This is a genomic window from Lysinibacillus sp. C5.1, assembly GCF_016350185.1.
GTDB lineage: Bacteria > Bacillota > Bacilli > Bacillales_A > Planococcaceae > Lysinibacillus > Lysinibacillus sphaericus.
The window spans coordinates 646,886-704,556 of the sequence record NZ_CP066226.1 but is presented as its reverse complement, the minus strand read 5'-3'; the positions used below and the strand labels follow the sequence as shown (position 1 = coordinate 704,556).

Here is a 57,671-nt window from a genome sequence, read left to right as displayed (position 1 = left end):
TTAATAGTGAAGGCAGCAACACAGCCCTCCTTATTTTTTGTGCATTTTGCTCGCTAGCCAAAAGCCAAGCGTTAACGAAAAAGCATCAACAACAAAAATAATAGGTGGGGAAGTATAACCTGCATATACTGAAGCGGCAATAAGTGCAATAGCCAAACTTAACGCTACATAGCGGTTATACGTAATACGAGTAAACAATAACACGAGTAATGCTGGTAAAAATAATGCTAGCATCATTTTCCCATATAAATCGATCATAGTTCTTTCGGCTCCGCCAACAATAAACCAATTCGATAATGGTCATTGCTGTAAATAACATGCTGCGTTAGGCGAATTTCATTATTCCGATCCAATACCTCTAAACGGCAATGTGCAGCATTTAATTGTAAAGCTTCATATAATTCAACCTCTGTTGTAATCGTGCGTCCGTTTACTTTACGAATACATTCCCCTGCGAGTAAGCCCATTTTTTCTGCTGGTGAATCAGGCAGCACAGCAGCGATTACCGCACCCTTAGTGCTTGGTGCAACCGCATATGACTCTGTCTTATCTTGCCAAGCATAATAAACTGCCATAATAATCCGAATTAATACCCCTAACGCTAACGTTATAAAGCCAATTAACGGTTCAAAATATGATGCAAGTCCACCTACTACAATCAGCTGTCCTAATAATAAGACAGAGCGTCCTATTTTCGGCAACTGAACAACAGGCAGTTCTTTCCTTAACAATTTTGAAAATCCGATAACGACTGGGAATAATACGAGTGCAAAGTGACTATCGCCCAATGTAAATTGCGGCCAATAAGGCAATGCCGATGGAATACTATTACCTGGTATGATAAAAAATATAGGTAACACCCAAACATTTCTTGAGCGATATACGATAGCTTGCATTCCGCGCTTCGTATTTTCGATTCTAGGCGTTATCACTTGTTTCGCAGTACGACGAATTAACATACCTTCCACTACTACACTTAGACCTGTTAAAATCGTAATTGTCACAATAGCCCCTTCTAATAAATCGATGCCTTCCAACGAAATCTTCCACCAGGAGAACGACCAGTTGTACTGGTACATCGCCCATAATGCTAACGTTGCCATTGCCATTGTGTAGATGGGTGACAATACATTGATGAAAAACAACAAGAGACCAAGGAAAGATATAGCGCTTAAAATCAATAAGTATGCTTTGGGTACTGTCAGCCCGACACCAAGACTTATTAGTGAAATAACTAAGGCATAAGGCCATCCTCGTTTCCATTGCCCTATCAGCTCGGTCCAACCCCAAATAATACGTCTGTTAAAAAATTTACGCTCTTGCTTTACACGTCTATACCCTATAAAGATAGCAACTACTATTGCAATATAAACTACTGGGTTCAGTAAAAAGCGGCCAATCGCTGTTACAATTTCTATTAATATATTACTAACCATACGAACACCCGCCGTTTCTATCATGAATACTATGCATTCATTGTATCAAACGACTACTGTCTTGCGTAGTAGTAACTGGTAGAAAGCTTGGTATTTCCCATCATTTTTATTAGTTTGAGTATTTCTATTGTTCGATATTGTGCAGTAGGAAGCTCGTCGCCATTTGGAATTGTAAGTCATTTTGGCGATCTTCTTTATAAGCCTTTAACGTGCCATTTAAACTATTGAAAAAGGTAGAATCGACATACATATCATTATCAGGCTGCGCTAATTTTTGTTGTTCGCGATAGAGCTTTACTGCCTCTTGTGTAGTCTCATCTAAGTAACCATCTAATCGGTCAATCTGATAACCTAGCTTTTGCAAGGCTTTTTGCGTATAAGCAATTTCTTCGCTCATATCACCTACTTTGAATTGTCCTGTTAACGGATGCAATTGGAATGCAAATAATTCATTTTGTTCAATCACTAATCCAGCTTCAATTCCTTTCCCATGGATCCATTCACGTTTTGGCGTCAGCCATTTATTTGTTGATAGCTTCAGTTCTCCCCCATTGGCTAGAGACCAAGATTCCTGTACTGTGCCTTTACCAAAGCTTTTAACGCCGACAATGGAAGCACGATTCCAGCCCTTTAACGCACCACTCAGCACTTCACTAGCAGAAGCACTACCGCCATTTTGAATAATGACAATCGGAATTTTATTCATCGTACTTAAATAATTTTCATCAAAGCTTTTCGATTCAGTTTTTAATGGTTCCATGGCACCCTCTGCATTTTGCATATAGGCAAATACTTTGCCATTTTCCAATAGTGTACTTAGTAGCGCTGCGACGCTATGTAAATAGCCTCCAGGATTATCACGAACATCAACAACGAGCCCTTCTATATCTTTGCGTAGTAATTTACTCGTTTCTGTCACCCATTCATTTGCTGTCTTCTCTCCAAATAACGAGATTTGAATATAGCCTATTGGCGTATCCTCAATCTTTACTACCTCACTCGTTACTGTTTTATTGGAAATCGCAGCCCGTTCCATCGTCATTTTAATATGTTTATCCTCGCTAGGACGATAGACAACAATTGTAATCTTTGATCCTTTTTCTCCTTGAATCAAATGCATTAATTCACTCATTGTTTTGCCATCTACTTTTACCCCATCAACTTGTACAATTTCATCAAGAGAGCGCATCCCAGCCTTTTCTGCTGGCGACGAACGAACAGGTGATACGACAATGAACTTCCCTTTGTTTTCTGTCAGTTCAATACCAATACCAACACGTTCTTCTGCTAGCATTTGTCGATGTTGCTCGGCTTCTTCCTTCGTGTAATAAGTACTATACGGGTCCTTAATAGCATCAGCCATGCCGCGTAGAGCCCCTTCTACTAATTCTTCCTTTTTAGTACTATACACAGATTTTTTTTCGATTAATTGTAATGCTTCATTAATCGAATCAACCTCAGTCACTTGCACTTTTTTCTCTGCTCCATCTCCATCAAACCAGTCAAAATAAAATCCACTACCTATCAATAAACTGCTGACAAGTACGCCGACTCCTGCCGTAATTTTGCGCAAACCTTCCCTCCTCTGTCTCTTTACTGTATGAATTATATTTTTCAAACATACAAAATAATGTTTTGGTTTTCAGAATTGTTTAGGTGTCTGGCACTAATTGTTTGGGTGTCTGGCACCCAAACAATAAAAAAACACGAAGATTTCAACGGTCACAACGGAAGCCGCAGAATTCTTCGTGGATTTTACTTAGCTATTTTGAATAATCTTCTGACAAAATTCAGAATTGTTTGGGTATCTGGCACGCACATACTTAATCTAATGCATTTACAGTGTTTTTTAACATCTCTAAATTCATTGGACCCTCTATCGCTTGCTGAATGGTGCCTGTTGAATCAATAAAATACGTTGTAGGAATCGTAATGACTTGATATTCTGAACCAGCTGCATTTTCAGGGTCCAGTAAAATAGGAAATGTTAGTTCAAAGCCATCTCTAAATGTCATGACTGTATCAATTTTAGCATCGGCTGTGACATCTCGTTCAGCTGATGTTAAGTTGACAGCTAATATTTCAACATTATCTTCCTTGGCATATTGGTCGTAATAATTTTGCATATGCGGCATTTCAGCTTTACAAGGTGGACACCATGTTGCCCAAAAATTGAGTACAACTTTTTTTCCACGCAATTCACTTAACGTCACTTCTTCACCATCTAAGTTTGTTAATGTGAAATCTGGCGGTATATCACCTTTATTTAATCCGACTGTCCGTTCTTCTACTTCTTTACCGAGGGATGCAGATTCAATTTCACGTTCTTTATCAATTTGCTGTTTAACATATGTACCAATCATCGCAACTATTAACAACACGACAATAAGTAACCCAATATTTTTTTTCATTCTTTTCCTCCTATTCGTTGAATTCCTATACCTAATAGAAGTAGTAGGAAGCTTACCCCAACAGCCGTTTGCCAAAAACCAAGTGGCTGTAATGCAGCTACGATACAATAGCCAACGGTATACAGGAATAACGCTGTCTTCGTTGTTGGTACTTTCCATAATATGAAAATCGTTAGCACGCTTAGCACTACTAAAGTGATGAGTTCGCTTTGAAGTGGATTGTCATTCAATAATACCACGAACCATTGATAAATGGATTGCGTTAACATAATTGCCCAACCACACGCCATTATGCCCTCAGTGTCAAACTGTAGCTGTTGACGCTTCCGCCAAAATTGTAACAGTATAGCAGCTACCCCTAGTAACACTCCAACTGTTCCTCCATTAAAGTAAAGAAGCGCTAGCGGTTGATTAATGACCGATTGGAAGTCCGTAATAATAAGGCTAAATTTCCAAACGAGTATAAAAGTAAAGATGGCATCTCCATATACCCCTGACCATATTTTCGGGAATTGTATTCGCAAAACAAGCCATACGATGAAAAACGCTAGTAATAAAGCAACAGCTGTTGCTGGTAATGTTAATGCACGAATTGAAAACCACTCAGTATTAATCACCTAAACAAATCCTCCATCAATATAGATACTTTTAGCATAGCATAGATGCTTTTACGAAAACTGTTATTTCACACTGTGTTCAAAAAAACTACTAATGGATATATAGAATGCAATTTTATTAGTACTTTTTAAAATACCCCATATCGTATTTTATTGCAATGAACAGATGAAATTCCGTCCACTTTTTTCGAACAAGTTGACGCAAATAAAAAAAGAGAGCCGCCTTAAACATAAGACGACTCTGTAAATTCTTTATTATAATGGAATATATTTTAGTGGATTCACACTACCAACTGCTTGTCCTTGCCAAGAGCCGATATGAATTTCAAAATGCAAGTGCGGTCCAGTAGAACGACCTGTACTACCCATTGCTGCAATTTGCTGTCCTTGGTTCACTACATCCCCTACACTAACGTTAAAGGCACTAAGATGTGCATAAACCGTTGTATAAATTTGTCCATTGATAGAGTGTGTTAAAATAACAACATTTCCATAAGAACTTAGTGGTGCTGCATAGGATACAACTCCGTCAGCAGATGCCCAAATTGGTGTACCTGTTTTGTTGGCAAGGTCAACACCATAATGGAATTCTGGACCGGCTCCAAGGTTACGCCAGCCGTACGGTGATGTTAAACGACCATTTGTCGGCTTAATCCAAGTACCTTCTGATGCTGGTGCATTCACCGTAGAACCAGAGCTTGAACCCGAGTTCCCAGCCGCCGCAGCAGCTGCCGCTGCAGCTTTACGTTTTGCCTCTTGTTGACGGGCAATTTCCGCTAAACGGTTTTGCTCGGAAATGATTTTTTGCTGTAATTCTGCACTAATTTCCAGTGCCTCTGAATACTCTTTTTCAAGTAATACTTTTTCAGACTTTAGTTTCTCTTGTTCTTTTTCTAGCTGATCAACTAATGTGTTTTTCTCTTTTTTCTGTCCATCTAATGATGCTTTTAAACCTTCTAGCTTTGCTTTCTGTTCTTCAAGCTTTTGGCGTTTGCCTTCTAGAACTTGTTTTTGCTCTTCTAAAGTTTGCTTATCTTGTTTTTGATCGCGAATAATTTGACGATCTGCTTCAAGTAATGAATTGACAGCAGAGAAACGATCGATAAAGTCTACGAAACTATTTGAACCGAGTAGTACATCTAAGTAGCTAACTGAGCCCCCAGCTTGAATTGCTCGTGCACGATCTTGTAACAATAAATCACGCTCTTCAATTTTGCGAAGAAGTTCTTCGATAGTTCCTTCTAATGCTTTTATCTCATCATTTGTAGCATTTATTTCAGCCAATATATTTTTAATATCACTATTTGTTTTGTCAATTTCAGCATTTAACGCTTGAATTTGATCTAATAGTTTTTGTTGCTTTTCTTTATTTTCATTAATGGCGTTTTCTTTACCACTAATAGAAGAATTCAATTGATTTTTCTTTGTTTCTACTTGATTTTTCTCTTCTTTTAAATCCGATAAACTATTTGCATACGCTGATGGAGTTTGGATAAAAAGAAGTAGTGCAGTTGTTGCCGCAAATGCTTTTATAGAGTTTTTCGCTATACTTTTCATCTAATGGACTCCCCTTCGATATTTAATTCCCATAAACTTTGCCGTTTTAAAAGCCTTTAAATTGTGGTGCAAATTTAGCTAAGTTTACGCGTCGGCAGAATCTGCTTTTGAAATCTGTGACATTCTTTGGCACCGTTACTACCTGATTTGGCCCTACAAAACGAATGACTATTGCCACAAAGCAAGTTAAATTTTTAAAAACTTACGTACAGACATGAAACTTCCCCATATACCAATTAACACACCAATAAGAAGTATCAGAGCGCTCACTTGGTAAACAAGTGGTGAGAAATCTAATAGTTGCACGAGCTCACCTTGTAAACGAGGTGCAATAATTTTATAAACATTGTGGTAAAGTGTTGCGACAACCGCAATCGGAATAATAGAGCCTAAAATTCCAAGCCACATACCTTCTAAAAGGAATGGAATACGCACGAATGAATTTGTTGCCCCTACTAGTTTCATAATTTCTATTTCATCACGACGAGCGATAATCGTAATACGAATCGTATTAGAGATTAAGAAAATCGCAGTGAATAATAACCCTAAAATCAGCACAAGCCCCACATTACGACTAATATTTAGGAAGTTGAAAAGTTTTTCTACTTTACCTTCGCCGTACTTAACATCGTATGTATATTCATACTTATTAATTGTCTTTGCAACTTTTGCTGTTTGTTGTGGATCTGCCGCCTTTACATAAATGACATTTCGTAACGGGTTACTTTGCTCAAAAAGCTTAAAGTCATCCCCAAAATCTTTTACTAACTTTGTTAATTCATCCTCTTTTGTGGAATATGTCATTTCCGCAACATCTGGCAATTTTTTAATCTTTGCTAATAACGCTTTTTCAGCAGCTTCATCTGCCGTTTCGTCGATTAACACTTTTATTTCAACGTCGTTCTCTAAATCAGATGCAACTTTGTTTAAGTTCATCATAATGAGTGAGAATACACCTACTAATATTAAAGTCACCGTAACTGCGCTGACAGAAGCAATTGTCATCCAGCTATTACGTCCAAGTGATTTAATACTTTCTCGAAAATGGCGTTTTACCGTATTAAATTTCATAGCCGTAGTCACCTCCGTGCTCATCACGGACAATCATACCGCCTTCAATCGCTATAACCCGTCGACGAATAGTGTTCACTATTTCACGGTTATGGGTTGCCATTACGATTGTTGTACCCCGTGCATTAATCTCTTCAAATAAATTCATAATCTCCCAAGATGTCTCTGGATCTAGATTTCCTGTTGGTTCATCTGCAATCACAACTTTTGGTACATTGACGATGGAACGTGCAATGGAGACACGTTGCTGCTCACCACCAGAAAGTTCATTTGGGAACATTCTTGCTTTATGTTTTAAGCCAACAAGTTCTAAAACTTCCATAACCCGTCGACGAATTTCTACGGGCTCCTCTTCAATTACCTCTAGAGCAAATGCTACGTTCTCATAGACGTTCAACCTTGGTAATAATTTGAAATCTTGGAAAACAACACCAAGTTGACGACGCAAAAAAGGTACCTTTTTATTTTTCAAACTGCCCAAATCAATACCATTAACAGTAATTTCACCTGAAGTTGCTTTTTCCTCGCGGTACATTAACTTGATAAATGTCGATTTACCTGCACCACTTGGACCAACAACATAGACAAACTCACCTTGTTTTATATTAACCGAAATGCCATTTGTCGCAACTACACCATTCGGGTACTTCTTTGTCACATTTTTCATTTCTATCATAATTTTTTAAACCACCTAAACCTCTTATATATGTAAGATGTATTCCTTTTTCTATTATAGCACTCAATCTATGATTTTTTATTACAGTTTTATTTCATTCGTTGGAATATTCTCCTAGTTAATTAATATTTTTTGGAATATTTTATATAAATCTATCAAACACCAACAAAATAAAACAGGAATCGATGGAAAGTTCTAGTCGATTCCTGTTCATTGCTTCATTTGAAAATACAAAAGAGCATTCAAGCTGTTTCATCTCTTTGCTTGAATGCTCCTTATTTTACATTTCTTGCTCGTCAGTCGTTGTATAACGTACTAAAACTGCACCTGTTTTCGACTCGCCTTCAATAAATAGACGGTTGGCATCTTCCACTTCTTTATCAAAACGGACTACTTTAGATAAAAATTGATCTTGTGTCTCAATTTTCGACGCATCTTGAATACCGACATCTACTTTACCAAAATTCGTTACAATTTTACCGCTTAACGACATTGTACGTGGTACATATATTTCTACAGCACCTGCAACAGTATGTGCTTTAATTTTTGAAGATTTACTAGAGCATGTTGTCACTACAACATGTCCATTTATAGATTTTGCTTCTACTTCATCTAATGCACCATCTAAATATACGCGCCCATTCAAAGTTTCAGCTTCTAAATCTTTACCACGAACATCCGTTAGTTCGATGGAGCCATTCGATGAATCCACTTCCGCCTTCGTAAATACTAGCTTCGAGCCCTTAATTGCACCATTCAATGTTTTCAGCTTTAATTGCTCCAGCTCGATATTTTGTAAAGTTACGCCACCATTCATTAAACGGACAGATAATTTATCTAATTTTTCCTTTGGTGCAAGTACTTGTACATTTACTTGTACTAGCTTTAATTGACTTAAAATTCGTAGTGAGTCTTCTTCATTTTTCACAACAAATTGCTCCAAGAAATGATTACGTGTTTCTTCCTCACTATCATTCACTAGAGGTGCTTTGACCTTACAAATAATTTGGAAAGTATCACCTTCACACGGTTCTAATGAAAAATTACCATTCGGTAGCTCAACCATAATATTTTCTATATGCGCTGCTGCAAGTTCTTCGGTATGAGTAAATTCAAACTTATCTCCAAATGGTGAAGAAACATCGAATTCTTTTACTTTTTTTACTGCCGTATTCATCATATCCATAAAGAGTGAGCCAATTTGTGTTAAATCTTTACGAAAATCATGGATTTCATCTTGGAAATGCTTTGTGAAATCTGCCTCTTTCTTTTTTTGTTCTTCTTTAAAGATTGGTTCTTTTTCTGCTGAGGATTGCTGATCAGTATTCGACGTATCGTTCATACTGCTATCAGTGGACTTGCTAGGTTGCTCTAATGCTTCTAATAATGTAATCGCCTCTTGCGCTGAAATAGTTCCTTTTTCCACAAGTTCTAAAATTCGTTGACGTTCATTTTGCATAATGGTATAGCCTCCCACAGATTGTTATATTTATTTATACGTCTCCATATGTGAAAAGTTTCACTGAAAAAAGAAAAAGCATGCACTGTCATACAGTAAAAAAGTTTTCATGCATGCTATCTAGATGTTTTTTTGATACTGTCATTTAAAAAATCTGCTACATTTCCAGAGTGAAAATAAGACTTATGCTAGCTGTGCTAAATGCTTTAGCGTACGAGGTCTTAAATCTCACCCTCAGAAACAGAGCAGATTTTTATAATTTTTTTCTTTTTGCTGTTTGTAAAAAATTTATTTTGTTGCTTCTGTTAAAGCCATTTCCATACGTTGTCGATCACGTATTAAAATCGGTTTTAAATATTTACCCGTATAAGAGCCAGCCACTTCCATTACTTCTTCTGGTGTACCCGTTGCAACAATGGTACCTCCTTTGTCGCCACCTTCTGGTCCTAGGTCAATAATGTAATCCGCTGTTTTAATAACATCTAAATTATGCTCAATAACGAGCACCGAATCCCCATTTTCTACAAGTCGTTGTAAAACAATTAGTAAACGCGCAATATCATCTGCATGTAAGCCCGTCGTTGGCTCATCTAAAATATAAAATGACTTACCTGTTGAGCGACGATGTAATTCAGATGCCAATTTGACACGTTGCGCCTCACCACCAGACAGTGTTGTCGCAGGTTGACCTAATTTCATATACCCTAAGCCAACATCAACAATCGTTTGTAATTTACGTTGGATTTTAGGGATATTTTCGAAAAACACGACGGCATTTTCAATTGTCATATCTAAAATATCGGCAATACTTTTGTCTTTATATTTTACTTCAAGTGTTTCACGGTTGTAACGTTTTCCATGGCAAACCTCACATGGCACATATACATCTGGTAGGAAATGCATTTCAATTTTAATAATCCCGTCACCCCGACATGCTTCACAACGGCCACCTTTAACGTTAAAGCTAAAACGTCCTTTTTTATAGCCACGTACTTTCGCTTCATTTGTTGTGGCAAACACATCGCGAATATCGTCAAAGACACCCGTATACGTTGCAGGATTGGAGCGAGGAGTTCTTCCTATTGGCGATTGGTCAATATCGATAACCTTTTCCAATTCATCGATCCCGGATACTTCTTTATGTGCCCCTGGCTTTACCTTTGAACGGTTGAGCTTTTGGGCTAATGATTTATATAAAATTTCATTAATTAGTGTTGATTTACCTGATCCAGATACACCTGTTACTGCTACAAATAAACCTAATGGCACATCTACTTTGACGTTCTGTAGATTGTTTTCCTTTGCCCCCACTATAGACAATTTACGCCCATTTGGTTTACGACGCTCTACTGGTAGTGGTATAAACTTCTTGCCACTTAAATATTGGCCTGTTAACGACTGTGGATTATCCATGACTTCCTGTGGCGTACCTGCTGCTACAATTTGACCACCATGTACACCGGCGCCCGGTCCAACATCAATCAGATAATCTGCCGCTAGCATTGTGTCTTCATCATGCTCGACAACAATAAGTGTATTGCCGATATCTCGCATATTTTGTAGCGTACTAATAAGACGGTCATTGTCTCGCTGATGTAGTCCAATGGATGGTTCATCTAAAATATAGAGTACACCTGTTAAGCGAGAGCCAATTTGTGTTGCTAAACGAATTCGTTGTGCTTCTCCACCTGAAAGTGTTCCAGCTGCACGATTTAATGTTAAATAATCTAACCCTACATTCACTAGGAAGCCAAGTCTTTCCTCGATTTCACGCAATACGAGTCTCGCAATTTGCATATCCTTTTCAGATAAATCGAGCTCTTTGAAAAACGTATCTGCCTCCTGAATCGAATACTCTGTTACTTGTCCAATATGTTGATCGCCAATTTTCACAGCTAATGTTTCGGGCTTTAATCGGTAACCTTTACAAGATGGACAAGCTTGCTGTGCCATATATTTCTCCATTTGCTCTCGTACATAATCAGAAGTTGTTTCTTTAAAACGGCGCTCTACATTACGCACCACACCTTCAAATTCAATCATCTGATCTCGTACATTGCCAAATTCATTTTCATAATAGAAGCGAATTTTATCTTTACCAGAACCATATAAAATCTTATCCATCTTTTCTTTAGGTAAATCTTTGACAGGTACGTCCATCGGAATCGCGTAATGATCACATACTGCCTTTAATAGTTGTGGATAATATTGTGAGCTTGTAGGCTCCCATGGTGCAATGGCGTGCTCTAATAATGAACGTTCCCAATCTGGCACGATTAGTTCTAAATCAACCTCCTGCGTTGTTCCTAACCCGTCACAGCTTGTACATGCTCCAAACGGACTGTTAAATGAAAACATACGAGGCTCTAGCTCCCCTATTGAAAAACCACATAATGGGCAGGCATGATGTTCACTAAATAATAATTCTTCATGTTCCATGACATCAACAAGAACGCGTCCTTCAGCTAATCGAAGGGCTGTTTCTAACGAATCACTAAGACGAGCAGCAATCCCCTCTTTAACAACAACACGATCGACTACAACTTCTATCGAATGCTTTTTATTTTTATCAAGATCAATCGCATCATCTAAATCGCGTAATTCACCATCAATCCGTACGCGTACAAAGCCTTGCTTTTTCAAGTCTTCTAGTAACTTGACATGCGTTCCTTTACGACCTGAAATCATCGGTGCCAGTAATTGCATTTTCGTACGTTCTGGATAAACTAATAAACGATCCACCATTTGCTCAATCGTTTGCGATGTAATCTCTATACCATGATTTGGACATATTGGCTTCCCAATACGAGCGAATAGCAAACGTAAATAATCATAGATTTCCGTAACGGTTCCAACTGTGGAACGTGGATTACGGCTTGTCGTTTTCTGATCGATTGAAATGGCAGGCGATAGCCCCTCAATTGCATCTACATCTGGTTTATCCATTTGGCCGAGAAATTGGCGCGCATAGGCAGATAGCGATTCTACATAACGACGTTGCCCCTCGGCATAAATCGTATCAAACGCTAAGGAAGACTTCCCAGAACCCGATAAACCTGTTAACACGACTAATTGATCACGTGGAATTGTGACATTTATATTTTTTAAATTATGTGCTCGTGCGCCTTGCACGACGATTTCTGTATTTTTCACAAGCCAATCACCCTTCTGCTTTCAATTCAAATATTGTATCTCGTAGTTCAGCTGCTCGTTCGAAATCAAGCGCTTTAGCCGCTTCCTTCATCTCTACTTCAAGAGATGCCAACAATTTCTCTTTTTCTGCCTTCGTCAACTTCTTGCCTTTCGTTGCCTTTGTAACATACGATTCCTCTTCCTCTGCCACTTGTGTCGCACGAATAACATCCGGAATCTTTTTGACAATTGTTTTCGGTGTAATGCCATGTTCCTCATTGTAGGCCATTTGAATTGAACGACGACGTTTCGTTTCATCAATCGCCTTTTTCATCGAATCTGTCATATTATCTGCGTACATGATAACATGTCCATTTGCATTACGTGCCGCACGACCAATTGTTTGAATAAGCGAACGTTCCGAACGTAAAAAGCCTTCCTTATCCGCATCTAAAATCGCCACGAGCGATACTTCAGGAATATCTAAACCTTCACGCAATAAATTAATGCCGATTAGTACATCATATGTACCTTTACGAAGTTCACGAATAATTTCAATCCGCTCTAATGTCTTAATCTCTGAATGTAAGTATTCCACTTTTAAGCCCATTTCCTTCAAATAAGCAGATAAATCTTCCGACATTTTTTTCGTCAATGTTGTAACGAGGACACGTTCATTGCGCGCAATACGGTCATGAATCTCGTCAATTAGATCATCGATTTGCCCTTCAATCGGGCGCACGTCAATTAATGGATCAAGTAACCCTGTCGGACGAATAATTTGTTGCACCATTTCTGGCGTATGTTCAAGTTCATATGGACCAGGCGTTGCTGATACATAAATGGCTTGATGAATGTGTCGTTCAAACTCCTCGAAACGCAAAGGACGATTATCTAGTGCAGAAGGCAAACGGAATCCATGCTCCACTAGTACCCCTTTTCGTGCTTGGTCCCCGTTATACATACCCCGTACCTGTGGTAATGTCACGTGACTCTCATCGACAATAAGCAAAAAGTCTTCTGGGAAGTAATCGAGTAATGTGTATGGTGTTGCACCAGCTTCACGCAATGTTAAATGACGTGAGTAGTTTTCAATACCTGAACAAAAGCCCATTTCACGCATCATTTCTAAATCATAGCGCGTACGCTGCTCTAAACGCTGTGCTTCCAATAGCCTATCTTCTGCTCGCAATAACGCAAGACGTTGTTCTAATTCTTTTTCAATATTGTCAATCGCTTTCAGCATTTTTTCTTCGCGTGTAACGAAGTGGGAAGCTGGGAAAATTGCTACATGGTCGCGATCTGCCAATATTTCTCCTGTCAACGCATCGACTTCTCGAATGCGATCAATCTCATCTCCGAAAAATTCCACACGAACGCAATGTTCATCACGAGAGGCTGGGAAAATTTCGACAACGTCACCTCGCACACGGAACGTCCCGCGTGTAAAACTAATATCATTACGTTCATATTGCACGTCTACTAATTTCCGAAGCAATTGATTGCGTTCAATCTCCATACCTGTTCGAATCGATACAACCAATTCGCGATATTCTTCAGGAGAACCTAAACCATATATACAAGACACTGAAGCAATAATGATGACATCATCCCGTTCGAAAAGAGCCGATGTGGCTGAGTGACGCAGCTTGTCGATTTCATCATTAATACTTGAATCTTTTTCGATATACGTATCTGTTTGTGGAACATACGCTTCAGGCTGAAAGTAATCATAATAACTCACAAAGTATTCAACTGCATTATTTGGGAAGAACTCTTTGAACTCACTATATAATTGACCCGCTAGTGTTTTATTGTGGGCCATAATCAGCGTTGGTTTTTTTACTTGCTGAATAACATTAGAAATCGTAAATGTTTTGCCCGTTCCTGTTGCACCAAGCAAAGTTTGATGTCGTTTCCCTTCCCGTACACCCTCCACTAATTCCGCAATCGCCTGTGGCTGATCCCCGTTAGGCTGATATGGCGCCTGTAAATCAAATGTTTGCACGCATGTTCCCGTCCTTTCCTTCCAATTTGTACATTTATTTTAGCATAGCAGTACTAAAATATCGAACATTTAACGAACGAATGTTTGTTATTTTTCTCAATTTCGAATTTCTCACTTTATTACAACGCATTTATTATTTGTCATTACTCGTCACTAATTCTAACGCTATCATTCATTTTTCTAGAAGCTAAATACTTTAGCTCCTTGTATCCATGATTAGATATATACCCATTCTTTAATCATACAATTCTATAAATTTACAAATGACAAAGATAATTATCCTTATTGCCCTATTAATGCAATAAGGCACTTTCTATTTCGTTGCAGACAAAAAAATCCGCTCCCCGTTAACGGAGAGCGGTCTTATCGTATTATTCACTTGCTATTTTGTGTAATGCCTCTAGTTCAGCCGCGTATAGATGAAAAGCCTTTTCATCTCGTTCATCGAGTGTTCTATCTATCAGAACCATTAGCTGTTCTTCACGATGCATACGCTGGATATGATTTAAAAATAAATCTAAATAAATCTCGTTCAATAATTTCTCTGCCTCATCAACTTTTTTCGACTGACCAACGGCTTTTAGAAAATCTGTGTACGAATAATATTTATCCAACGATCTCCACCTCGATCCTTTTCTAAATTATAAGAAAATTCAGACCAAATTGCAACGCTAAACAAAATAAAATCAACTATCATTTATTAGAATTATAGCGTATTTTTAAGCAAATTTCTAAAGAAATAGTATCAATTTCTAGATAATTTCGTTTTTTATCTATATTTTTAGTATTCATCTTTGTCATTTACACTACAAATAAATATTCCCATAAGGAGGCGTTCCATATATATGTCCACAAATTATGTAAATGGTTATTTAATGTCTTTCAATACTTATTTATTACAACCTATTCAACATGAATCGAAAATTTTCACAAGGGTCATCGACAAGCATAATGAGTTAATTGTGACACGCAAGCCTTTGCATGTTTTACGAAAGTCATGCATTTCATTGGGCACAACGTATGAAGCAGCAAAATTTTCTGCGAAACGTTTTTTTGGCAATCAACATAAACTGCCAATTGTTGTTGCATATGATTATGGCTTTCCTTGCATTTTTTTACCAACCTATTCGCCAAACTCTATACATAATATTTGGATTGGACTTCATGCCATTTCAAATATTTCACCAAGCAACGATGGTTGTATTATTACGTTGAAAAATGATATGAAAATTGAGCTTCCTATTAAATACGGCTCGATTAGTAAACAATTTGTCAATGCCTCTATGCTCTATAAACATTATATGGAAGAGCGCAAGCAACTTAGCCATGATGCCCCCTATCACCCTCCATTTTGAGTGCCTGACACCTAGAAAATTCAGAATTGTTTGAGTGACAATTGTTTGAGTGACTGGCACCTTAAAAAACCTCAGAAGCTTATGCCTCTGAGGTTTTCATTCATTATCCGATTTTAGAACGTAAATAGGCATTGATGAATGGATCTATATCTCCGTCCATTACGGCTCCTACATTCCCTGTTTCTTCACTTGTACGATGATCTTTCACCATTGAGTATGGATGGAACACGTATGAACGAATTTGAGAGCCCCAGCCTATTTCCTTTTGCTCTCCACGAATTTCATCAAGTTGTGCTTGTTGCTTGTCAATTTCCAATTGGTATAACTTACCTTTTAACATCGTCATGGCTTTTTCACGGTTTTTAATTTGTGAACGCTCTGCTTGACATTGAACAACAGTACCTGTTGGAATATGTGTAATACGGACAGCTGAATCGGTTGTATTAATATGCTGACCACCTGCACCTGTTGCACGATACGTATCAATTTTTAAATCCTCGGTACGAATATCCACTTCAATATTGTCATCAAATTCAGGCATGACATCACATGATACGAATGATGTATGTCGACGACCTGATGAATCAAACGGTGAAATACGTACTAAACGGTGTACGCCTTTTTCAGCCTGTAAGTAACCGTAAGCATTATGTCCTTTAATAGATAATGTTACCGATTTAATACCTGCTTCATCACCTGGAAGATAATCGACTGTTTCTACTTTAAAGCCACGTTTTTCAGCCCAACGCGTGTACATACGAAGCAACATCGAACCCCAGTCTTGAGACTCAGTACCACCAGCACCAGGATGCAGCTCTAAAATCGCATTGTTATGATCGTAAGGTCCACTTAATAATAATTGCAGTTCAAAATCATTCATTTTTTGTTGGAATTCCGCTAGCTCATTGCCTAGCTCCTCCTGCAATTCTTCATCAGGCTCTTCACGTAATAACTCCAGTGTCATATCTAAGTTTTCATGTGTATCGACTAATTCTTTATATTCATTAACAATGGCCTTCAAGCCATTCCCTTCATTAATGACTACTTGTGCTCCTTGTTGATCGTCCCAGAAACCAGGCTCTAACATCATTTCATCTAATTCCTGAATACGTGCCTCCTTGTTTTCTAAGTCAAAGAGACCCCCTAAAGTCCGCCAATTTAGTGGCTGTAGTGTCTAACACATTACGTACATCTGCTAATTCAATCATTGTTAAATCCTCCGAACATTTTTAATGGATATTATAAGTAAAATCCGTATCTTTTTATTATAGCGTTTTTGAGGCGGAAAACATACTATTTTCAATATCTCCATAGGTTGCGCTTAAAAAAGAGAAAGCCTGAACAAAAAAATAGTAGTACAAACTAGCTTATCTTGTGCTACTACTTTCTTGTGTAATTTCACTAATTTAATTTTCCAAGTAAACTTTTACGCGCTTCCGCATGAATCTTTTGATCACAATGTTCGCAAGTCAAACGTCTATTACGATTCACCTTATAAAGTTGATATTTCCTTGTTCCTTCTAAAAGCTTAAATGGTTTCTTACAACAAATACAAGTCGTTTCGTAATAAATCATCCATTTCCACCCTTTCGTATAAACAAGTATTATTCATTTGTATCCAAATGTAGCCTTTGAACTAAAATAGTCCACTAGAAAATTGCCTGCAATTTTAATAGTTGTTAGCATTTAAAACAGCATGAAGAAAAATAAAGATGCAATCTTACTTCCGAGAGTTATCATGGGGTAATTATGCGTGGTTAATCTCTAGCTCTCATCTTGCTTTGGTTCATCCTCCAATTTAGAATGGATAGCCATTTGTTGAAAAACTTTGACTCGATCAAATTGTACAAGTAAATGCTTTGTACGCTTTTCAAGCTTATATTTTAATAAGAACGCCCTTTGAATACGGTATTCAAATGCTTTTGGGCTAACATCCACAATAATCTCTTGGCCGTTCATAAAGAGCACCTTTGTTTGCTTTTTATCAACTGCGATATAGTCGTCGATATGATGCACAGCAAACCAAATGCATTCAGGATGTAAGGGCGACTTACTAGGGAACCATAAAATATTAAAACGCTCATGGACAACAATAGGATTTTTATTCAGCTTACCTAATATCATCTTAGAGCCATCAAATGCCCCTCGTAGGCTAGATCCAAAATAACGAAGATTAAAATCCATTAATCTCGTAGGTGATAATTTAGAAATATATTGAAAGTCTCTTTCAATTACACGTGTACATAAATTTCCAAAGGCATCATACTCAGGCATATACAACATAGTTTCACTACTCATAATGTCTCCACAATTATAATGCAATGATTACTCCTCCTTAAATATCATGTCTATTAATGTACATGTATCTTGTTGTAACCTATGTACTTCCTCGAGCATACCCTCGAGAGTTTTGTCTACTGAAGATCTATTCACCTCCCTTTTAGCCAAAAAAAGAAAGTTCACGTGGACTTATTGAAATCATTCAGTAATTTGCTACACTATTTACTTTCATTGTACTAAATACCTATTGTTACAATTATTGTATACCCTTAATTATCTATTGTCTATTAATTCTGACTTTTAACTCCATATTTTCTAGGAATAGATAAAAAAAGATCAACTCAACTATCCGTTGAATTGATCTTTTACTATTATTTATTGTCCTGCACCATGACAGTTTTTAAATTTCTTTCCACTACCACATGGGCATAAATCATTTCGACCAATATTTTCTGCCTTACGTACAGGTTGTTTTTTCGGTGCTGGAGAACCGTCTTCTTTCGGATTCACAGCCTGACCTTTGGCAACCTCTTCACGTTCTAAGTTACTGCGGATTTCGGCTTTCATCGCATATTTCGCTACATCTTCACGAATGGAAGCGATCATATCCTCAAACATAGCAAAGCCTTCTTGTTGATATTCGCGTAATGGATCATTTTGACCATAAGCACGTAAGTGTATCCCTTGTCGTAATTGATCCATTGCGTCAATATGGTCAATCCACTTCGTATCAATCGAACGCAATAAGATAACTTTTTCAAACTCACGCATACGCTCTGGTGTAAGCTCTGCTTCTTTTTCATCATAGCGTTGATGCACAGCGTCAGAAATAAGTGCAATAATGTCTTCAGCAGATTTACCTTGGAAATCAGCTACTTTTAATGTACCCTCTTCTAATAGATTTGCGGACACATAATCCTCAATTGCTTTTAAGTTCCAATCGTTCTGCTGCTCTCCTTGTGTATAAAGGCCAACAACATTATCGATTGATTCCTGAATCATGGACTCTACAAGTACACGCATATTTTCTGTTTCTAAAACATCATAACGTTCTTTGTAAATAATCTCACGTTGCTGACGTAAAACATCATCATATTGTAATAAACGTTTACGTGCATCGAAGTTATTACCCTCAACACGTTTCTGTGCTGATTCTACAGCTCTTGATACAACTTTCGATTGTAATGGTTGAGAATCATCCATTCCTAATCGCATCATCATCGACTTCATATTGTCAGAGCCAAAACGACGCATTAAATCATCTTCCAACGACAGGTAGAATTGCGTAACCCCTGGATTCCCTTGACGTCCAGAACGACCACGTAGCTGATTATCGATACGACGTGATTCGTGACGTTCTGTACCGATGACTGCTAAACCACCAATTTCTAATACACCTTCACCAGGTTTAATATCAGTACCACGACCAGCCATATTCGTTGCAATCGTAACGGCACCTTTTAAACCAGCATTGGCGATAATTTCCGCTTCGCGTTCATGGTTTTTGGCATTCAATACGTTATGTGGAATTTTATGTTTATTTAGCAACTGCGAAATAATTTCCGATGTTTCAATTGCAACTGTACCGACAAGGACAGGTTGTCCTGCCTTATGACGTTCAGCAATGTCAGCCGCCACCGCTTTATATTTCCCTTCCATCGAAGCGAAAATTAAATCTGGACGGTCATCACGCGCGATAGGCTTATTCGTCGGAATCGCAATAACACTCATATTGTAAATATTACGGAACTCTTCTTCTTCTGTTTTCGCTGTACCTGTCATACCCGCAAGTTTCTGATACATACGGAAATAGTTTTGGAATGTAATTGTAGCCATTGTCATCGATTCATTTTGAATCTCAACGCCCTCTTTAGCTTCAATTGCTTGATGGAGGCCATCCGAATAGCGACGCCCTTTCATTAAACGTCCCGTAAAGCCGTCAACAATGACAATTTCGCCATCTTGGACTACATAGTCAACATCATTATGCATACTCACATGTGCCTTTAGTGATTGGTTAATAGCATGATTTAATCGGACATGTGTTAAATCAAATAAATTGTCGATACCAAATGCTTTTTCGGCTTTTTCTACACCAGCATCCGTTAACGTAACACCTTTTGTCGACTCTTCATATGTGTAATCTGTATCTGCACTTAACATGCGGACAAATGCATTCGACTGCTTGTACAATTGTGCTGATTTCCCAGCCTGACCCGAGATAATTAATGGCGTACGTGCTTCATCAATTAAAATCGAGTCAACCTCATCGATAACAGCATAGTGTAACGGACGTTGCACACGTTCTTCTTTATAGAGCACCATATTATCACGTAAATAGTCAAACCCTAACTCATTGTTTGTACTATACGTAATATCCGCTTCATATGCAGCGCGCTTCTCTTCTTTTGACAAACTGTTTAAATTTAAACCTACAGTAAGGCCTAAGAAATTATACAGTTGGCCCATCTCAGCAGCGTCACGACTAGCCAAATATTCATTGACTGTCACAACATGCACGCCTTTGCCAGTAATAGCATTTAAATAAACTGCCATCGTCGCAGTTAACGTTTTACCTTCACCGGTTTTCATCTCTGAAATATTACCTTCATCAAGTGAAGCAGCACCCATGATTTGAACGCGGAAAGGATACATGCCTAATACACGTTTCGACGCCTCACGACTCACCGCAAAAGCTTCAGCACGAATAGAATCTAATTTTTCGCCATCTGCATAACGCTTTTTAAATTCTTCTGTCTTCGCTTGTAGTTGGTCATCTGAAAGCTGTTCCATTTGAGAAGCGAATCCCTCAACTTGGTCAGCGATTTTTTCTAATTTTTTTAACTCACGTTTATTGAAATCAAATAATTTATTTAATAGGTTTGCCATGAATATTTTTCACTTCCTATACGAGTCTCAAATTTCATTTTACCATTGTGTAACAGTTTCATGCAAACAGTGTCCTTAAAGCACTAACTGAAATGGGATAAAGTAAGTTTAATTCATTAAATTACAATTATCACCATTTGAGATAATTGTACAGCATATTTCATAAAAAACCTCCCGCTATAGCGAGAGGTTAACAACAGGTAAAAATAAATATTTCTTTTTGTTACTAACTTTTTAATAAAACAATCATATGAGCCATCGTTGAATAACCGCTCTCGTTAAGCATTTCGCGAACATTTTGTAAATAAGCTAAATCATGTTCAATTGTTTTAGCATAGGATTGAATTAGTTTAATGACCAACTCAGTAGTCAATCCTTTATGATGCCCTGCCATTCCAATTAAATGAAGCTTAATGATTGAAATATTTACCGATAACATAACAAAACTCTCAAATAAATTAGGCTGATCAAATGGGAATAAATTTTTAAATACATAATTTACAGCATAATTTTCAAGTATATATTCGTACTCTCTCATAAATGGAACATAATATTCGGTATAAAATCTCTTATACAATAAAATAGAATCATTAATATCTGTTTCATCATTTAGCTGTAAGGAATTTATCATATCATTCACACAGTCCAAATAACGTTGGCTCGAAATGCCACCCATTAAACGATAACTCAAAAGTTCTTTTGCCATATTCATTTGAAATGATAGATTTTCTGGTAAATTCAATAATAATTGAATTTGCTCTTCATCATTTATAATATTTTTATATCGAGTCATTACAGGTTCTAATTGTATTGCCCAATCCTTTATTGGTATTTCACCTATTTTTTGGAAAAACATGCCAATCACTATTAATCGCACATCTAAAGATTGCTTACGATTTTGTAACATTTCGATTGTAAACATTCTTAATTCCCAAAAATGTGGTTTTTCTTCGGAATCTAGTTTCGCATCAACTAATATATTTTTTTTTGTTTGCTCTTCATCAATGATAAAATTAATGCCTGCCTCATTAAGTAACAATAAACGTACTGCCTCTGGACAGGAAGGTGTCAAACTTTTCTCAAGACGATTATCAACTTCCTTTATAATTCTTGGATATACCGAACATGTATGACACAAAAACTCTTCACCAAGTTCTGCCTGTATTTTGCACCAACCATCTTCAGTCAGCATAGTACATACATTATTTTCAGTCATTTTAATTTTCCCATAAGAAAAATCTGATGGATTTGAACGCTCTCTAGTTATGTATTTTTTTAATTCTTCTTTAATCCCTGGCTTACTAATATTACGATATTTTTGAAAGGTTGTTTTATCAACAGCGACTTTCCAACCTGCACAACAAGTATCTTCACATGAAGCACCTATACATGAAAACTTCGTTAAATATTCAGGTATTAATATTTCTCTATGCATACATCACACATCCTTAGTTATTATTAATTTTATCTTAATAAAAAAACTCCCGCCAATGCGAGAGTTCTTTTTACTATTTTAATGTTTAAGTTGTTTCGATTAAGCCGTACTTGCCATCTTTACGTTTATAAACAATGTTTGTACCATTTGATTCAGCATCAGTGAAAATATAGAAATCATGTCCTAACATATTCATCTGTAACACCGCTTCTTCTTGGTCCATCGGTTTTAAATCAAATTGTTTTGTACGTACAATAGAATACTCGTCATCCTCTGTTACTGTATCAGCTACAGCTTGTGTTGTAGCAAAATAAAGTCCTGCACCTTCACGCTCACGGAATTTACGGTTTACTTTAGTTTTATGTTTGCGAATTTGTCGTTCTAATTTATCGACAATTAAATCGATCGCAGCATACATATCGTTATGACGTTCTTCTGCACGAAGTGTTAAGTTTTTCATTGGAATTGTAACTTCCACTTTTGTTTGTTTGTCATTGTAAACCTTTAAATTTACGTTAGCATTGGCGTTAACATCTTCGTTAAAATAACGTTCAACTTTTTCGATTTTATTTTCAACATACTCTCGAATAGCTGGAGTTACCTCAATATTTTCACCGCGAATGTTAAAGTTTAACATGTAAACTCCTCCTTTATAACTGCTATACTTTATATTTCTACACAAGTGTGTGAAATTCCTCTAAAATAATTCTTTTTTTCACAAGAAATTTTAAGAATTGATTTTTTTCATCTTGGCTTCTGCTGCCTCTTTTTTACGGCGGGCTTTTAGCTCATCAACAATCAAATCCTCAACAGCACCCTGATTATTGAAAAACACACCATATTGTTTCCCATTGCCAAAAGGACGACTCCAAATGACCTCTCCGTATACACGAATTTCTCTTGTATCCAAAACAAAACGCAAATCAAGCGGAGACGGACGGAAACCTAAATCTACCTCAGTAAACATTTTTAATCCCCTCGGACTAATATCTAATAAATCGGCCATAGCCGTTTGTGCATGGTCCACTTTGCCATTCTCATATATCGCAAAAGTCATATTAACAGGCTCTTCAAACTTAAAACGGAAGCCTTCTTGACGTTTAAATTTCATTTTCCCCACTCCAATACTTTTCAAACATTTCGATAGCTTGATTATGACACGAATGCACGATTTCCATCCAGAGGGAATTAGTAACATATTTTACCGTTTGATAGCATAATTTATGACTATATCGTTTCATGCCGTCAATCTTTTAATGATTCTGTTTCATTGTTTATAACATACCATTTAAATATTACATAATTTTAAAATACATTAATCGGAAAAAGTGCTGAATTTAAAATATTTGAATACTATTATTGAAAAGTAAATGGAAAGATTATCCGAACAAATTGTAATAAAATTAAAAAGTATGAGTTCGGTACAATTCCGAACCCATACTAAATATTACAAATGAAATGATTCCTATATTATTCAATTTTAAAAAGGCATACAGGAAATAACTTAAGGGATCATTCAAAAATAAGCGATTAGATCATTTCTTGCCATCATAGTATCTACCATCTATGGAACTTACATTACTATATGGATTTAAATAGACTTGTTCAGACTTTTTGGACTGTTGCAAGTTTCTCATATCTGTTTTAATTGTATCCATTACTTTTTTTAGTCTCCCCTGAATACCTGCATCCAATTTAATTAAATGTGGTGTTAACTGATGTCCATCTAGTGACACACTATTAGAAGACATCACTTCCTCAAGAAGTTGGCCACGTTTTTCTAGAAATTCATCAATTTTTTCAATGTATTGATCACGTTCATCGCCATCTGGTATAACAGTTAAATGTTCATAAAGCTGCGCTGATGTCGCAAGTAATTTTTCAACTGGCCCCATCATCACACTTGGTTTCCATTTCCATACTGTTGTTGACGATTGATACGTAGAACTTCCTTCCACGTATCTCGGAATTCAGTAACTAAACCTTCAACTTCTTCAATAATAGCAATATCATTTTTTATGTTTGCTTCAACCAAGCGTCTATTCATATATTCATATAGTGCTAACATATTTTTTGAAATTTCGACATTCATATTCAAGGTTGTTATAAATTCGCTTATAATAGCTTGTGCCTTTAATAAATTCGTGTTTTTTTCTTGAATTTTCTTTTCTTGAATAGCCTGTTTAGCCTTTGCTAAGAACTTTAAACAACCATTGTAAAGCATTAATGTTAGCTCGCCTGGCGATGCTGTAGTAACACTATTTTGTTTATAAATATTATGGGCTGATGTTTGTGCTGCCATTCAAAGACAACTCCTTTTTATTACCTTTTAACTAAATTATACTAAAACTATTACTACTGTCCACTAAATTGTGAGAACATACCGGATTGTGAATTTGCTTTGTTAATTGCTTTCTCCATTGCACTAAATTGTTTCCAATAGCGACTCTCAATATTTTCTAATTTCGTCTTCCAAATATCAATTCGTTTTTCCATATCAACGAGATTTTTCCCGATTGTATAAGAATTATCTACGCTTGAAGCAAGTCCGGCTTTTTTCTCAATATCATTAGAAAAAGTCTTCATGGAACTACGTAATTTTAGTAAAAATCCTTGTGTATTAGCTGTTACCTCTTGCCCATTTACTGTTACTTTTTCTTTTACATCACCTTTATTTGTAAATAACGCAGTTACTGCATCCGGATCTTCTTCAATTGCCTTACGTAATTTCAATTCGTCAATTTCTAACGTACCACCGTCATTGTATGATTTAGAAGATGTAATACCGATTTTATATAACGTATTAAAATTTGGATTTGATACAGCAGGATTCGCTTCATAGACCAACCCACGCATATCGGATAATCCACCTCGCAACATTGAATCACTACGTAAAAGGCCACTCTTTGCTTTTTCTTCCCAAAGCTTAATTTCATTTTCTGACATTTCTTTTCGTTGCTCATCTGTTAAAGGAGCATACGAACGATATCTCTTCTCTTTTGTTTGCTCGTTAATATCTTTAACTAGTCCATTATAAGTCGTAACAAATTCTTTAATCTTAGTCATCATATCATCAACATCTGTAGATGATGTCATTGTTACAGGAGGTATATATGGTGCAGTAGAAGGCTTACTAGCTTCTGCATCTGCAGCAGCTTGAGCAGCAATTAAATTTGCTTCAGCTTGTTTTAAACGCTCATCGCCAGCATTAAAATTATTTTGTGCTTGTACTTTCAATGCTAATTTTTCGTCATAAGGAATTTGCACTACTGCAACTTCTTGATATTTCTGAAGATCTACATCACTTATATCTTTTAAAGATTGCTTTTGAGCATCACTTAACTTTGATAAATTTGTTTTCAATGTTCCATCTGGAAGACTATCTATTGAAGCATTTAAAGTTTCTTTACTAGAAAAATCAAAACCTTTAATTGTAGTAATATCAGAAGCTGACAAGCCACTTAGAAATTCCTTATTTAATGAATTATAAGTCTTCAAAGATAAATCTTTAATAGCAGCATCTTGGAATTTACCTAGCTGTGTCTCATCTAATGTTTCCACAAGTAATAAATCATCTTTGCTTAGATTTCCAAGTTTCGTTTTCAATTCTGGTGAAAAATCAGGGCTGTTATTGATTGTCGCTTTAATCGTTGCCTCATCAGCGTTTTGATCAATCGTTAGATTTTGTAATTGCGTCATTTCAGCAGCAGTAAGTGATTTAAAAAATTCGCTGTTATTGATTTGATTAAATGCTTCTTGTTCAGTAGAATTTAAGCTATTTTTAAATACTTCATCAAATTTATCTAAATATGGTTGTTTTACTGCATCAAAATTAGCGATAGCTGTATTTAATAGATTCTGTAACTGATTTTTACTAATCTGAGCATTATCGCGTTCTTCTTTAGCTGCCTTTAAATTTTCAGCAATAGTAGTAGATGCGTTAAATGTTTCTTTTAATGTTACAGAGTAACCAGCAATAGAAAATGTATTAGAATTTTTTTCAGTTGCAATACCGTTCACTTGTAAAACAGCATTTTGACCATTATTAGCTAAATCCCCTGAAGTTGCACCTACTAGAGAACTAAAACCAAGTTTACCGAAAACATCCGCACCAGCTTCTACTGTTATTTCAGCTCCTGTGCCAAGTTTATTATCTCCAGTATTTTTTGCTGTTATTGAAAGTTTACCGTTTTCAAATAAAGCATTAACTCCCGCATTACTACTATTAATTTTTTCAACAAGCTTAGAAACCGTTGTTGTATTTGGGTCAAATTCAATTGTTGTCGCTTGCTCTGCTAATTTCCCATTAGCTTGAATTGCCTTTAACTCAATTTTGCCATCTGTAATGCCTAGTTCTTGTAATGTTGTATTACCTGTAGCATTCACTTGTTTATCGCTAACACCACGAGCAGCCGAAGCCAATTGTGATACACCTTCAATAGATAATGAACCAGATGCTTGCGAAGTGGCAGTAGCAGACACATAGTTAGAATTTGATGACGTTGCAGTTTTTTTGTTGAAGCCTTTTAGTAATAAATTATCAGCTATATAAGTATCAAATGTTTTTAACTTTGCATTAATGCTACGATATGCATCTCGTGTCCATTCAGTTGTTTGCTTTTTTTGTTGTAATTTAGTGAGTGGAATTTTTTCTGCCGCCATTAATTTTGATACTAATGAATCAATATCCATTCCTGAAGCTAATCCACCAATTCGGTTTACCATTATATATTCCTCCTAAAAATCCCTATATTTTTTCATCTACAATCATCCCTAAAAGCTTTTGCATTTCATAAAATGCATCTAATAACTTTTTCGGTGGTATTTCCTTAACGACCTCTTCCGTTTGAGTATCTACTAATTGTACAAAATAACGATCTAATCCATCATGCAATACAAACTTTGATGAACTGTGACTGATATGTAAAAATTCATTCACGGTATCTATCGCTTGTTCCAGCTTTTCTTTTGGTATATCTTGCTCGTCGCTTGCAATAATTGATTTTTCTGCAACTGGCTGTGAAGCTACTTTATTTGATACAGTAGGCTTTGTTACCATTTCTGAGCTTTTCACCTTTGTACTGTCTGAAGTAGCTATAGCCTCGATTGATTGTCCTTGCGCTACAATACGCATATATGCCAACCTCCTAAGCTTTTTAGATAACTTGTACTTAATATCGGATGTTTTTTAGAAAGATTCACTTTTATAACAAAATGATTGGTAACATTTTCATTAATTCGTAAAAAACGACCTTACGTTTAAATTCAAACGAAAAGTCGCATTTGCTTTATCAAGTTTATATATATTGGTTTGGTGAGCATTGAAATTATAAGAAAGCGAATTCTAGATTTTTTTAATTTCGTTATGTATTTCAGTACGTATACAAGTAAAAGCTAGTTTTAAATATGATTAGAAAGTTTAACATCATTAAAAATATCAACAATCATCTTTGCTCGCTCTTCAAAAGTATGCGAACCTTTAACTGCTTGCCATGCTGCTTCAGAAATTTTTTTTCTACGCCCATCATCTTGTAAAATGGCCTGAATAGATTCAACCATTCCCTCTAGATAATTGAAGTTATAAAAAATTATTTCTTCATCTGCTAAAAATAATTCTCTTAAGTATGGCGTTTCATTTGTTACTACTACAGATCTCGCCGCCATTCCGGCAAAGATTCTTTCATGTGTACCGTCACGCAGCAATGCTTGAAAATTCATCACTATTTTTGACTTTCTCATTAATTCCTGCATCTGCCAATAATTTACCGGCTCATGAAGACGGACATTTGGGTAATTTCCTACGGGAGAAGAAGCCCAGTTATTACCATAAATATCCACATTAAAACCGGCATCAGCTAAAGCCATAATTACTTTTAAACGATTGACAGAATACACATAACGACCAATTTCATGAACCATCTTCACAAATTCAGGTGTTTCATTTAATCGTAATTCAATCGTAATATCACGCTTTTTAAACGCCTCAATAAACTCTTCTATATAGTATTTATTTGTATCAGCCAAACAATTTTCTATAACTTCTTCACAAATAGCTCGTATTGCAGGGGATTGTCCACTAATATAACCTTTATAATTTGCCATTTCTGAATATGAACCACTGATTAAAATATCAATTGTCTTATCACACTGTTCAATAGATAATTCGATTGCTGCATGTGGAAGCAAATACGTATTTTTTACATTTAGTCCGAACGTTTCTAAATTATTCACGTCATGCCGGTCCATTAAAGTTAGGATATCGATATCACGTAAATTTTGGATACGTCCTAGATGATCAATAGGGTGGTCGATAAGTAAAAGGATATAGGGCGCTTTGACTACCTGATTCAAAACTTCTTGCTGGTCTGTAAATATACCATTAAACGAAATAACAGCATCAACATCCATTTGCAAACTTGTAATAATTTGTTCATTACTAGAATAAATCGTATCCAGTATTATTGTCTCTACACCTATTTTTTCAAACCCTCTTGCAAGTGAATCTATCCAATATCTTAGAACATTATAATTAGAACTACCTTTTAAAAGGAGGACTTTTTTCAAATTACTCACCTCAATTAGGACTTCCCTATTAAATATTCACTGATTTCAAAATCTAATACAGTGTCAATATCCAACGAATTTTCATTTGACATAATAAAAGATGTTGTCTCCTCTGTTAAAAAGGTTTCTTTCTCTACTATGTCTTCTACTCTCGCTACATAAATAGCTCCATTTAAAACGTATACATTCGGTAAATCCTGCCTTCTTGTAGCTAACTTATCCTGTTCAATAATGGGCTTCATCTTGCCATTTTCTATTGTATACATCCAATAAGGTGATTGCTCTGCCTCCGTTACTGAAACGCAGAACTTAGCTTGTTGGTTTATGGTATATTCAATACAATTGTCTATATCTTCTACAGTACGGAACGGTGAAGTTGGTTGCAATAATACTACATACTCATACCCTTCACATTGCTCTAGTGCATGGAGAACAGCAGTAATACCTGGTGTATCATCTTGTGCTAGCTCTGTTGGTCTTACAAAAGGCACATCACACCCATATTCTTTTGCTATCTGAATGATTTCTTCATTATCTGATGATAGTATCGTTCGCGTAATGTATTTGGATTTTTTTGCTTCTTCAATTGTCCATGCAATTAATGGTTTTCCTGCTAACACTTTAATATTTTTTCGCGGTACACCTTTTGAACCTCCGCGTGCAGGGATAATCGCTAAAACTTTAGGCTTCATTTAAAAGCTCCTTAAACTCATGATTTGCTTTATTGAAATCATCCATTTGTCCAATATCTAGCCAATATTCTCTAATTGGAAAAACAGATGTTTTACTATTTTCTTCTATTAATTTTTCAAACAAAGATGGCATATCATAAAACTCATCCTGTGGAATATAGTCCAGTACATCAGGATTTAATACATAAATTCCCGCGTTTACAAAACTACGATGAATTGGCTTTTCTTTTATTGTTACCAAATCTGTACCATCCGTTTCAATTACACCGTATGGAATTTGATATTCAAACTCTCTTACACACATCGTGGCAACAGAGTCATGCTCCATATGGAATTGCATCAGTTGATCGAAATTAATTTGTGTAAGCAAATCTCCATTCATCACAAAAAACGGTTTCGTCGGTCTACTTTTTAGTAACGAAAGTGCTCCAGCAGTTCCCATTTTTTTGTCTTCCTCGATATACTCAATCTTTACATCAAATGCTTCCCCATTTTGAAAATAGTCCTGGATTACCTCTTTTTTATAATTGACAGAAAAAATAAAATTAGTATAGCCATACTGCTTGAAACCTTCTATTATTGTTTCTAAAATTGGCTTATTTCCAACTCTAAGCATTGGTTTTGGTGTATCGTTCGTTAATGGTCGCAACCTTGTACCTAATCCGCCAAGCATTAATACAACCGTGTTTTTATTTAAAGTCGTTTCAATATTGTCCGCAAAAAGTATATTTATAATTCTATTATTCTCATCTACTATAGGTAACTGCTTAAGCATTTTCGACTTCATTAATTGCTTATATTTGTGATATTTTTGACCGCTTCTTGCAGTTATTGGATTTGGGTTCATAATGGATGTTATAGTTACATCCAGACCTTCACCTCGCAAAATACCACGGCGAATATCCCCATCTGTTACAGTTCCAAGCAAATGTTGTTCTTCATCTACAACTACTGCAAATTGCAAAGAAGAATCATCAATAATTTTCATTGTATCTAGTAAAGTATGATTTTGATTAACTAGTGTTTTTTGCCATTGTTTCATATAGTTACACTTCCTTTGCAGGTACGCCAACTGCTTTTATGTCATTTGCAAAATTACTAACCACAACTGCCCCTGCACCAATTAAACAATTTGAGCCTATATGAATGCCTTGGATAATTGTTGCACCTGTTCCGACATGTGTGCCTTTTTCTATATGGACACTGCCTGATATTTTTGTGCCTGGCGCAATATGTATATGGGAACCTATTTGACAATCATGATCAATCAGCGCACCAGTGTTTATAATACTATTATCGGCAACTGTTGTATTCGTTTGAATAATAGTACCAGCCATTATTTGAACACCTTGTCCTAATTGGACGGAAGGAGCAATAATGGCTGAGGGGTGGATGACAGATTTAAAATGATACGTTTTTTGCGTAAATTTATTAAAGATTTTTTCTCGTAATAGGGACGGTTTAATTGTCCCTATGGCAAGTACTAGTTCAATGTCAGATGGATTATAATCTTCTATTACCTTATCAGTTCCTAAATAAGACAAAGCAAAAGCATTCTTTTCTAATGTAGGTGCAGTAAATCCAATAATCGCTTGCTTCTGTTCAAGTAAAATTTCTGTTAATACTGAAGCATGTCCCCCATTCCCAATTATAATAATCCCTTTATTCATCTATTAGTTCATCCTCTTCGTATGATTTTGAAGCCATTTTACCGATGAGAGACCAGTAATTAGAAGGTTGAAGACCATCTCCAGGTCTTTTAACAGTCAAGTTGCTAATAGACAATACTTCACCAGCTTGTATATTTTTTTTAGCAACTAAGCTTTTCCGTGCAGGAATACGATTTTGTAATTCTATAGATGTTGGTTTTTTTATGCCATCTCCTAATGCCTGTTCTACTTCTCTAATTCCTTTTATCATTGCAGTTAGCTCTTCAGGGTTTAAAGAGGCTATATGATCCGGCCCTTCTAACGTTTTATCTAATGTAAAATGCTTCTCTATTACGGCTGCACCCATCCCTACTGCTACAAGCGGAATATTGATTCCTTCTGAATGGTCTGATAAGCCAATAGGTAAGTGAAAGATTCTTTCCATTTCAAACATTGCTTTTAAATTAATGGAATCCATAGGCGCTGGATATTGTGTTGTGCAATGTAACAGCGTTACATATTTTTTCAACACTGCTTTCGCCTCTTCTGTAACATAAAACTGATTCACACGCTCTATCGTAACGGGTTCATTAGATTTCGCTAAACCATAAGAAATAAATGCTAATGCCTCATGTATTTCTTCGATAGTGGCCATTCCGGTAGATAAAATAATTGGCCTTTGTTTTGTTGCAATATAATGAATAAATGGAGCATTCGTTAATTCTCCTGATGGAATTTTAGCCGTTGTAATTGCAATTTCATCTAGCAAAAAATCGACACTTTCGAAGTCAAAAGGTGTCGATAGAAATTCTATTTGCTCCGTTTGACAAAATGTCTGCAATTCAATAAATTCCTCAAAAGTTAATTCTAACTTTTTCAACATCGCAAATTGAGATGAAGCCTCACCTAAATTTTCAACTTGATATGCTGCTTGCTGTGCATTCTTTGTAACTAGATTTTCAGCTTTAAAAGTTTGAAATTTTACCGCGTCTGCCCCAGCTTTTTTTGCAACCCTCACAAGCTCTTTTGCCATTTTCAATGACCCATTATGATTGACACCTGCTTCAGCTATGATATATGTTTTATTTTTCATAAATCATAAAACCCCTTTTGAATAGAAAATGAAGGTAAACTTCGTAATACTGACATTATTTTTTCAGATACTATTCCATCGCCAAATATATGTTCATACTTATCGCTAAACGTTCTTGCCTTTTCAATGGAAATAAGAATATCTTCAGCATCCATATTTGTATTAAATACTGAATTGGGATGCTCACGCCCTTCCTGACGACTTCCACAATTAACAGTAGGTGTTTCTAAATAAGGTACTTCAATTAATCCACTTGAAGAATTCCCAATGACAACATTAGCATGCTTCACTGCACTTAAATACTTTAACTGACCGAGTGAATCAAATATTTTCGCATTGCTGTGTTTTAAAGTAAATTGTTGAATTGCCTCATTAATAAACCTTCCACCATTATCAGCATTGGATTTTGTAAACACTAAATTAATATCAGAGTAATTTTCCAGTGTCTTTAATAATTCGTATATCCCATTAATATGACCATTCGTTTCAGGATGATAGGTTATTAAAAACATAGGTCGTTGCTCATCTAGTTGCAGTGTTTGAAATAGTTCCTGACGTGTCAGTAGAGTTAAATTCACAATATTTTCTATACCAAGAGCACCGACATTATAAACACGTTCTGGAGATTCACCTAATTGAATCACACGGTTGCGATGGGATTCTGTACTTGTAAAGTGCCATGTTGCCATTTTTGTAATGGAGTGACGAATAGCATCATCATACGCACCAAACGTACATTCACCCCCATGTATATGAGCAATAGGTATTTGCATTATAAGTGCTGTTTGAGCTACTGCTAACATTTCAAATCGATCACCTAAAATGATGAGTAAATCTGGTTCTAAACGGTTAAATGCATCTGCAAAACTAATTGTAGCGAGTCCAATCGACTTCACAATTCCAGTAGCAGAATCAGCAGATAAAAGTATTTCAACTTTTTCATCAATCATAAATCCATCATTTTCAATTTCTTGATAAGTGCATCCAAACTCAGGAGATAAATGCATTCCTGTTACAACCATTTGTAAATCAAATTCTTTATCTTCTTGAAGTTTTTTAGCAAGATTTGATAATAAACCGTACTCCGCTCTCGTACCCGTCACAATACAAATTTTACGTTTCATCCTTATCCCTCACTTTTGGGTGTGCTAGGAATATTAACAACACTTTTATTTAACTGTTCTGTTACACGTAAGTCTGATTTCGGACAGTTTTGATAGATTGCTAAGTGGTGCATCGGTGTCCAAATAGGTCGACTCATTACACCTTGCTCATTTAAAAACGCCAACACCTCATCTCGATTAAACTGCTCATCGAGTAGAATAGTTTGTAGCCAATAATTACTTCGAGTATTTGCTGGCTCTTTAAATAATTGGACCCCATCTAATTGAACTAACCATTGCTCATAGTGTTTCGTTAATTCGCGTTTTTGTTGGATAAACATTGGCACTTTTTCTAATTGCGCACAGCCTAACGCTGCATTTATATTCGGCATACGGTAATTAAATCCGATTTCATCGTGCTCATAAGCCCAACGATGTGGTATTTTAGCAGTCGTTGTTAAATGTTTTGCATAGTCAGCTAGTGCATCGTCATCTGTCACAATTGCACCGCCACCGCCAGTTGTCATTATTTTATTGCCGTTAAAGCTCAATGCGCTAACTTTTCCAAAGCTACCTGTATGTTTTCCTTTATAATAAGTACCCAATGATTCTGCTGCATCTTCAACAAGCGTCACATTATACATATCACATACTTTAAGTAAACCTTCTATATCAATCGCATGACCGAATGTGTGCATTGGTACAAGCGCAGAAATACGTCTTCCTGTTTCTCTATTATAAAGCTGGTTGTTTTTTGTTATTCCAATTTGCTCTAGATAGATTTTTAATTTATCCGCATCAACACCTAAAGTATGAAAGGAAACATCTATAAAGTGAGGTACTGCGCCCAAATATGACACAGCATTGGCTGTTGCAATAAAAGTAAGAGAAGGCATTAATACTTCGTCTTCCGCATTTACGCCTGCAACTTTTAATGCAATATGTAATGCAGCTGTACCATTTACAACAGCAACTGCACGTTTAACACCGACAAATTTTGCTAAATCCTCCTCAAACCGATTTACATAGGCTCCAACTGAGGATACCCAGCCTGTTTTGACACAATCTGTCACATATTCAACTTCTTTATCATTGAATGTAGGCTCATGTAAAGGTACAAACTCTTTTCCATAAAATCGTTTTACATTATCTGCAAATTCCAACCATTGATTATTCATATATTATAAACATCTGCCTTATATTGAGATAAATTTTTAGGATTTGTAAACCATTCTATCGTTTCTTCAAGACCTCTACGGAAACCTTCCTTGCCACCAAATTGTGGTTCCCATCCAAGTAGTTCCTTTGCCTTTTTGTTCTCAGCCCAAAGACGTTCAACTTCACTTTTTTCAGGACGTAAACGTTGTTCATCCGTTTCAATTGTTAAATCTACATCCATTATATCTGCAATCATTTGCGCAGTCTCACCAATCGATACCTCATAGTTCGATCCAATATTAATGACTTCACCAATTGAATTAGCAGAATCCATTACAGAAATAAAACCGTTAACTGTATCTTTTACATAGTTAAAATCACGTGTAGGGCTTATAGCTCCTAGCTTAATATTTGTTTTACCACTTGCCAGTTGACTAATAATTGTCGGGATAACAGCACGAGCTGATTGGCGAGGCCCATATGTATTAAACGGACGGATAACCGATACAGGCGTATCAAATGAGCGGTAAAATGACAATGCCATCTGATCAGCACCTATTTTTGAAGCAGAGTAAGGTGATTGTCCTTGTAATGGATGTTCTTCATCAATTGGTACATACAACGCTGTTCCATATACTTCACTTGTAGAAGTATGAACTACCTTTTCTACACCTAATTCTTTCGCGGCTTGAACAACATTTAAAGTCCCTGTCACATTTGTATCAACATAAGTTGCTGGAGAATGATAGGAATAAGGAATTGCAATTAAAGCTGCTAAATTAAGGACATGTGTGCAACCCTTCATCGCTTCTTTTACACCATAAGGATCACGAATATCTCCTGAAAATACATCTATTGTTGATTTGATTTCCGCCGAAGACTGATCTAACCAGCCCCATGAATTAAATGAATTATAATAAACAAATGCACGAACATCATAACCTTGTCGTACTAATGTTTCTGTTAAATGTGAGCCTATGAAGCCATCTGCTCCGGTTACTAAAATTTTACTTTTCATGTTCCATACACCTTTTTATGTTTTTTCATTTCGTTTTTGTAAAAATTTATGTCTAATTTACAAGACTTATAATTTATAATAGCGCCGTACTTACTTACTATATTCAATAATATTTAATTTTTCAAAGTATGGACCTATTTCATATTCAAATAAATCTGCCACTAATAAAAAGTCTTTTATTTCTAAGCCTTCATTTAATTCTATATATGTGCGCTTTAATACATTTTCATCTAAATTTAAATCATAGCCATTTGCCATTAAATGAGCATTTACTTGACTTAACCATTGTATTCCTTCACTAAATTCCAATATTAGAGATAGTGCATCTCCAATATTATCATCTCTTAAATTTTCAATAATTTGGTTTATGCCATTTGGAATTCTTTTTAAATATTCATTGTAACTAATAATAATATCTTCAATTAGATTACTCATTTATTTCCCTCACTATTGGTTTATTTTTTCTAACAATATATTAGCATAGTCAATTATATTATCTACCGCTTTATTCATTTCTCTATAAAGAGTTAGGCTTTGCAGTTTGACTCTCTTATAAGAATCTTCAGCACTTTCATTAGCTTCCGGTTTAAAGTTTTTAAGAACAGAAATTTTTATAGGATCTAAACTTAATGTTAAAGCTGTTTTTTTAGCCAAGTCTTCAAATTCATTATCATTTTCATCTAATTTTTTCAAAATTGATTTAGAAAAAGCAATTTTCGAAGTATTTTTTAAAATTAACTTTTCATTTGCTTCCAATAATTTTTTTAACGTTTTATATGCTTCTATCTCATCTTGTATTTGCTCTTTAAGGATAAGTATTTTTTCTTCGTTATTCTCTTTTTTTATTGGTGTGGAAGTAGAAACTATTATCTCATTACAATACTTTTCGCAAAATTCTTTAAATGGTAATTGGCTAAAACCTTTAATCTTTGCTCCACCCTCAGTGCTATTAAAAACTCTATCTTTATCCTCAGAAACAGAGATAATACGTTCAAATGTTTCTTTCATACCCAAGAAAGGATAGTCTGTTAATACTTTACCACCATTATATCCATCTACAAGAATCCCACCCGTATTGAGCATTTCTTCTCTATTAATTTCCTGCACCCTAACATTATTGTCGGCATGAGATTTATTATTTGTATAAGCCAAATCTTGACCAATTAAGGTGATGGGTCCACTTGTTAAATATAGTGCAAGCGTTAAGGCATAATGAGCACAAGACCCTCCTCCTGCCAAAATAATAGACTCTTGGTTAGTTATTTTACTTAAGTGTTCTTGCAAAGTTCGGTCTGTCGGAGATAGAGCAAAAAAGCATTCGGTATCAAAACATTCTCTGATTTTCGGGAAACTTGACATTGTATAAACAAAACTTGTATTTTTAAATGTTATTTTTTTATAATGCTCATAGTTTATCGCTGCACCGTCAATGGAAATAACATAATCTGGTTCAATTCCCTCACTGACTAAAGAATTAATGGTAGATCCTGCTGCTATCAAAACTATATTTTTTCTATATGTTTTTAATGTAGCTAATTGTTTTGAAAGCGATGGTCCGCCAGAAGCAACGATAACAGGGCAACTAAATTTATCTTTTAATTTTAAAATGGAGCTGTCTTGTACTGCATATTCTAAATTCAGAATATAATTTTTTTGCCACTGCTCTCCATAATACATAATTGTATTTTCATTAACTTTCGCTACTGTTAAATTATCTTTCAGTAATTTTAAAAAGTCTTTATAAAATTGAGGGAATACTTTGTCATAATTTGGTGAACAAATAATATGGAATTTATCAACTATTGAAATCGCACTATACAATGGTTGCTTTAAGTCCTCAATATTTTGAATATTCGATAGAACAATTACATTATCGTGCTCAAGCTCCACATCAAATAACGGTTCTATAATTACTAATTTATCGTCGCCTTCCATCTTTTCTAAAAAAGATTGCACAATATAGCCTAAACCATAGCCAAAAATCACATGAACATATCCCGGCTTATAATTTTTTTCTATAATTTTTTCGCTTTCTTTTAAAGGATCAAACTTACTATGTAATAAATATCCATTAACTTTTAAAGTATCTAAGCCCGAGCTTGTAGAAATCGTTTCAACTTTATAATCTTCTAAAATCATGCATTTCACCTCTATATACTATATCGACAAAAGAAATCAATTTTAAAGAAAACAATGTTATCTACACTCTCGCCTCCATAAATTTAATTTTTCTGCTCACTTAATTTTCTCAAGAAAATATTAAAAATATTCATTACTTTATGTCCAAAAGCTAACTTCGACTCTCCTATACTCTTGCGTTAATAGTTACTATTTGCTAGTGATAGTCTTACTCTAATGTCTAACTTCGATGTCTAGCCCCTCCTTCAGTTCAAGTAAATGCCAAAATAAAAAAACCCGTGTTTCAAAGAAACACGGGTTTACTGTATCAATTATTGTAATAATTGAAGAACGCCTTGTGGTTGTTGGTTAGCTTGAGCTAACATAGATTGTGCAGCTTGAGTTAAGATATTGTTCTTAGTGAACGCCATCATTTCTGCAGCCATATCTGTATCACGAATACGAGATTCAGCAGCTGTTAAGTTTTCAGAAGCAGCACCTAAGTTGTTGATTGTGTGCTCTAAACGGTTTTGAACAGCACCTAATGCAGAACGTTGAGTAGAAACTTTTTTGATTGCGTCATCAATTGTGTTGATTGCATAACTTGCTTTAGAACCAGTAGAAACTGATGCATCTGTTAAGCTTACAGATAAAGATTTAACTTGCATGTTTCCAATTTGTAATTTCATAGTTTGGCCTTCGTTAGCACCAATTTGGAATGTTAAAGAGTTAGTACCACCAGAGAATTTACCGCTTAATAGTTTCTTTTCGTTGAACTCTGTAGTGTTAGCAATACGATTGATTTCGTCTTTTAATTGTTTAACTTCATCTTGTAAGAACGCACGGTCAGTGTTTTCGTTTGTATCGTTACGAGATTGTACTGCTAATTCACGCATACGTTGTAGAATTGCGTGTGTTTCGTTAAGAGCACCCTCAGCAGTTTGGATTAAAGAGATAGAGTCTTGAGAGTTTTTTGAAGCCATGTCAAGACCTTTGATTTGAGCGCGCATTTTTTCAGAGATTGCTAAACCAGCAGCGTCATCACCAGCACGGTTGATTTTGTAACCTGAAGATAATTTCTCAAGGTTTTTAGCTGATTGAGAGTTGTTGAAAGCTAAATTACGGTGTGTGTTTAATGCTGAAATGTTGTGTTGAATTCTCATTTGGAATTCCTCCTTGAATGTTTGTTTTTTGTTATCCCACATCCGTGTGGAATATTGTCGGTTTAGGTAGTATGTATGTACTTCCCGCGCCTTACAATCTATATATCGTATCTAGTTGGAAATGTTTAATAGTTTTTACGAAAGTTTTTTTATTTTTTTATGTAATAAATTATAAGATTGGGTTTCTTATAGAATAGAAGGTTTTTTATTTTTTCTTTAGTTGTTCCAAAAAACTAGTTGAAGCAGTTAGAGCTTCTTTGTTTTGAGCTTGAATGGCTTCAAAAACTTCAGAACGATGTACCTTAACTGTTTTAGGTGCAACGATACCTAACTTTATTTGTTCACCTTCAACTGCTAAAATCTTTATTTCAATTTGGTCGCCAATCATAATGGATTCATCTTTTTTACGTGAAAGTACTAGCATTATTCAGCACTTCCTTCCAATGCTTGCAGGGGATAACGTAATGGATAGGATTTATTATCTTGCAGAACTATTTGCTTACCACATTTTCCTTTTAAATTAATTACTAATGGAGCAAGTAAATTAATGGTAGAATCCTTTAATGTTTCCTTCATTGTGACAACAGCATAAGTTAGAACGTCTTGTTCATTTTCAATTTGTAGTTGGTCAATATCCTCTTCACTTAAATCAAAGCTATAGTCTTTTTTAAAAGCGAATGGATATGCAACAACAAAGCCTATTTCTTTATGTTCAACTGATTGCAACAATACTAATGGATGTTCTTCTGAGATAGGTATAAGTATAAATTTCTTATAGTCTTCTAATCCGAGCAACCCTTGTTTAAAAGTAAGTATGTCTTGCTCATCAATTTCGACTTCACCTAAAAATTTTGTAGTAATTATCATTGTTTCCACGCACTCCTTTAAATGATGACATCAATGTCAACATCTGGTCTTTGTATCATTGTACCAGTTACTTTACCTGGTGTGTATTCAAGGATTGGTTTATTCACTTGTGCATCAATTATTGGTTCTCTACGTTGGATATCGATGTCGGTTATGCCTGGTGTATAGTTAATTTTAACAGAGCCTATTGAAGGCACAAATTTTATATTAAATTGCACACGGTGGGGTCCATGATTTTGTTTGGCGATATTTTGGATGGTTGCTCTACCTTGATCTTTACCTGCACTCTCCATCATTTGTCGACCTTCTCTAGCTCTACGTGCCATTCCCTTCAATGCTTCTTGCTTGCCCTTTTGTGCGTAATTAGCAATTGATTCCAATGGTCCAATTAGCCCTAAATCACGTCTTGCTTGAGACGAATCAATTTTCAATACACTGCGTGTTGTATGAATCTCAAGTGTTGCAGCTGGCTGTTCAATATGCTGGGTAGCTCTTGGCTGTTTAATATATTGTTGTGGCTTAGCAATATGAAGATCAATTTGTGCGTCAGTTGTACGGATTTGGATTTGTGGGAGTTTCATCTATGTCTCTCCTTTCAAGAAAAGCGTCTGAACAAAATGTTCAAACGCTTAGATTTTATAGCGGAAAACTAGTATTAAAATTATCTAATAAAATCAACTAAAGTTTGCTGAATAATTTTAGAGCCAACAGACAATGATGCCTGATGAATTGCTTCTGATGTTACCATTTGTGTAATAGCTTTTGCATAATCGACATCTTCGTTATTCGATAATTGCTTCGTCACGCTAACTTCACGAATTGATAAGCGATTTTCCATTAATTCTACACGATTTTGGCGTGCCCCCACATCGGCTTGTGCTTCGAGAATTTTACTATGCATCATTGTAATATCATCATTTGTACTTGTACCAGTCAAGCCACCTAATGTTGAACTTATTTCATCACCTGTAGCGAGTGGAACTCTATTTGGATCTAAAAGCCCAGAAATTTCCCCCATCATGTCATCAACACTTTTAAATAAATCTTTGCCAGCTGTATTTACGGTCATTTGAATGCCATCATATACTTCAATTTTCACATCTTCCGTATTGACGTTCGCTGTGTTAATTGCCCCATTTAAAAATAGTGGTTGGCCTGTCTTTGTACCGCTAAAGATATAACGATCACCCACTTTAGTGTTACCAATATCTTGAATTTGGTTGCGAATTTGATCAATTTTAGCTTTAATTTTTGCTCTTTCATCAGCTGAATTTGTATCATTCGCCGCTTGAATAACAAGTTCTCGCACTCGTTTCATCTGTTCGCCTACTTGATTTAACGATTCGTCAGATGTATCTAGCCAGTTATTTACTTCATTCATATTTCGCGAATATTGTTCAACTTGTCCTAAATCACGTCGATAGCCCATACCTTTTACTGCTACAACAGGGTCATCCGATGGTCTTGTAATTTTAGAGCCTGAGTTTATTTGATTTTGTAGCTTCGACAGTTTCCCGTAGTTATTATTTAAGTTCAGAAGCATGTTATTTGATAACATAGATTGTGTTACGCGCATGTTTGTAAAAGCTCCTTTCTTTTTGTCAAACTAGATTCGTTTAGATTCCTACACGACCCATGCCGTTAATAATTTTGTCTAATGTTTCATCAACGACAGTAATCATTCGAGCATTGGCGTTATACGCTTGTTGAAATGTAATCATATTGGTCATTTCTTCATCCAGCGATACGGAAGTAATTGCAGCACGATTATTACCGATTGTCACAAGCAATGTTTCAGAAGTTCCGTTTAAACGTGCTGCTTCTTCTCCATCAACACCTAGCTTCCCAATAATTCCTTGATAGAATGACTTAAATGTTGCGCCGTCTAAATTCGCTTGAACCTTTGATTGGATATTCGACAGTTCGAGTGCCCATTTACCATTTCCTTCTTCATTTGCCCCTGTAGAAGCTGCTAATTTGGATGAATCTTTTATCAGCTCATCATTTACTTTAATATTGCCTGCTGACAATGGTTTTGTATTATCAATCGGTTCAAAGAAATCCAGTGTGCTTTGAGCACCAGTGAAATCAAATCCTTGCTTATGCATTGCATTAAAGACATTGGCAAATTCCGAAGCTAATTTGTCAATGTTAGCCATCGTTTCAGGATAATAGCCTTTCGGACCTGTTGCACTTTCATAACCGTATGAATCAATTACAGATAATAATTTACCTTTGCCAGGCTCAAGCTGGTCATATGTAATCGTGCCTGAATCTGCTGTACCTGTGCCGTTTACTTTAATGTTTGTAAAAAGATTCGCTAAATTTGTACCATCAATTTGTGTAGTACCACTGTTGACTTCCATATTCGCAGCATCTTTACCATTAACTAATTTAATTTCTGTATTTGTGCCATATGGCTTAAAAATAACCGTCACACTACCTTCGGCTACACTAGAAGCAAGCCCTCCTGAAGGAACACGTTCAACTGAAACTGGGATATAACTATTTAATTCATCGATTAATACATCGCGTGCATCATATAAATCATTCGGTACATGACCATTTGGTTCAACCTCTTGCACTTGCTTATTAATGGAAGCAATTTGCTTTAGTAATGAGTTGATGCGATTTGTCGACACACTAATTTCGTTACCTATGTTGCCTTGAATCGTCTTTAGTTGCGTATCCATATAGTTAAAGGATTGAGCTAAGTGATTGGCACGCTCAATTGCCACTTTACGTGATGCCGCGTTTTCTGGAGCCGTACTTACATCTTGTAGACCTTTCCAAAACTGTTCCAATGCTGCATTTAAACCAAATTTAGATGGTTCATCCATAATATCTTCCATTTGAGAAATAGCATTTGAACGTGATTCCCAGTAACCTAATTTATTCGTTTCTTGACGGAATTGTCGATCGATAAACTCATCGCGAATGCGTTGAATGGAGCCAGTTTCTACCCCTGTTCCCATATGACCAGGGTAATTTGGTGTATTTAAACCTGCTGTTGGAAATCCTGGTGTAGCTTGCATGTTTACTCGTTGACGTGAGTAGCCAAGTGTATTGGCGTTCGAAATATTATGACCTGTTGTATATAGAGCTGATTGCTGTGTAAATAAACCGCTTCTACTTGTTTCTAAGCCCATAAATGTTGAGCGCATTCTTGTTCCTCCCTTAAATAACGTTTTAATAAAATTATGCTTGAGAATCGAAGTACGATTTTTTTGCCATTGTATTCGTACCGCGCACTTCACGCCCCGAATAATTCACTTGCTCAGGACGCGGACGTAATGCATCTAAAGTCAGATTGACGAATTGCAATGATTGAAATACTAATTTTTGATTGAGTTCATTTTGTTTGCGTAAATCATTAATAATTGACATGAGTCGATCGCGAACAGCTGATAGTGTGTCTTTTTCAGCATCTTGTTCAGCAGCTTCGATGACATCAGCGACAGTCATTTTGTCAGTGGACGCAACTCCTTTTGCTCCCAGGTATTGTGTTACCTGTATCTGACGCTGTTGCTCGAGCTTATCGATAGCCGCTACATGCGCCTGCTCATCCTTGAGCATTTGGTCAAGTGCTTTCATATCGCCAGTTTTTATGATTTCTGTTTTTTTATAGGCTAGTTCGAGCAAGCTTTTATGCATTCTTTCTAGCTTTGTTAATGTAGAACAAATCGTCTCTACAGACATTTTGCTAAACACCCTTTCTGTTATTTCCTAGAAACGATAGAATTTCAGCATATCTTCAGCAACTTTACGAGCATTGACCTTATATTCTCCAGAATCAATATCTGCCTTTAACTGTTGCACACGCTCTGCACGTTCTGCACTGTAAGTAGTAACACCTTGCATGTTCTGAGCGGCTTTTGAAATTTCAATTTTATCAGCAAATGACGCTTTATTTGTGTCAGATTTCACATTGCGTACTTGATTTTTATAGGCATTTACTGCATTAACACCATAAGATGTGATTTTCATGTTCATCCCCCTATCTTAAAAGCTTATCTTACTATTATTTCGGATTGTCTCCAACAATGTTAAGTTTTCAAATATAAAAAAGTGTGCTAATTTTGTTTAAAATTAACACACTTTCGCTTATCAACCATCTTGCAAGGTGCATAATTTACCTTCGATGCGTTTTTTAAATTGGCATGATGTCAACATTATTTTTTGCGGTCAGCATGATAAGTTACTTTATCACGTTGTTCCACACTTTCACGAAACTCCTTCGCTGCCTCAAATGTGCGAAGTTCTGCCTTTAATTCATCTTGGCATTTTGTACATAATTTTCCCGTTGTCGTTAAATGGCCGCAGTTATCACATGGATAGCCTAAGTTTGGAAACATTGCAGGCTGTAAACGACCTTTGCGCACCCATTTATATAATAAATCTTCTTCAGCACCAGTTGCCTCAACAATTCGTTCTACTGTCGCAGCGCGATTTTCACGCTTGCGTAAAAATCGATAAACAATTTGATATAATTCCTCTTCAGATTGTGCACATTTATGACATACTTCTCTGACCCCTGTATAATTAAAAAACTCATTACACTTTGGACAATTTCGAACCTCAGCCATCTTTTCTTCCTCCTCTTGCCATGATCACTATCTAATTGTACGAATCCTAAATTCGTAATCTATTATACATGATGTGTTAGCATTTTCATCCATTAATTAAAGTGAAGGTTCGAACATTTCGGGCCCCCGCTTCTAGTAAAACTTGTTTGGCATGCCGTAGTGTTGTCCCTGTAGTTTTAATATCGTCAAAAAGAAGGTAATCTTTATGCATAACTTGGGCTTCTGGTATTAGACGAAAAAGCGGAGCTGATTGTATACGCTGCTCTCTATTTTTTGAACTTTGTGTTTCTACTGTTACTTTTTCTAGAAGTTGAGTAAATGAGGTATTAGCTGCTTTTAAGAGCTCCTCCGTATGGGAGAAGGTACGCTCCTTTTGCTTCATAGGATGCATAGGAATCGGTATAATTATCGCCTTTTCCTGTTTGAATCGTGCATATAACTCCTGGCGAAATACTTTAGCAAGTGCAACATCTTGTAGAAATTTATATTGATGTAAATATACTTTCATTGCATCATTATATTGATAAAGTGCCGTTGCTGAAGTGGAACGTACAAATTGCCCTTTACACTTTTCACAAATACATGGTGGAAAGCATCTTAATAAAAGCGTTTGCCAAGAAGGCACAAAATGCAATGGCTGTGCACATAATAAACAAAACTTATCTATTTTATTCATTGTTTGAACCCTCTTTATTGTTAGCTAAAATCTTCTGTCGAGCTTCATCCATTGCCAAAGTCACTCCATGATGAAATAAAACAACTTCCCCATTCGTATAAGAAGTATGTCTTCCTACACGTCCCGCAATTTGAATAAGTGCGCTCGCTGTAAAGATTGCAGACTCTGCCCCAACAACAGCAACTTGTACATTTTTTATCGTAATACCTCGTTCTAAAATGGTTGTCGTTAGTAATCCAGAAATTTTTTCATCGCGTAACTGTAGTACTTTGTGTTTCCTCTCTGGATCTTTAGCATGTACTGCTAATATATTTGCATGTATCCTCTGAAACAATGGTATTGCCAGATTTAGCAGTTCTACTGTCGGGAAAAATATAAGAAATGGCTCATTTTTTGCAAGTCGTTCTTCAGTCCATGCTTTGAGTTTTCGAGGAAGTTTTCCTCGCTTTATACTTTTTTCATAGCCCCATAGTGAACAATAATATGGCACTGGCAATGGCTTATGATGGTATCGTTTTGGGATAAAAGAATAACTGTTTTTAAATTGATTAATTAATGATTGAGAAGGTGTAGCTGTAATAAAATATATTGGTGCATCACTTGTTTTAGCTTTTTGCACTGCTCTTTCTAATGTTGCATCATATGCATAAGGAAATGCATCCGCTTCATCAACAATCATGACATCAAACGCTCGTTCGAAACGATACAGTTGATGAGTCGTTGCTAGAATTAGCTGTGCAAAACCAAGCTGCTTTGGCGCTCCACTATAGTATGCATGGACAATAGTTTGTGGAAAAGCTTTTTGAAAGCGAGGGAATAACTCCAATACTACATCTGTACGCGGTGCGGCAATGCACACTCGTAACCCTTTTTCTAACGCATAATGTACAGACTGAAAGAGCAACTCTGTCTTTCCAGCCCCACATACTGCATTCAATAAATGAGATTTTCCTGCTATTACACTTTCTAGTAGTTCATCGGCTGCTCGTTGTTGTTGTGCTGTCAATTGCCCTGTCCATTGAAGGGGATGCTGCTTAATTCGACATGCCTTCGGTCCTTTCCATATAAGCAATGGTGTGCAACTGCTTACTCTGCCCATCTTCAGGCAATGCCTGCAATAAACGCACCGTTGTAGACATTTCGAGCAATCATACTCAACAAAGTCATGTGGATTGTCAGTATAGCAACGATTACATCTTAAGCGAGGTATTTTTTGAATACCTTCTATTATAAAAAAGTATTTTCTATTAATAGCCTGCTCCATATCATATTTAGCAAATGGTGTATGCTCCTTTAACCAAATTCGTCCCTCATGGAAGTCTCGTAATGCGGGAGGCAACAGCCATCCTTTGTAGTTCATGTATCTAGCTCCTTTCTTTTTGTAATGTTGGTTTATTAGTGATTCTGCCTAATGACTGGCAATCGGTATGATTTTAATGGCGATTCTTCCACTGCGCCTATTAAGCAAATAAAAAAGCCCCTACAACAAGTTGTAGAGACTTTTACTTATTATTTTTTTGTCCAACCAAGACCCATTGCACCTTCACCTAAGTGCGTGCCAATAACAGGTCCGAAATAGCTTAATTTAAAGTTTACGTTCGGGTAAGTCGTAGCAAGTTGTGCTAACCATTCCTCGGCTTCTTTTTGGCAATTACCGTGAATAACTACAGCATCCATCTTGTCATACTTGTTTGCATCTTCAGCCAATAACTCTTCTGCGCGCTTTAGTGCTTTCTTACGTGTACGAATTTTTTCAAACGGTACAATGACCTTGTCCACAAAATGTAAGACAGGCTTTACTTGTAATAAGCCCCCGATTAATGCAGCTGCTGAAGACAAACGCCCTCCCCGTTGTAAGTGCGCTAAGTCATCTACAATGAAGTAAGCACGAATATACTGCTGCATGTCCGCTAATGCTGCTAGTATTTCCTGTGCTGAACAACCTTCCGCAGCCATTTCAGCCGCGCGTAGCACATAAAATCCTTGAACAGCGCAAGAAATCTCGCTGTCAAATGGATACACATCAATACCTTCCACCATTTCTCCTGCTTGGACCGCACCTTGATATGTACCACTTATACCACTCGATAAATGAATGGAAATTACTTCGTCATAATCATTTGCCAACTCTTCAAAGAGTGAGGCAAACTCACCAATCGGTGGTTGAGTTGTTTTGGGGAATTCTTTTGCACCCCGTACTTTATCATAAAACTCAGATGCAGTAATATCTACTTCCTCTGCGAATAACTCACCTGAAATGTTTACACTTAACGGAATCATACGAATGTTTAAGCGCGCGCGTTCTTCTGGCGTAATGTATGCAGTACTGTCTGTTACGATTGCCGTCCTCATTCATTTCCACTCTCCTATGTTCCAAGTTTACCTCAAAAAGAAATGAATGTGAATTGAATTACGAAATCTCGTAATGACGTCAGGAATTGACTTTATCACTACAAGTTCAGTCCGTAACATACACTAGATTTCAACTTTACTTTGCCATAAGACTCAAATCTAGCGTTCATTTCACATTCATCTTCTATGTATAGTAAAGGGAATAATTTCCCCTTATTGATTGCCCGTGCTAGATTTAGTATCATCTCCAATATAAAAGACGCTCGTTACCTTCCACTTTCCATCTTCTTTGACAAATACCGTTACTTGGCGTCCAGCGCTTTCATGTTCGACGTTAGTTTGAACTTGAAGTGAGTGCGTTGTCATATTGGCAAATACTTGCGCTTCATCCTCATTATACTTCGCAATGGTCACATTTGTTACATCACGTTTCGTATCAAATTGAGCAAATACTTCATCTGCGAATACTTTCTCTTCATCATAATTAAAGCCTTTTGGATCCTTAGATATCGTGTCCATATAACGATCAATTTCTTCATCATTGAATGCGGCAATATATTCATCAAACGCCGCTAAAATTGCTTTTTCCTCATCAGCCGGCACATTTGAAGCTTTTTTAACCTCTTCGCCCATCATTTCAAAGCCTACCGTACCGTCTTCAATTACCTTTTCACGCTCTTTTGCCGTTAAATCTTCATCTTTATTGCCACAGGCAGTTAACACTAATAAGGTTAAAACTGCTAGAATACTTTTCTTTAACATCATAAAACCTCCCGCGCAATATTGTAGCATATAAATGCTTAAGTAGGAATTTTGTTGCGCATTTTCAACTTTTAGGTGCTTATTTCATTAAAAGACGTCTTTCCAATAAAAATGTTGCATAATAAAAAAACTGTCTTAAAAACTACTTTATCTTTTAAAGTAGCTTTTAAAAACAGCCTTCATCACTACTATGCAATTATCGTACTTCAACCCAACCATTTTTAATAGCTGTTACAACAGCTTGTGTACGGTCGTTTACGTTCATTTTTTGTAAAATGCTTGAAACGTGGTTTTTTACCGTTTTTTCAGAAATAAACAGTGTCTCACCAATAGTACGGTTAGATTGTCCATCTGTAAGTAGTTGTAAAACTTCGCATTCACGTTTTGTTAATAAATGGAATGGACGGCGAATTTCTGTTTGATGGAAGTTGCCTTTGTTTTCATGCTCAGACAGACGACGGAATTCTGCTACTAAATTTTTAGTTACTTTAGGATGTAAGTAAGAACCGCCATTTGCCACTACTTTAATCGCTTCCACGATTTCGTCTGCATCCATCTCTTTTAGCATATAGCCAAGCGCGCCTGATTTTAGTGCATGAGTTACGTATGTTTCATCATCATGAATCGATAACATGATGACTTTTGCATCTGGAAATTCTGTAATTAAATCTGCTGTTGCCTCTACACCATTTTTACCTGGCATATTTATATCCATTAAAACAACATCTGGTTGATTTTCCGCATATAAATTTACTACATCTGTGCCATCGTCACCTTCTGCAATTACATCAAACGTATCTTCAAAATCTAAGATACGTTTCACTCCTTCTCGGAATAGCTGGTGATCGTCTACAATAATAATCTTCGTCATTAGTCTTTACCCCCTAAAATTCTGCAACACATTTCTTTACTTTACTTCTAACGGAATTTTAAATAATACCGTAGTGCCTCGATTTATCTCACTTTCAATTGAGATTGTACCATTTAATATTTCAATTCGTTCTCGCATTCCTAAAATACCAAAGGAATGATCTTTCACAACTTTTTGATCGAACCCTACGCCATCATCTTTCACGACAACATTTACCGCATCGTTCAACCATTCAAGTTTCACCCAAATATCCTTACATTTGCCATGCCTCATGGCATTTGTTACACATTCTTGCACTAAGCGAAAAATGGATACTTCATAATTCGAAGGAATACGTTGTTCTGTGCTTCTTGACTGAAAATGAATTTCTACTCCTGGATTATATTCGGTCACAGTCGACAAATATTTCTTTAATGTCGGCACAATGCCCAAATCATCCAGCGCCATAGGTCGTAAATCATAAATGATGCGTCGCACCTCTGACAGTGCATTACGCACAGTTTTCTTCAAATCAGCAATTTCAGCTATAGCGTATTCAATGCCCTTCTCTCGATACGTTCTTTCTATTAAGTCCGTACGCATTAAGACATTGGCCATCATTTGAGCAGGTCCATCATGAATTTCTCTTGATAAACGTTTTCGCTCTTCTTCTTGTGCAGCGATGATTCGAATACCAAAATCTTGCTTCATTTTCGCTTGTTCAAGCGCTAACCCAACATTTTTTAAATCAGACGTTAAATAATTTAAAATAACATTTACTTGATTGACAATATGATCAGCACGTTCAATTGTATCGAGTAAGCCTCTTAAACGTCGCTCTAAATCATCTCTTTTGTCGCGAAGTTGCTTTTCTTGTGTTTTAATGACGGAGAGCTTCAATTGAAAATCATGTGCCGTTTCATATGCATCTCTAACTTGTTCTTCGGTATAATTATCAAAAGCTTTACTCACTAACACAAGTCTTTGCTTAGCAAGCTGGGTGCTTTTTTCTAAAGCATCGCCTTCATCGATGACAATTGAAATTTGTTTTCGAACAATTTCTAGCTCTTGTTGCATATCTTCAAAGCTTCTTCGGCTTTGTTCACTTATAATGAAAATATCATCTTTAGAGCTCATAATTGTTTCTAACATTCGATTGAATACGTCATCAAGCGACTTTAAATCGAAGGTATCATTTGAAAACATTGTGTACTCCCCAGTCTAATGTCCTTATTATCACATAGTATTTTGAAAGACCAATTTCATAGAATCTAAGTCTAAACCTATTATAGCATCACAATGCTAAAAATTAATGCTTTTTCTTTATGAAATTTATAGCATACAACCCTATTTTAAAGGAGAATGACACTTATGAGAGAGAACTATTTAACTGTAAAAGGCTACGGAGAAAGCGAAATTATAATATCTAAATCTCGCTTTCTTACTTATATAGAACGCGCTGAAACCGAAGAGGATGCAATGACTTTTATAGAGCGCATAAAAAAAATGCATCATAATGCGACTCATAATTGCTCTGCCTATATTATCGGCGAGCATGATCATATTCAAAAAGCGAATGATGATGGGGAACCTAGTGGCACCGCTGGCGTCCCTATGTTAGAAGTCTTAAAAAAGCAAGGCTTAAAGGATACGGTCGTTGTCGTCACACGCTACTTCGGTGGCATTAAATTAGGCGGTGGCGGTCTTATTCGTGCTTACGGTAAAGCAACAACAGAAGGATTACTCGCTGCACAAGTTGTCGAACGAAAACTTCATCACCTTATGAAAATTGCAATTGACTACACATGGCTTGGAAAAGTGGAAAATGAGGTTCGCAACTCTGGATATTCTTTAGAAGAAATTAACTACTTGGAAGGTGTCGAAATCATTGTTTCGGTGTTAAAAGAGGAAGAAGATCAGTTTCGTCATTGGATGACAGAACTTACGAATGGGCAAGCAACAATCACTTTTGAGCATGCGCAATTTATCGAATTTATTGTGAAATAAATAGTTTTAATTGTCTAATCCTGAAGGTCCATAGTATAATTTTAATATTGAGCTCGCTTAATCAATTACGCCCATGTGCTAATTTGAATAAATTTTAGCTCAATTGCATAATTATTCCCAAAATCAAGAGGAGAATATACCATATATGAAAAGAACGAATGTAAAAAAGAAGAAGAGGTCTTCTAAAGCTTCTTTGATTATAAAAGTAGCATTACTTCTAGTTGCTAGTTTACTAATTTGCGTTACGGCCTATGGTGTTTATATTACAAAGCAAGCTGAACACGCAGCCAACTCAGCACATGAAGTATTAGAAGGTCGAGATGTCTCTGCTTTACGAGAAGAAAAAGTAGAGCCGGTTAATGATAATGTGTCGATTTTATTTGTCGGTGTCGATGATAGTGAAAATCGTGGGCAAGGTTCTGAAAACTCACGCTCAGATGCACTGATTCTTGCAACTTTAAACAATACTACGAAAACTATTAAAATGTTAAGTATCCCTCGTGATTCTTACGTTTATATCCCTTCAGTAGGCTATAAAGATAAAATTACTCATGCCCATGCGTTAGGTGGTACGCTTTCGACAATTGAAACGGTTGAAAAACTTTTTGATGTTCCGATTGATTACTATGTCCGCATGAACTTCAATGCGTTTATTGATGTCGTGGATGCTTTAGGTGGTATCGAAGCAGAAGTACCATATGCTCTACATGAAAAAGATGAATTTGATCGTAATACAATCAACCTCAAGCCAGGTTTACAGCATTTAAACGGTAGTCAAGCACTTGCACTTGCACGTACACGTAAGCAAGATAGCGATATCCAACGCGGTATACGTCAACAAGAAATTTTAACTGCTATCACAAATAAAGTAGCATCTGTTGATTCTATTACAAAATACGACGATGTTATTAAAGCAATCGGCGATAACATGAAGACAAATATGACATTTAGTGAAATGAAATCCTTCCTGTCTTATTTAACAAAAGGTAAGCCACGTATTGATTCATTAACATTAGAAGGTAACGACGATATGTCTACAGGTGTTTATTATTATCAATTAGACCAACAATCAGTTGATGATGTATCTGAAATTCTTAACAACCACCTTGCAAGAAAAAAATCGTCTTCAGCTTTAACAAATAGTAATACTGATAAAGACAATGCGGCTGGCGATGACAGTTCAACAAACGAGTCAGCGCAATAAAAATAAAAAGCCTTTTCACTATCAAAGTTTGATAGCGGAAAGGCTTTTTTTAGTATCGGGTTATTTACCCGCGAAATCTGGTATTTTACCCGCGATTCATGAGGTTTTACCGGCGAAATTTGTTGTTTTACCCGCGATTCACGATACTTTACCCGCGAAAACCATATTTTACTGAAAAAAAACTGCAGACGAACTCAAATTCGAGTTTGTCTACAGCAGTTCTTTTGTTATTTATTGAATATCCGCATGAAATTTAATAGCGGTTTATAGTTTTTACCAGCAAGTCCAATGACTTCAACAAAAATTTCGATTGCAATTAAGATAACCGTAATTAGTAAAATAGCTCCCCATAACTTTGCCATTGAGAAGATAATGGCAGCTAAACCAAACATCATTGCAATGCCATAAATAATAAGTACCGTTTGTCGATGTGTAAAGCCCATATCCAATAATCGATGGTGTAAATGGGATTTATCAGGATCAGACCATTTCTTCTTCATACGTAAACGACGAACAATTGCAAAGAATGTATCAGAAATCGGTACACCTAGCATAATAACTGGGATAATTAACGAAATGATTGTAAAGTTTTTATATCCTAATAAAGCCAAGACAGAAATCATAAAGCCTAGAAATAATGCCCCAGTATCTCCCATAAAGATTTTAGCTGGATGGAAATTATAAAATAAGAAACCAATTGTAGCTGCTGCTAAAATTGCTGCAAAGGCTAATACGAACATATCGCCCATTATAAAGGCCATACCAGATAAAGTAATAAGTGCAATAGAAGAAACGCCTGCAGCTAATCCGTCTAAGCCATCAATTAAGTTTATAGCATTCGTAATACCAACAATCCACAATATAGTGAACGGAATACTTAGAAAACCAAAATCTAATTGCCCACCAAATGGCAAGTTAATGAAGTCAATTTGAATACCGCCTACAAAAATAACGATTAGTGCAGCAACGATTTGACCGAGCATTTTTGCCTTCGCTGATATTTCACGCATATCATCAATGACACCTGTTGCTACAATAATACAAGCTCCGATAATAATCGCTAAACTATATTGACTTTGTGGCTGTAGGACCGCCACACCTATTAAAAACGCAAGGAAAATTGCCAGACCACCGAGCCTTGGCATGATACGTGCATGTACTTTTCGATAGTTTGGCGCGTCAACGGCACCTATTCTAAACGCTAAACGTTTAACTAGTGGAGTTAACAAAATGGAAGCAACGAATGCTGCTATTAAAGACACGTAAAGCATGTCTCTCCTCCTCAAAAAAATAATCTACATTTGAATCCAATTTGATTATAGCACGAACATGCTCTGAAATATACTTTTTCTAATCATTTTCCGCTATTTCACATTTTCCATTTTTCTCTATTATTCTACCTTTATTACTTAATGTCAAATGTAGTCATCATTCGTAAAATTTGATAGAATAATGATGTGTCTAGCATTTAGACAACTTTAAAGGAGCGTAAATTCATGTTCTCAATTTTTAAACGCAACAATGAGCAAACAAGTGCTCGTCAATTAAAACGCTACTATAAAATAGTAGAACAAATTAATAATCTTGAAGAAAAATACGTCAATAAGTCAGATGCTGAGTTAAGAGAAATGACTTTTATTTTCAAGGATCGCTTAGATCAAGGAGAACCAATTACATCCATCATTCCAGACGCATTTGCAGTTGTACGCGAAGCCTCAAAACGTGTATTAGGAATGCGTCATTTTGATGTACAGCTAATTGGCGGACTCGTATTAACTGAAGGCAATATTGCTGAAATGCCTACAGGTGAGGGGAAAACGCTTGTTGCTTCACTTCCCTCTTATGTACGGGCATTAGAAGGCAAAGGTGTTCATGTCATTACAGTAAACGATTATCTTGCGAAACGTGACTATGAGCTTGTTGGACAAATTCATCGTTTCCTCGGTTTAACAGTCGGATTAAATGTACCGATGATGGAACCAAATGACAAAAAAGAAGCTTATAACGCTGATATTACGTACGGTGTCGGTACCGAATTTGGTTTCGACTATTTACGTGACAATATGGCACATAGCTTAGCTGATAAAGTACAACGCGCTTATCATTTCGCCATCATTGATGAAGTTGATAGTGTGCTTATTGACGAAGCGAAAACGCCATTAATTATTGCCGGTAAGATGCCTGCAAATGATGAATTACACCGCATTGCAGCTATGTTAGCAAAACGCTTTAAAGCAGAAGAAGACTACGACTTTGATGATGAAACAAAGGCCACTTCTTTAACGGATAAAGGCATTGAAAAAGTTGAGGCTGCCTTTAATGTTGACAATTTATACGATTTAGAACATCAAACACTTTATCACTATGTGATCCAAGCGGTTCGTGCACATGTCATGTTCAAGCGTGACGTCGATTATATCGTGAAGGATGACAAAATCGAGCTTGTTGATATGTTCACAGGTCGTATTTTAGAAGGTCGTTCTCTTTCCGATGGCTTACATCAAGCAATTGAGGCAAAAGAAGGCGTAACGATTACTGAAGAAAACAAAGCACAGGCACAAATTACAATTCAAAACTATTTCCGTATGTATCCGAAGCTTTCGGGAATGACAGGAACTGCGAAAACACAGGAAAAGGAAATCCGCGAAGTGTACGGAATGGAAGTTATTCAAATCCCTACAAACCGACCACGTCAACGTGTAGACCAACCTGACATTATTTTCAAAACACAAGCAGCGAAATATAAATTTGTAGCTGCCGAAGCAAAACGACGCCATGAAAAAGGGCAACCTGTTTTAATCGGTACTACGTCCATTTTGCAATCTGAAACCGTTGCAGACCATTTAAAAAAGGAAGGCTTAAAATTCCAATTACTGAATGCCAAAACAGTTGAGCAAGAAGTAGAGCTAATTTCGCAAGCTGGTCAAAAAGGGCGTATTACGGTTGCAACCAATATGGCTGGTCGCGGTACAGATATCGTGTTAGGTGACGATGTCCATGCCCTTGGTGGTCTTTACGTAATTGGTACAGAAAAACATGAAAGCCGCCGCGTGGATAATCAGCTACGAGGACGTTCTGGTCGTCAAGGTGACGTAGGTGAAAGTCGCTTCATTCTCTCTATTGAAGATGATATGTTCCGCCGTTATGCAAAAGAAGAAGTTGAAAAATTCACAGCAAAAATGATTGTAGATGAAAATGAAGTCATCCAAAACAAAGATGTTCAAGAGCTTATCAACCGTACACAACGAATTGTAGAAGGCTCTCAATATGGCATGCGCGAATACAATTTAAAATTAGACGATGTTATTAATGATCAACGTACCGTTATTTATGGCTTACGTGACAAAATTTTAGCTGGTGAAGATGTAATGGGAGAGCTGCAAAAAATGCTGCGTGAAACGGTCGATTTTGCAGTGCGCGATGCTGCACCTGAAGAGCTCCCTTCTGTAGAATGGGATTATGACCAAATGGAAAGTGCATTGAATTCATTATTCATTACTCCGGTTACAATAGATCGTGAAGTTGGCAAAGTAAAACAAATTCTAGCGGATATACAGCCTTCTGAACAAGAACTGCTAGATCATATGGAGAAATTCGCAGAAAATGATGAAGTCATGACGGTTATTCCACAAGTGATGTTGAGCTATATAGATAGTGGCTGGGTGAAACATTTAGAAGCAATGGCTCATTTAAAAGAAGGTATCGGCTTACGTCACTATCAACAAGAAGATCCGATGCGCATTTACCAACGAGAAGGACTCGAATTGTTCGGAAAGAATTTCCAAGAATTGCGTCGTTCTATTATTATTGAAATTACAGGCTTCATGAAAATGGTTGAAGGACAACAGGAGGTTTAATAATGGGTTTATTTTCATTCTTTAAAAAATCAGATAAAATCGTACAAGAAAACACAATTGACTCAAAAGATTTACTAGGAAATGCGTCTACAAATAAAGGGGACAATCGTGATGTTGTAACGAAGCTGTCATTCCATCCTGAATGGAATGTACCACAAGAACAAAAGTATATTTTTAACTTCCTTGCAAATGAGCTAGAGCCATTAAAACCGAATCAATTATCGCTATCTTCTATTAGTATTGAAGATGAGCCACGCACAGGTAAATGGCTTGTTCGTGCATTTTTCCGCTCATCATTAGCCGAAGCAATTGAGTTAGGTGAAATTGAATTATTCATTATGGATAAAAACGATGAGCTTGTAGCATCTAAAAAATTCGATTTTAAAGCGCTAGGCACAATTCCAGCTGAAAGTGCTCGTCCATGGGTTTTTGAATTTGAAAAATCAACGATCAAAGTAGACGAAGTGCCAGAAGATGGTTGGAAAATCGCATTTAACCTTGTATCTTTACGCGGTCACCAATTAGAATTAGATCCGTCATGGGAACAACAATTACCAGCAGCACAAAAAGAAGAGCTTGCTAAAATCGTTAATACTTTACCGAAATTAGGTGAAACAGAAGTTAACTTTACTGGTCTTCAAGCAAAACTTGCTGATAATGGTAACCTAAATGTTTCAATCTTTATCCGTAACGGTCATAATAAAGCAATTAATCTAGAACAATTACCGCTAGAAATTATCGACGCAACAGGTAAACAAATTGCCAAAGGATCATTTAAAATGGATCCAATCCTAACTGTCCAACCAAACTCAACAAAACCTTGGACATTCATCTTCCCAGCTGAACTAGTTGATGCACAACAAGCAGACTTGTCTCGCTGGACAGCACGTGTAACACAATAATAATAAATGAAATCCTTCTTTCTACGGAAAGAAGGATTTTTGATTTCCTAGATGTACGGAGCGATTTACCCTGGTTTACTGGCGATTCTCACGTTGTTAGAGGCGATTGACCCATTCAATCAAATAAAAAAGCGATTTTTGCCCTAATGCAAAAATCGCCTGTTCATTATTTTACTGTATCGAATCGTTTATACCCTACTAATCTAGTTGACCAATAAGAGTACGTCACATCCGATAGTTCCACACCATCTGTACCCGCATGGATAAATTTATTATTGCCAAGGTATATACCCATATGAGAAATGCCCTCTTTATAAGTATTTTCAAAAAATACTAAATCCCCTGGCACTGGATTTTTCACATGTGTTGTACTGCCATTAAAGTAGCCTTCGCTGCTATCTCTCGCTATTTTCACACCACTTTGATTGAATGCATAATAAATAAACCCACTGCAATCAAGACCTTCTGGCGTATTACCGCCATAAAGATAAGGTGTTCCAATTAAAGTATTCGCCACTTCCACTGTCTTTTTGTAAATAGCTTGTCCATTCGCTGTAGGATCTTTTGTTGTTACTTTTGATGGAGTCCCCGTATCTGTAGTTACATTATTATGTACTGTATCATCCTCGGGTACGACAGCTACTGGAGAAATTTTCAATACTTGTCCAATATAAATCGTGTCGTTCTCTATGCCATTCCACTCTTTTATTTCCTTTATTGTCAC

54 protein-coding genes (1 of these 54 cut by a window edge) are annotated in these 57,671 nt (G+C 36.3%); 5 read left to right on the top strand and 49 right to left on the bottom strand.

The features are described from left to right. Positions 1-30: 30 nt before the first annotated feature. The 12 genes from I5435_RS03165 to I5435_RS03110 all read right to left on the bottom strand — a co-directional run bounded on the left by I5435_RS03165 (position 31) and on the right by I5435_RS03110 (position 14,981). Positions 31-255 (bottom strand): DUF2198 family protein, encoded by a 225-nt coding sequence (locus I5435_RS03165; RefSeq protein WP_024362506.1) that lies wholly within the window; start codon positions 253-255, stop codon positions 31-33. Continuing rightward, positions 255-1,460, bottom strand: coding sequence for a PDZ domain-containing protein (locus I5435_RS03160; RefSeq protein ID WP_337983247.1), 1,206 nt, complete (start codon positions 1,458-1,460; stop codon positions 255-257). Before I5435_RS03160 ends, I5435_RS03165 begins: the two co-directional genes overlap by 1 nt. 100 nt (positions 1,461-1,560) lie before the next feature. Then, the gene (locus tag I5435_RS03155; protein WP_024362504.1) at positions 1,561-3,009 is read right to left on the bottom strand and encodes a S41 family peptidase; all 1,449 of its coding nucleotides are present in this window, start codon (positions 3,007-3,009) and stop codon (positions 1,561-1,563) included. Positions 3,010-3,259: 250 nt separating this feature from the next. After that, positions 3,260-3,847, bottom strand: a complete 588-nt coding sequence (locus I5435_RS03150) for a peroxiredoxin family protein (protein WP_025218662.1) — start codon at positions 3,845-3,847, stop codon at positions 3,260-3,262. After that, a complete protein-coding gene (locus I5435_RS03145; RefSeq protein ID WP_025218661.1) occupies positions 3,844-4,464 on the bottom strand; it encodes a hypothetical protein in 621 nt (206 codons plus the stop codon). The genes I5435_RS03150 and I5435_RS03145 overlap by 4 nt, the downstream gene beginning before the upstream one ends. Before the next feature lie 255 nt (positions 4,465-4,719). After that, positions 4,720-6,021, bottom strand: coding sequence for a murein hydrolase activator EnvC family protein (locus I5435_RS03140; protein ID WP_108029433.1), 1,302 nt, complete (start codon positions 6,019-6,021; stop codon positions 4,720-4,722). 186 nt (positions 6,022-6,207) lie between these two features. Next, positions 6,208-7,092 (bottom strand): permease-like cell division protein FtsX, encoded by an 885-nt coding sequence (ftsX, locus tag I5435_RS03135; protein ID WP_108029432.1) that lies wholly within the window; start codon positions 7,090-7,092, stop codon positions 6,208-6,210. Beyond that, positions 7,082-7,768 carry a cell division ATP-binding protein FtsE gene (gene ftsE, locus I5435_RS03130; RefSeq protein ID WP_024362499.1) on the bottom strand — a complete coding sequence of 229 codons (687 nt, stop codon included), beginning with the start codon at positions 7,766-7,768 and terminating at the stop codon, positions 7,082-7,084. Before ftsE ends, ftsX begins: the two co-directional genes overlap by 11 nt. A 280-nt stretch (positions 7,769-8,048) precedes the next feature. Continuing rightward, positions 8,049-9,227, bottom strand: coding sequence for a DUF4097 family beta strand repeat-containing protein (locus I5435_RS03125; RefSeq protein WP_229388612.1), 1,179 nt, complete (start codon positions 9,225-9,227; stop codon positions 8,049-8,051). A gap of 288 nt (positions 9,228-9,515) precedes the next feature. Continuing rightward, the gene (gene uvrA / locus I5435_RS03120; RefSeq protein ID WP_229388610.1) at positions 9,516-12,380 is read right to left on the bottom strand and encodes an excinuclease ABC subunit UvrA; all 2,865 of its coding nucleotides are present in this window, start codon (positions 12,378-12,380) and stop codon (positions 9,516-9,518) included. A 7-nt stretch (positions 12,381-12,387) separates the two neighbouring features. Then, entirely contained in the window at positions 12,388-14,367 is a 1,980-nt protein-coding gene (gene uvrB, locus I5435_RS03115; RefSeq protein ID WP_337983246.1) for an excinuclease ABC subunit UvrB, read from the bottom strand. Between the two features lie 371 nt (positions 14,368-14,738). Further along, entirely contained in the window at positions 14,739-14,981 is a 243-nt protein-coding gene (locus tag I5435_RS03110; RefSeq protein ID WP_024362495.1) for an IDEAL domain-containing protein, read from the bottom strand. A 231-nt stretch (positions 14,982-15,212) separates the two neighbouring features. On the opposite strand from I5435_RS03110, the gene I5435_RS03105 reads away from it, so the two are divergent. Beyond that, positions 15,213-15,722 (top strand): competence protein ComK, encoded by a 510-nt coding sequence (locus tag I5435_RS03105; RefSeq protein ID WP_108029431.1) that lies wholly within the window; start codon positions 15,213-15,215, stop codon positions 15,720-15,722. 103 nt (positions 15,723-15,825) lie between these two features. Here the strand turns inward: I5435_RS03105 and prfB are convergent. From prfB to I5435_RS02930, 35 genes are all read right to left on the bottom strand, one after another. Continuing rightward, a protein-coding gene (gene prfB / locus I5435_RS03100; protein WP_370510640.1) for a peptide chain release factor 2 occupies positions 15,826-16,930 on the bottom strand; the annotation gives its coding sequence in 2 pieces (ribosomal slippage) (positions 15,826-16,854 and positions 16,856-16,930; 1,104 coding nt in all). Between the two features lie 556 nt (positions 16,931-17,486). Beyond that, positions 17,487-18,044: a competence protein ComK gene (locus I5435_RS03095; protein WP_337983245.1), complete on the bottom strand. Its 558-nt coding sequence runs from the start codon at positions 18,042-18,044 to the stop codon at positions 17,487-17,489. Between the two features lie 333 nt (positions 18,045-18,377). Beyond that, complete coding sequence (gene secA, locus I5435_RS03090; protein ID WP_337983244.1) at positions 18,378-20,891, bottom strand: preprotein translocase subunit SecA; 2,514 nt, start codon at positions 20,889-20,891, stop codon at positions 18,378-18,380. A gap of 226 nt (positions 20,892-21,117) precedes the next feature. Next, positions 21,118-22,326, bottom strand: a complete 1,209-nt coding sequence (gene fliB / locus I5435_RS03085) for a flagellin lysine-N-methylase (RefSeq protein ID WP_337983243.1) — start codon at positions 22,324-22,326, stop codon at positions 21,118-21,120. A gap of 85 nt (positions 22,327-22,411) precedes the next feature. Further along, a complete protein-coding gene (gene hpf / locus I5435_RS03080; protein ID WP_025218652.1) occupies positions 22,412-22,963 on the bottom strand; it encodes a ribosome hibernation-promoting factor, HPF/YfiA family in 552 nt (183 codons plus the stop codon). A gap of 90 nt (positions 22,964-23,053) precedes the next feature. Beyond that, positions 23,054-23,437, bottom strand: a complete 384-nt coding sequence (locus I5435_RS03075) for a PilZ domain-containing protein (RefSeq protein ID WP_069510633.1) — start codon at positions 23,435-23,437, stop codon at positions 23,054-23,056. A gap of 424 nt (positions 23,438-23,861) precedes the next feature. Beyond that, entirely contained in the window at positions 23,862-24,224 is a 363-nt protein-coding gene (locus tag I5435_RS03070) for a flagellar protein FliT (protein ID WP_081327905.1), read from the bottom strand. Beyond that, positions 24,224-24,628 (bottom strand): flagellar export chaperone FliS, encoded by a 405-nt coding sequence (gene fliS, locus I5435_RS03065; RefSeq protein ID WP_069510635.1) that lies wholly within the window; start codon positions 24,626-24,628, stop codon positions 24,224-24,226. The genes I5435_RS03070 and fliS overlap by 1 nt, the downstream gene beginning before the upstream one ends. A gap of 53 nt (positions 24,629-24,681) precedes the next feature. Further along, positions 24,682-27,051: a flagellar filament capping protein FliD gene (gene fliD, locus I5435_RS03060; protein ID WP_337983242.1), complete on the bottom strand. Its 2,370-nt coding sequence runs from the start codon at positions 27,049-27,051 to the stop codon at positions 24,682-24,684. 22 nt (positions 27,052-27,073) lie between these two features. Beyond that, on the bottom strand, positions 27,074-27,460 hold the full coding sequence (locus I5435_RS03055) for a flagellar protein FlaG (protein ID WP_337983241.1): 387 nt from the start codon (positions 27,458-27,460) through the stop codon (positions 27,074-27,076). Between the two features lie 266 nt (positions 27,461-27,726). Continuing rightward, on the bottom strand, positions 27,727-28,890 hold the full coding sequence (locus I5435_RS03050; protein WP_337983240.1) for a glycosyltransferase family protein: 1,164 nt from the start codon (positions 28,888-28,890) through the stop codon (positions 27,727-27,729). 14 nt (positions 28,891-28,904) lie between these two features. Beyond that, complete coding sequence (locus I5435_RS03045) at positions 28,905-29,582, bottom strand: acylneuraminate cytidylyltransferase family protein (RefSeq protein WP_337983239.1); 678 nt, start codon at positions 29,580-29,582, stop codon at positions 28,905-28,907. Beyond that, complete coding sequence (locus tag I5435_RS03040) at positions 29,572-30,624, bottom strand: nucleotidyltransferase family protein (protein WP_337983238.1); 1,053 nt, start codon at positions 30,622-30,624, stop codon at positions 29,572-29,574. The genes I5435_RS03045 and I5435_RS03040 overlap by 11 nt, the downstream gene beginning before the upstream one ends. 4 nt (positions 30,625-30,628) lie before the next feature. Further along, the gene (locus tag I5435_RS03035; RefSeq protein WP_337983237.1) at positions 30,629-31,252 is read right to left on the bottom strand and encodes an acetyltransferase; all 624 of its coding nucleotides are present in this window, start codon (positions 31,250-31,252) and stop codon (positions 30,629-30,631) included. Next, the gene (gene neuB, locus I5435_RS03030) at positions 31,245-32,324 is read right to left on the bottom strand and encodes an N-acetylneuraminate synthase (protein WP_337983236.1); all 1,080 of its coding nucleotides are present in this window, start codon (positions 32,322-32,324) and stop codon (positions 31,245-31,247) included. The genes I5435_RS03035 and neuB overlap by 8 nt, the downstream gene beginning before the upstream one ends. Beyond that, the gene (gene neuC / locus I5435_RS03025; RefSeq protein WP_337983235.1) at positions 32,321-33,448 is read right to left on the bottom strand and encodes a UDP-N-acetylglucosamine 2-epimerase; all 1,128 of its coding nucleotides are present in this window, start codon (positions 33,446-33,448) and stop codon (positions 32,321-32,323) included. The genes neuB and neuC overlap by 4 nt, the downstream gene beginning before the upstream one ends. A gap of 2 nt (positions 33,449-33,450) precedes the next feature. Beyond that, on the bottom strand, positions 33,451-34,605 hold the full coding sequence (locus I5435_RS03020) for a LegC family aminotransferase (protein WP_337983234.1): 1,155 nt from the start codon (positions 34,603-34,605) through the stop codon (positions 33,451-33,453). Next, the gene (locus I5435_RS03015) at positions 34,602-35,603 is read right to left on the bottom strand and encodes an NAD-dependent 4,6-dehydratase LegB (protein WP_337983233.1); all 1,002 of its coding nucleotides are present in this window, start codon (positions 35,601-35,603) and stop codon (positions 34,602-34,604) included. Before I5435_RS03015 ends, I5435_RS03020 begins: the two co-directional genes overlap by 4 nt. Positions 35,604-35,693: 90 nt before the next feature. Beyond that, a complete protein-coding gene (locus tag I5435_RS03010) occupies positions 35,694-36,038 on the bottom strand; it encodes a DUF8042 domain-containing protein (RefSeq protein ID WP_337983232.1) in 345 nt (114 codons plus the stop codon). Between the two features lie 12 nt (positions 36,039-36,050). Then, a complete protein-coding gene (locus I5435_RS03005; RefSeq protein ID WP_337983231.1) occupies positions 36,051-37,742 on the bottom strand; it encodes a motility associated factor glycosyltransferase family protein in 1,692 nt (563 codons plus the stop codon). A gap of 311 nt (positions 37,743-38,053) precedes the next feature. Further along, positions 38,054-38,884, bottom strand: a complete 831-nt coding sequence (locus I5435_RS03000) for a flagellin N-terminal helical domain-containing protein (RefSeq protein WP_337983230.1) — start codon at positions 38,882-38,884, stop codon at positions 38,054-38,056. 205 nt (positions 38,885-39,089) lie between these two features. After that, positions 39,090-39,308, bottom strand: coding sequence for a carbon storage regulator CsrA (csrA, locus tag I5435_RS02995; protein ID WP_337983229.1), 219 nt, complete (start codon positions 39,306-39,308; stop codon positions 39,090-39,092). Further along, the gene (fliW, locus tag I5435_RS02990) at positions 39,308-39,751 is read right to left on the bottom strand and encodes a flagellar assembly protein FliW (protein WP_337983228.1); all 444 of its coding nucleotides are present in this window, start codon (positions 39,749-39,751) and stop codon (positions 39,308-39,310) included. Before fliW ends, csrA begins: the two co-directional genes overlap by 1 nt. 17 nt (positions 39,752-39,768) lie before the next feature. Further along, positions 39,769-40,332 carry a DUF6470 family protein gene (locus I5435_RS02985; protein ID WP_337983227.1) on the bottom strand — a complete coding sequence of 188 codons (564 nt, stop codon included), beginning with the start codon at positions 40,330-40,332 and terminating at the stop codon, positions 39,769-39,771. 80 nt (positions 40,333-40,412) lie between these two features. Further along, positions 40,413-41,327: a flagellar hook-associated protein FlgL gene (gene flgL, locus I5435_RS02980; protein ID WP_337983226.1), complete on the bottom strand. Its 915-nt coding sequence runs from the start codon at positions 41,325-41,327 to the stop codon at positions 40,413-40,415. Positions 41,328-41,367: 40 nt separating this feature from the next. Next, complete coding sequence (gene flgK, locus I5435_RS02975) at positions 41,368-42,915, bottom strand: flagellar hook-associated protein FlgK (RefSeq protein WP_337983225.1); 1,548 nt, start codon at positions 42,913-42,915, stop codon at positions 41,368-41,370. A gap of 34 nt (positions 42,916-42,949) precedes the next feature. Next, entirely contained in the window at positions 42,950-43,450 is a 501-nt protein-coding gene (locus I5435_RS02970) for a flagellar protein FlgN (RefSeq protein ID WP_337983224.1), read from the bottom strand. Positions 43,451-43,477: 27 nt separating this feature from the next. Beyond that, on the bottom strand, positions 43,478-43,738 hold the full coding sequence (flgM, locus tag I5435_RS02965) for a flagellar biosynthesis anti-sigma factor FlgM (protein ID WP_337983223.1): 261 nt from the start codon (positions 43,736-43,738) through the stop codon (positions 43,478-43,480). A 185-nt stretch (positions 43,739-43,923) separates the two neighbouring features. After that, positions 43,924-44,337: a TIGR03826 family flagellar region protein gene (locus I5435_RS02960; RefSeq protein WP_069510674.1), complete on the bottom strand. Its 414-nt coding sequence runs from the start codon at positions 44,335-44,337 to the stop codon at positions 43,924-43,926. 85 nt (positions 44,338-44,422) lie between these two features. Beyond that, a complete protein-coding gene (locus I5435_RS02955; protein WP_108029407.1) occupies positions 44,423-45,013 on the bottom strand; it encodes a ComF family protein in 591 nt (196 codons plus the stop codon). After that, a complete protein-coding gene (locus I5435_RS02950; protein ID WP_337983222.1) occupies positions 45,006-46,373 on the bottom strand; it encodes an ATP-dependent helicase ComFA in 1,368 nt (455 codons plus the stop codon). The genes I5435_RS02955 and I5435_RS02950 overlap by 8 nt, the downstream gene beginning before the upstream one ends. A gap of 149 nt (positions 46,374-46,522) precedes the next feature. Further along, positions 46,523-47,365 (bottom strand): DegV family protein, encoded by an 843-nt coding sequence (locus I5435_RS02945; protein WP_024362466.1) that lies wholly within the window; start codon positions 47,363-47,365, stop codon positions 46,523-46,525. Between the two features lie 213 nt (positions 47,366-47,578). Further along, positions 47,579-48,127, bottom strand: a complete 549-nt coding sequence (locus I5435_RS02940) for a nuclear transport factor 2 family protein (RefSeq protein WP_024362465.1) — start codon at positions 48,125-48,127, stop codon at positions 47,579-47,581. A 196-nt stretch (positions 48,128-48,323) separates the two neighbouring features. Then, positions 48,324-48,998 carry a response regulator gene (locus I5435_RS02935; RefSeq protein WP_024362464.1) on the bottom strand — a complete coding sequence of 225 codons (675 nt, stop codon included), beginning with the start codon at positions 48,996-48,998 and terminating at the stop codon, positions 48,324-48,326. A 36-nt stretch (positions 48,999-49,034) separates the two neighbouring features. Next, the gene (locus tag I5435_RS02930; RefSeq protein ID WP_337983221.1) at positions 49,035-50,183 is read right to left on the bottom strand and encodes a sensor histidine kinase; all 1,149 of its coding nucleotides are present in this window, start codon (positions 50,181-50,183) and stop codon (positions 49,035-49,037) included. A 165-nt stretch (positions 50,184-50,348) separates the two neighbouring features. On the opposite strand from I5435_RS02930, the gene I5435_RS02925 reads away from it, so the two are divergent. After that, a complete protein-coding gene (locus tag I5435_RS02925; RefSeq protein WP_024362462.1) occupies positions 50,349-50,984 on the top strand; it encodes a YigZ family protein in 636 nt (211 codons plus the stop codon). Positions 50,985-51,129: 145 nt separating this feature from the next. Then, positions 51,130-52,188, top strand: coding sequence for an LCP family protein (locus I5435_RS02920; RefSeq protein ID WP_024362461.1), 1,059 nt, complete (start codon positions 51,130-51,132; stop codon positions 52,186-52,188). A gap of 227 nt (positions 52,189-52,415) precedes the next feature. Here I5435_RS02920 and I5435_RS02915 read toward each other — a convergent pair whose 3' ends face one another. After that, the gene (locus tag I5435_RS02915; RefSeq protein ID WP_337983220.1) at positions 52,416-53,459 is read right to left on the bottom strand and encodes a glycosyltransferase family 4 protein; all 1,044 of its coding nucleotides are present in this window, start codon (positions 53,457-53,459) and stop codon (positions 52,416-52,418) included. A gap of 225 nt (positions 53,460-53,684) precedes the next feature. Here I5435_RS02915 and secA2 point away from each other — a divergent pair, with 225 nt between their 5' ends. Both secA2 and I5435_RS02905 read left to right on the top strand, forming a co-directional pair. Then, positions 53,685-56,045 (top strand): accessory Sec system translocase SecA2, encoded by a 2,361-nt coding sequence (secA2, locus tag I5435_RS02910; protein WP_229388552.1) that lies wholly within the window; start codon positions 53,685-53,687, stop codon positions 56,043-56,045. A gap of 2 nt (positions 56,046-56,047) precedes the next feature. Beyond that, the gene (locus I5435_RS02905) at positions 56,048-56,947 is read left to right on the top strand and encodes an accessory Sec system S-layer assembly protein (protein WP_024362458.1); all 900 of its coding nucleotides are present in this window, start codon (positions 56,048-56,050) and stop codon (positions 56,945-56,947) included. Between the two features lie 166 nt (positions 56,948-57,113). Here the strand turns inward: I5435_RS02905 and I5435_RS02900 are convergent, their stop codons facing one another. After that, on the bottom strand, positions 57,114-57,671 hold the 3' portion of the coding sequence (locus tag I5435_RS02900; protein WP_024362457.1) for a C40 family peptidase. Its footprint extends 342 nt past the window's final position; only the last 558 of its 900 coding nucleotides appear in the window; its start codon lies beyond the right edge, outside the window; its stop codon occupies positions 57,114-57,116.

Coding starts and splice junctions, on each gene's coding strand:
- fliB (WP_337983243.1), bottom strand. CDS start 22,326: ATGCATAGAGAAATATTAATACCTGAATATTTAACGAAGTTTTCATGT.
- hpf (WP_025218652.1), bottom strand. CDS start 22,963: ATGTTAAACTTTAACATTCGCGGTGAAAATATTGAGGTAACTCCAGCT.
- csrA (WP_337983229.1), bottom strand. CDS start 39,308: ATGCTAGTACTTTCACGTAAAAAAGATGAATCCATTATGATTGGCGAC.
- I5435_RS02920 (WP_024362461.1), top strand. CDS start 51,130: ATGAAAAGAACGAATGTAAAAAAGAAGAAGAGGTCTTCTAAAGCTTCT.
- fliD (WP_337983242.1), bottom strand. CDS start 27,051: ATGGTAAACCGAATTGGTGGATTAGCTTCAGGAATGGATATTGATTCA.
- I5435_RS02985 (WP_337983227.1), bottom strand. CDS start 40,332: ATGAAACTCCCACAAATCCAAATCCGTACAACTGACGCACAAATTGAT.
- secA2 (WP_229388552.1), top strand. CDS start 53,685: ATGTTCTCAATTTTTAAACGCAACAATGAGCAAACAAGTGCTCGTCAA.
- fliW (WP_337983228.1), bottom strand. CDS start 39,751: ATGATAATTACTACAAAATTTTTAGGTGAAGTCGAAATTGATGAGCAA.
- I5435_RS02960 (WP_069510674.1), bottom strand. CDS start 44,337: ATGGCTGAGGTTCGAAATTGTCCAAAGTGTAATGAGTTTTTTAATTAT.
- I5435_RS02915 (WP_337983220.1), bottom strand. CDS start 53,459: ATGCTTTACGTGTCTTTAATAGCAGCATTCGTTGCTTCCATTTTGTTA.
- I5435_RS02970 (WP_337983224.1), bottom strand. CDS start 43,450: ATGTCTGTAGAGACGATTTGTTCTACATTAACAAAGCTAGAAAGAATG.
- flgK (WP_337983225.1), bottom strand. CDS start 42,915: ATGCGCTCAACATTTATGGGCTTAGAAACAAGTAGAAGCGGTTTATTT.
- flgL (WP_337983226.1), bottom strand. CDS start 41,327: ATGCGCGTAACACAATCTATGTTATCAAATAACATGCTTCTGAACTTA.
- ftsE (WP_024362499.1), bottom strand. CDS start 7,768: ATGATAGAAATGAAAAATGTGACAAAGAAGTACCCGAATGGTGTAGTT.
- I5435_RS03040 (WP_337983238.1), bottom strand. CDS start 30,624: ATGAAACAATGGCAAAAAACACTAGTTAATCAAAATCATACTTTACTA.
- I5435_RS02905 (WP_024362458.1), top strand. CDS start 56,048: ATGGGTTTATTTTCATTCTTTAAAAAATCAGATAAAATCGTACAAGAA.
- I5435_RS02945 (WP_024362466.1), bottom strand. CDS start 47,365: ATGAGGACGGCAATCGTAACAGACAGTACTGCATACATTACGCCAGAA.
- I5435_RS03125 (WP_229388612.1), bottom strand. CDS start 9,227: ATGCAAAATGAACGTCAACGAATTTTAGAACTTGTGGAAAAAGGAACT.
- I5435_RS03075 (WP_069510633.1), bottom strand. CDS start 23,437: ATGAAATTTAAACGTCAAGAAGGCTTCCGTTTTAAGTTTGAAGAGCCT.
- fliS (WP_069510635.1), bottom strand. CDS start 24,628: ATGGCAGCACAAACATCAGCCCATAATATTTATAAACAAAATAGTGTT.
- I5435_RS02950 (WP_337983222.1), bottom strand. CDS start 46,373: ATGAACTACAAAGGATGGCTGTTGCCTCCCGCATTACGAGACTTCCAT.
- flgM (WP_337983223.1), bottom strand. CDS start 43,738: ATGAAAATCACATCTTATGGTGTTAATGCAGTAAATGCCTATAAAAAT.
- I5435_RS03150 (WP_025218662.1), bottom strand. CDS start 3,847: ATGAAAAAAAATATTGGGTTACTTATTGTCGTGTTGTTAATAGTTGCG.
- I5435_RS03000 (WP_337983230.1), bottom strand. CDS start 38,884: ATGAGAATTCAACACAACATTTCAGCATTAAACACACACCGTAATTTA.
- I5435_RS02925 (WP_024362462.1), top strand. CDS start 50,349: ATGAGAGAGAACTATTTAACTGTAAAAGGCTACGGAGAAAGCGAAATT.
- neuC (WP_337983235.1), bottom strand. CDS start 33,448: ATGAAACGTAAAATTTGTATTGTGACGGGTACGAGAGCGGAGTACGGT.
- I5435_RS03055 (WP_337983241.1), bottom strand. CDS start 27,460: ATGCGTATTGTAGCGCAAGGACAATCAATCGAGGCTATAGCTACTTCA.
- ftsX (WP_108029432.1), bottom strand. CDS start 7,092: ATGAAATTTAATACGGTAAAACGCCATTTTCGAGAAAGTATTAAATCA.
- I5435_RS03105 (WP_108029431.1), top strand. CDS start 15,213: ATGTCCACAAATTATGTAAATGGTTATTTAATGTCTTTCAATACTTAT.
- neuB (WP_337983236.1), bottom strand. CDS start 32,324: ATGAAAAATAAAACATATATCATAGCTGAAGCAGGTGTCAATCATAAT.
- I5435_RS03045 (WP_337983239.1), bottom strand. CDS start 29,582: ATGAAGCCTAAAGTTTTAGCGATTATCCCTGCACGCGGAGGTTCAAAA.
- I5435_RS03140 (WP_108029433.1), bottom strand. CDS start 6,021: ATGAAAAGTATAGCGAAAAACTCTATAAAAGCATTTGCGGCAACAACT.
- secA (WP_337983244.1), bottom strand. CDS start 20,891: ATGGCAAACCTATTAAATAAATTATTTGATTTCAATAAACGTGAGTTA.
- I5435_RS03035 (WP_337983237.1), bottom strand. CDS start 31,252: ATGAATAAAGGGATTATTATAATTGGGAATGGGGGACATGCTTCAGTA.
- I5435_RS03005 (WP_337983231.1), bottom strand. CDS start 37,742: ATGATTTTAGAAGATTATAAAGTTGAAACGATTTCTACAAGCTCGGGC.
- I5435_RS02930 (WP_337983221.1), bottom strand. CDS start 50,183: ATGTTTTCAAATGATACCTTCGATTTAAAGTCGCTTGATGACGTATTC.
- I5435_RS03070 (WP_081327905.1), bottom strand. CDS start 24,224: ATGATGGGGCCAGTTGAAAAATTACTTGCGACATCAGCGCAGCTTTAT.
- I5435_RS03160 (WP_337983247.1), bottom strand. CDS start 1,460: ATGATAGAAACGGCGGGTGTTCGTATGGTTAGTAATATATTAATAGAA.
- I5435_RS03010 (WP_337983232.1), bottom strand. CDS start 36,038: ATGAGTAATCTAATTGAAGATATTATTATTAGTTACAATGAATATTTA.
- I5435_RS03015 (WP_337983233.1), bottom strand. CDS start 35,603: ATGAAAAGTAAAATTTTAGTAACCGGAGCAGATGGCTTCATAGGCTCA.
- I5435_RS03020 (WP_337983234.1), bottom strand. CDS start 34,605: ATGAATAATCAATGGTTGGAATTTGCAGATAATGTAAAACGATTTTAT.
- I5435_RS02955 (WP_108029407.1), bottom strand. CDS start 45,013: ATGAATAAAATAGATAAGTTTTGTTTATTATGTGCACAGCCATTGCAT.
- I5435_RS02935 (WP_024362464.1), bottom strand. CDS start 48,998: ATGACGAAGATTATTATTGTAGACGATCACCAGCTATTCCGAGAAGGA.
- I5435_RS02940 (WP_024362465.1), bottom strand. CDS start 48,127: ATGTTAAAGAAAAGTATTCTAGCAGTTTTAACCTTATTAGTGTTAACT.